Below are 40695 nucleotides of genomic sequence, written 5' to 3' on the forward strand. Positions count from 1 at the left end.
CGGCACCTACGACGGGGAGCCCGTCGAGCTGTCCTACTGGAACGGCTTCACCGGCGGTGACGGCCCGTTCATGGAGGAGCTCGTCGCCCAGTTCAACGACGAGCACGAGAACATCGCGGTCACGAGCAACACGATCCAGTGGGCCGACTTCTACCAGCGGGTCCCCGCGGCCGTGCAGGCCGGCGAGGGCCCCGACGTCGGCGTCATGCACCTGGACCAGCTGCCTACCAACGCCGCGCGCGACGTCATCATCCCGCTCGACGACCTCACCGACGCCCTCGACCTGAGCGCGGACGACTTCACCGAGGAGGTCTGGGACGCCGGGGTCTACGACGACCAGCGCTACGGCATCCCGCTCGACGTGCACTCCCTCGCGATGTACTGGAACACCGAGCACTTCGAGGCGGCCGGCATCACCGAGCCCCCGACCGACGAGGCCTCGTTCCTGGCGGCGCTGGACGCGCTGCAGGCGGCCGGGTACGAGAACCCGTTCTGGATGCCCACGCTGTGGCCCAGCCACCTGTACTTCCTGTCGCTGACCTGGCAGAACGGCGGCGACCCCTACGCCGGCGACGGCTCCTCGGCCACCTTCGCGGACGAGGCGGGCGTGGCCGCCATGGAGTGGCAGCGCTCGATCGTCGAAGACGGCTACAGCCCGCCCGACGTGGCCATCGACTCCCAGTACCAGGCGTTCAAGAACGGCGAGACGTCGATCACCTGGGACGGCATCTGGCAGATCAACGACCTCGAGGCGACCGAGGTGCCCTACGGCATCGCGCCCGTGCCGACCATCGGCGAGCAGGAGGCGGTGTGGGCCAACTCGCACCACTTCTTCATCAGCAACCAGGCCGAGCAGGACCCCGACAAGCTCGAGGCGTCCAAGGTGTTCGTCGCCTGGATGAGCGAGCAGTCCGGCGAGTGGGCCGGCTCCGGGATGATCCCCGCGCGGCTGTCGGTGCGTGACTCCGGCGCCATGGACGGCATGCCCCAGGAGGTCATCGCCGACCAGATCGACTCGATGCGCTTCCTGCCCCCGGTCCCCGGTCTGGGTGGCGTGCAGGCCGAGGCCCTCGAGCCCGCGGTCTCGGAGTCCGTCCTGGGCTCCGGCGAGGCGGCGGACCTGCTCAGCACGGCGTCCGACCAGGCCACCGAGCTGATGGAGCGCAACCAGCAGAGCTTCGGCGGCTGACATGTCGACGTCCGCCGCCACGCGACGCGACGGGGGGGCCACCGGTCCGGTGGTCCCCGTGGGCCCGGGACGCAGCCCTGCCGCGCGTGGCGGCGGCGTCCACGGCGCGGGGATCACCCCGTGGCTGTTCCTCGCGCCCTTCCTCGTCCTGTTCGTCGTCTTCGTCATCGTCCCCGCCGGGCTGGGGGCCTGGATCAGCCTGCACCAGTGGGACTACACGCTGCCCGGCAAGCCCTTCGTCGGGCTGGAGAACTACCAGCGGCTGCTCGAGCCCGGCTCGCTGACGTTCTCCACGTTCTGGGGGTCGATGCGGGCCACCGGGATCTTCACGCTGTTCAGCGTCCCGCTGCTGCTGGTCGTCCCGCTGCTGGTCGCGCTCCTCATGAACCAGCGGTTCAGGGGGCGGGACCTGTTCCGGGCCGCGTTCTTCGCGCCGTACGTGCTCGGCGTGGCCGTCGTGGCCGTGATGTGGCGCTACCTGCTCGACGCCAACATCGGGCTGGTCAACCACTACCTCGGGCTGATCGGTCTGCCCGACTCGACGGCGTGGACGACGTCCACCCCGGCCGCGTGGGTGACGCTCGTCGGGGTGACGGTGTGGTGGACCCTCGGGTTCAACGCCGTGATCTACCTCGCGGGCCTGCAGGACATCGGCGCCGAGCTCTACGAGGCGGCGCGGGTGGACGGGGCGAACGCGTGGCAGCAGTTCTGGCACGTGACGTTCCCCGGGCTGCGGCCGGTGCTGTCGTTCGTCACCCTCGTGACGATCATCGCCTCGGCCAACATGTTCGGGCAGTCGTACCTGATCACGCAGGGCGGTCCCGGACGCGAGACGCGGACCGCGATCTACCAGATCGCGGAGACCGGTCTGAGCAACTACCAGATGGGTGACGCCGCAGCCATGAGCTACGTCCTCACGGCGTTCCTGATGGTGCTGAGCGTCGGCGTGTTCATGCTGTTCCGCGAGAGGAAGGGCTGATCGATGACCGCACCAGCGACCGACCGTCCGGACGTCCGTGGCGTCGACGCCCCCCGGGGTCACGCCGGCCGAGCGCGGCGCGGGCTCACCGTCAAGGCGGTCCTGCGCTACACCGTCCTCGTCCTGCTGGCGATCGTCTTCGTCAGCCCCCTGCTGTTCATGCTGGTCACGTCGTTCAAGACGCGGGTCGAGGCGGGCGGCATCCCGCCGACCTGGATCCCGAACCCGTTCACCACGCAGGCCTACGAGGCGATCTTCAGCAGCTCGGCCACCCCGGTGCTGCGCTGGTTCGCGAACAGCATGATCGCGGCCGCGGCCCACGCCGCGCTCGTGGTCACCACGGCGGCCCTCGCGGCCTACCCGCTGGCGCGGATGGAGTTCCGCGGCAAGAAGCTCGTCTTCGGGCTCATCATCGCGACGCTCTTCGTCCCGCCGGTCATCCTGATCATCCCCAACTACCTCATCGTCGGGGAGCTGCGCTGGCTCAACACCCTGCTCGCGGTCATCGTGCCCACGGCCGCCAGCGCCTTCGGCGTCTTCTTCCTGCGGCAGTTCTTCCTCGGCATCCCCGTCGAGCTCGAGGAGGCCGCGCGGATCGACGGCGCCGGCAAGTGGCGGATCTTCTGGCAGATCCTCCTGCCGCTGTCACGCCCGGCGCTGGTGACGCTGGCCATGCTGGCGTTCCTCAGCAACTGGAACGACTTCCTGTGGCCGGTGTACGTGCTCTTCAGCCCGGAGATCCAGACGCTGCCCGCGGGCCTGTCGACGTTGCAGTCGGCCAACGCGGTCCGCTACGACCTGCTGATGGCGGGCGCGGTGGTGGCGAGCGTGCCGGTGCTGGTCCTGTTCGTCTTCGCGCAGCGCTTCATCATCGAGGGCGTGTCCAGGTCCGGCGTCAAGGGCTGACACCGGGCTGAGGTCCTGGTCGCGCGAGACGACCGCCGCCCGCCCGGGACGACCCCGGGCGGGCGGCGGTCTGCGGTGTCTCGGTCGAGGCGCCGGAGCGGTCAGTCGAGCCGCACGACCGGCTCGCCGTCGACCCAGTCCAGCGGTGCGACGTGCATGCCCCGGTAGGTGATGGCGTCGTCCCAGGAGTGGAACACCAGCACGTCGGACCCGTCGGGCGCGACCACGACGTCCTGCCCGCCCGGCCCGATCAGCTCGCCGTCGGCCAGGTCGGTGCTCAGCAGCGGCTCGGGGTGCTTGGTCCACGGGCCCGCCACCGCGTCGGCCGTCGCGTAACCGGTCGCGTACTGCTCGCCGTAGTAGCCGTTGGCGGAGTAGAGGAGCACGTAGCGGCCCTCGCGCTCGATCAGGGTCGGCGCCTCCACGAGATCGCCCTCCCAGGCCAGGTCCTGCCTTAGGAGCGGCACGGGGTCGCCGGCCAGGCTCAGCAGGTCCTCGGCGAGCGGGGCGGCGTAGAGCCAGGTGTCGAACCCGCAGCAGTTGCCGTCGTTCTTCCACAGCAGGTACGTGGTGCCGTCGTCGTCGACGAACGTCGAGGCGTCGATGGCGCCGCCGGTGTCCTCGGGGCAGAGCAGCATCCCGCCGCCCTGGACCTCGAACGGGCCCAGCGGGTCCTGCGACGTGGCCACCGCGATGCACTGCAGCGAGGCCGAGAAGCTGGTCGCGGTCGCCCACATGACGAACGTGCCGTCCGCGCGGCGGGTGACCTCGGGGGCCCAGGTCTTGCCCGGGACGACCCAGCTCGGCAGCGTCGGCAGGGCGTCGCCCTGCAGCAGGTCCCACTCCACGAGGTCCGTGCTGGTCGCGACCCGGACGTTCGTACGGCCGTGGTTGGTGGCGTAGGCGTAGTAGGTGCCGTCGACCTCGAGCACGTCCGGGTCGGGGAAGTCGTCGGCGATGACGGCGGTCCCCACGTCGGGGCCGTCGTCGCCGTCGGGGCTGTCCTCGTCGCCGGTCGGCCCGGCGGCGGCCGCGCTCGTGGCGGCACCGGACTGCTCGTCGTCCGGGTTCGGGGCGCCGCCGCAGGCCGACGTGACCAGGAGCCCGGCTAGCACGGTGGGGGCGAGCGGGCTGCGCCTCACTCGCCCTTCTCCCGCAGCAGGGCGGCCGTGCGCTCCGGCGACACGTCGTTGACGAAGGCCCCGTAGGCGGCCTCGGACCCGGCGAGGTACTTCAGCCGGGTGGGTGCGCGCCGGATGGACGTGATCTGCAGGTGCAGCGCGAGCAGGTCCCGACCGGCGTGGACGGGGGCCTGGTGCCAGGCCGAGATGTACGGCAGGGGCACGTCGAACAACCGGTCGAGCCGGCCCAGCAGGTCCAGGTAGAGCCCCGCGAAGTCGCGCTGCTCGTCGTCGGTCAGGTCGGCCAGGTCGGCCACCCGCCGGTGCGGGCGCACGTGGACCTCCACCGGCCAGCGCGACGCCGCGGGCACGTAGGCGGCCCAGTGGGCGCTGTCGAGCACCACGCGCTCGCCGCTGGACAGCTCGGCCTCGAGCAGGGCGGAGTGCAGGTCCCGACCGGTCCGGTCGCGGTACCGCTCGGCCGCGCGCAGCATCCTCGCGGTGCGCTCCGGCACGAACGGGTAGGCGTACAGCTGTCCGTGCGGGTGGCTCAGGGTGACGCCGATCTCCTCGCCGCGGTTCTCGAACGGCGCCACGAGCTGGACCCCCGGCAGCGCCGACAGCTCGCGGGTGCGGTCGGCCCACGCCTGCATGACGGTCCGGACCCGCGTCGGCGACAGCTGGGCGAACGACGTGCTGTGCTCGTCGGTGAAGCAGACGACCTCGCACCGGCCGGTGCCGGCCCGGCGCGGGAACAGCTCCAGACCGTCGACGGTGGGGTCGGGGTCGGGAGCGGTCGACGCCAGCGAGGGGAACCGGTTCTCGAACACGACGACGTCGTAGGCCGGGGCGGGCACCTCGGTGGCGCGGGCCGGCGTGCTCGGGCACAGCGGGCACTGGTCGGTGGGCGGTAGGTGCGTGCGGGTCTGCCGGTGCGCGGCCAGCACCACCCAGTCGTCGACGAGCGGGTCGTGGCGCAGCTCCGGGGCGGGGTCCGTGGGCGGCAGCGCCCGGGTGTCGGCGACCGAGCGGTCGCGACCCGGCTGGTCGTCGAAGAAGAACAGCTCTCGGCCGTCCGACAGGTGCATGGGGGTGCGGTTCACGAGCGTCGTCGCTCCTCGTCCGGGGGTACCTGGCTCGCCACGATGCCAGGGCTTTGCAACGTTGTAAAGACCCGGCGAAGGCTGACGACGCGGCCCTAGGCGAACGTGACCCAGATGTTCTTGGTGGCGTCGGTCGTGTACCAGCCGACGTCCAGGGACAGGTGCCGGGCCAGGTGGAGGCCCAGACCTCCTTCGCCCGGCGCCCGGACCCCGGCGTAGGCCGGAGCGGTGCCGGTGTCGTGGTCGGCGACCTCCAGCAGCCATGTCGGCGCCGCCTGACGCAGCCACACCTCGGTGGGTGGTCGGCCGTGCGTGAGCGCGTTGGCCGCGAGCTCGGAGGCGATGAGGACGATCTTGGACGCGACGCTGTCCCGGTCCTGGCCGATCGTGATGCCGCCCGCCAGCAGGACCTCGGCGAGCTGGTTCCGGAACGGTGACAGCTCGGACGTCGCGTGCAGCGTCCACGCCCGGACGGTGCGGAACCCCTCCGGTGGGGTGGAGGTGCGCAGCCCGCCGTCGAACCCGTCGATGTCCAGCTCGTCGTCCGTCACGACACACCCCCTCGTCCGGGACCCACCCTGGCACGGGTCGCGGGTCAGTCCCGAGCCGGTGGGAGCGTGAGGCGGGCGACGGTGCCGCCGCCGTCCCGCGGCCGCAGGTCGGCCCGGCCGCCGTGGCGCTCGGCCACGTCACGGACGATGGCGAGCCCCAGGCCGCTGCCGGCCAGCCCGCGCGCCTGCGGGGAGCGCCAGAACCGGTCGAAGGCGTGCGTGACGGTGGTGTCGTCGACCCCCGGACCCCGGTCGGCGACCTCGACCGTGCCGTCGGCCAGGGTGACGTCGACCGTGCTCGAGGCGGGCGAGAACTTGAGCGCGTTGTCGAGCAGGTTGACCAGGGCCCGCTCGACCGCCTCCCGGTCGCCGAGGACCGCCCACGGCTCGCCGGCGACCTCGACGCGCTGGGCCCCTCGCCGGGAGGCCCGGTCGACGGCGCGCTCGAGGACGTCGGCCAGGTCGAACCGCTCGGGGTCGGGCTCCGGTGCGTCGTCGGCCAGCTCGACCAGCTCGTCGACGAGGACGGACAGCTCGACCAGCTGCGCGGACACGCTGAGCAGCAGCTCCGAGCGGTCGACGGCGGGCAGCGCCCGCCCGCTGCGTTCGCTGAGCGCCAGCAGCTCCAGGTTGGTGCGCAGGCTCGTGAGGGGGGTCCGGAGCTCGTGACCGGCGTCGACGATGAGCTGCTGCTGCCGGGCGCGGGAGACGCGGAGGGCCTCGGTCATGCGGTTGAACGCGGTGGACAGCCGGGCGACCTCGTCGTCGCCGGACACCGGCAGGGGGACCGAGAGGTCCTGCGTCCGGGCGACGTCCTCGACCGCCCCGGTGAGACGGTCGAGGGGACGCAGGCCGGAGCGGGCGACCAGGTAGCCGGCCAGCACCGAGGTCAGGGCACCGAGCAGCGTGACGACGACGAGGACCACGCCGAGCTGGCGCAGCGTGGCGTCGACCTCGGTGAGGTCACGGACGACGAGCAGGGCGTAGCCCTCCTCGAGGTGCACGGCCCTCACGCGGACGTGCGTGCCGTCGGCCGCGCGGTCGTCGCGCAGCTCGCCGGGCCCGGGCTCGGCGGCCAGGGCCACGTCGTCACCGGTCGGTGCGACCTGGAGTCCTCCGGCCGCGGTGCACGTGGACCCGTCGGCCCGGACCAGCTGGACCGAGCCGAGCCAGGAGGACGGCTCGCGGGTCTGCCCTCCCACGCCGCACAGCGCCTCGGGCCCGCCGGGCGGGGACGGTCCGTCCTCGACCGACAGGTCCGACGGGCGGTCGACGCCGACGAGGGCGCTGTCGACCTGGGCGCGCAGGGTGCGGTCGGTGGCGGCCCACGCGGCCACGCTGACCGCGGCGACCGCGACGCTGACCGCGACGGCGGTGAGCAGGGCCAGCCGCCCCCCGAGGCTCGACGTCCAGCGAGGTCGTCGGGTCACGCCGGTGGCCGCAGGACGTAGCCGACGCCCCGCACGTTGTGCAGCAGCCGGGGGAGCCCGCCGGCCTCGGTCTTGCGGCGCAGGTAGCCGACGTACACCTCGAGCAGGTTGGTGCCGGGGTCGAAGTCGTAGCCCCACACCTCGCGCATCAGGTGCTCGCGGGTGAGGACCTTGCGTGGGGCGGCGAGGAAGACCGCGAGCAGCTCGAACTCCGTGCGCGTGAGCACGACGGGCCGCCCTGCCCGCGTCACGTCCCGGCTGGTGCGGTCCAGGCGCAGGTCGTCGACCTCGAGGACGTCGGTGGAGACCGCCGCCTGCGCCCGCCGCCGCAGCAGGGCCCGGGTCCGGGCCAGGAGCTCCTCCAGCGCGAACGGCTTGGGCAGGTAGTCGTCGGCGCCCACGTCCAGCCCGGTCACCCGGTCCCGGGTGCCCCCGCGGGCGGTGAGCATGAGGACGGGGACGTCCTGCCCGGAGCCCCGCAGCCGACGGCAGACGTCGAGACCGTCGATGCCGGGCAGCTGCAGGTCCAGCACGACGAGCCCGGGGTGGAAGCGCTCGACGGCGAGCAGCGCCTGCTCCCCGTCGGCGGCGGTCCTGACCTCGTAGCCCTCGAACGCGAGGCTCCGCCGCAGGCTGTCGCGGACGGCCGGGTCGTCGTCCACGACCAGGACCACGGCGGCGCTCACCCGACCACCGGGGCCTCGGGTCGGTCCGGGGACTGACGTCGTCGAGGCAGGTCCACGAGGCCAGGGTGGCCCCGGTTCCTGGGAGGAGGGTGAGAGGGCCCTCACGGTCCTCTCACCCGTTCCTGCGCGTTCCTCCCAGGTGGGCCGACCACGGTCGAGGGCATGACCACGACCAGGACCACACCCGGCACGATCGCGCGGCGGGCCGCCGCGGTGCCCGCCCTGCTCCTCACCGTCGCCTTCCTGCTGACCGGGTGCGGCGGCAGCGGCGAGGACGACCCCGGCGTCGCCAGCCTCGACCAGCCCTCCGGCGGCGCCGCCGACGACACCTCGGCGGGCGGCTCGTCCACCCCGGCGGACGTGGAGGCCGAGCTCCTCGCCTACGTCGAGTGCCTGCGCGGGGAGGGCCTCGACGTCCCCGACCCGACCGTGGACGCCGAGGGCGACCTCCAGATGGGAGGGCCGGGTGCCGGCGGCGGGGGACCTGGTGGCGGGGGTGCCGGTGGCGGGGGCGCCGGCGGCGGGGGCGGAGGCCCGGCCGGGGACCCCGAAGCGTTCCAGGCGGCGATGGAGGTCTGCGGTGACGTCCCCGAGGGCGCGGTGGGTGGCCCTGGTGAGGTGGACTCCGCGGAGTTCGAGGACGCCGCGCTCGCCTTCGCGGAGTGCATGCGCGAGGCCGGCATCGACGTGGGTGACCCCGACCTGGGCGGCGGTGGGCCCGGGGCCGGTGGCGGGGGCGGTGACGGTGGCCCGTTCGGTGACCTCGACATGGAGGACCCCGCGGTGCAGGAGGCGCTCGAGGCCTGCCAGCAGGTGTTCGCGGACGCCGGGATGGGGCAGCCGTGACCGCCGGCACGGCCCGCGTCCGGGCCGCCGTCGCGGGGGTGGTGGTGCTGGGCGTCGTCGCGGTCCTCGCGGTGCTGCTCCTCACGGTGAGCTCGAGCGACGCCGGGACCGGGACGACCGACGGCACCGCGACGGGCGATGCGTCCGCGGCCGCGGCGCAGGACGCGGGACCTGCCACTGCGGTCGCGGAGGTGCGGGACCTGGTCGTCCTGGACGAGCTCGAGGGCGAGATCGGCTTCGGCGACGCGTACGACGTGGCGGCAGCCCGGGAGGGGACGGTGACGAGCGTCGCCCCGGAGGGGGAGACGGTGGGCAGCGGGTCCGTCCTGCTGGAGGTCGACACCGAGCCCACCGTGCTGCTGCGCGGGGAGGTCCCCGCCTACCGCGCCCTGGACGTCGACTCCTCCGACGGTGAGGACGTGCAGCAGCTGGAGCAGGCGCTGGTCGACCTCGGCCTCGGCGACGGCGTCACCGTGGACGAGGAGTTCACCGACGAGACCGCCGACGCCGTCGAGCGGTGGGAGACCGACCTGGGTCGCGCCGACCCTGATGGCACCGTGGCCCTCGGCGACGTGGTGTTCACGACGGCCGACGTCCGCGTGCAGCGGGTGCTGGGCGGCCCCGGGACCCGGGTCCAGGCCGCCACGACGGTGCTGGAGGTGACCGCCACCGAGCGGGTCGTCACCCTGGCCGTGAGCACCCGCACCGCGGACCGGCTCAGCCCGGGCACGACGGCCGAGGTCACGCTGCCGGACGGAGGGGTCACGACCGCGACGGTCCGCTCCGTCGCCGCCGGGGCCGAGACGGACCCCGCGGACCCCGACGCCGAGGCGACGGTCGCGGTCGAGCTCGGTCTGGACGACCCCGAGGCGGCTGCGGCCTGGGACTCCGGCACCGTCGACGTACGGGTCGAGCGGTCCCGCACCGAGCAGGCGACCGCCGTCCCGGTGGAGGCGCTGCTCGCCCTGGCCGAGGGCGGCTACGCCCTGGAGGTGGTCGGCGGTGCGACGACCACCCTGGTGGCCGTCGAGGTCGGCACCGTCGCCGACGGCTGGGTGGAGGTCACCGGCGACGGCGTCCAGGCCGGCACGGTCGTCGTGGTGCCGGCATGAGCGCCGCCGGTCCCACCCCGACGGGCGAGGTCGTCCTGGAGCTGCGCGACGTGTCGAAGGAGTACCTCACGGACCCGCCCACCCGCGTCCTGCGGGGGATCGACCTGCAGGTCGGGCGGGGCGAGCTCGTCGCCGTGGTCGGCCCGTCCGGGTCCGGCAAGTCGACCCTGCTCAACATCGTCGGCACCCTCGACCGCCCCACCACCGGCACGGTCATGCTGGCCGGCCACGACGTCTCGGCGATGTCCGACGCCGAGCTGTCGGCGTTGCGGGCGCACGAGATCGGCTTCGTGTTCCAGCAGTTCTTCCTGCTGTCGGGTCGGACGTCGGTGGAGAACGTCTCCGACGGCCTGCTCTACAGCGGCCTGGCCCGGGTCCGTCGGCTGGCCCTGGCCCGGGAGGCCATGGCCAGGGTGGGCCTGTCCCACCGCGTCGACCACAACCCGGAGAAGCTGTCGGGAGGCGAGCGGCAACGGGTCGCCATCGCCCGCGCGCTCGTCGGCCGTCCGTCGGTGGTGCTCGCCGACGAACCCACCGGCAACCTCGACTCCCGTTCCGGTCAGGCCGTCATGGAGCTGCTCCACGAGCTGCACGGGGAGGGCGCCACGATCCTGGTCATCACCCACGACCCGGACATCGCCGCGAGCCTGCCGCGCCAGGTCGCGGTCCGAGACGGCCGCATCGAGCTCGACACCACCCGGCCGCGACGCTCGACGGGGGTGCCGGCGTGAGCGCGGGCACGCTGACCCGCTCCTCCGACGGGGGGAGGCAGGTCGAGCAGAGCGGGCGTGACCGGTTGCCGTCGAGCCGGCTGCACGTGGGCGACCTGCTCCGGGTGGGGTCGGTCGGGCTGCTCAGCCGGCGCCTGCGGGCGGCGCTGTCCGCGCTGGGCATCTCGATCGGCATCGCGGCCGTGGTCGGGGTGCTCGGCATCTCGGAGTCCTCACGGGCCGACCTCATCGAGCAGCTGGACCGGCTGGGCACCAACCTGCTCACGGTCCAGGCGGGCACCGGCATCGGGGGTGGTGGCGAGGCGGCGCTCCCGACCACCGCGACCGCGATGCTCGGCCGCGTCGCACCCGTGGAGGCGGTGTCGTCGGTCACGACCGTCGACGCCGCCGTGCTCCGCACCGACGTCGTGCCGGAGGACCGCACCGGTGGCATCTCCGTCCTGGCGGCCGACGTCGCCCTGCTCGACACGCTGGGCGCCGGTCTGGCCGACGGGGTGTGGCTGGACGAGGTGAGCAGCGACCTGCCCGTCGTGGTGCTCGGCGCGGTGGCCGCCGAGCGGCTCGGCGTCGACGACGTCGGCGACGGCACCGCCGTGTGGCTGGGGGAGAGCTGGTTCACGGTCGTCGGTGTCCTCGAGCCGATCGAGCTCGCCCAGGACATCGACCGCGCGGCTCTCGTCGGGGAAGGCGTGGCGGCGACGTCGCTCGGGGCCGAGGAGACGCCCAGCACCATCTACCTCCGGGCGGACCCGGAGGCCGTGGAGCAGGTGCGTGACGTCGTGCCCGCCACGACCGACCCCGAGAACCCCGACCAGGTCGAGGTCTCCCGACCCTCCGACGCGCTGGAGGCCCGGGCCGCCGCGAGCAGCGCCTACACCAGCCTGTTCCTCGGGCTGGGCGCGGTCGCGCTGCTGGTCGGCGGGGTCGGGATCGCCAACGTCATGGTGATCTCCGTCCTGGAGCGCCGCTCGGAGATCGGGCTTCGCCGGGCCCTGGGCGCCACCCGCCGTCACGTCGCGGTGCAGTTCCTGGCCGAGGCGCTGCTGCTGTCCCTGGTGGGTGGCGTCGCCGGGGTGGCGCTCGGCGCGGCGGCCACGGCCGGCTACGCGCTGCTGCAGGGCTGGCAGGTCGTGGTGCCGCTGATCGGCGTGCTCGGCGGACTGGGTGCCGCCCTGCTCATCGGCGCGGTCGCGGGTCTCTACCCCGCGGTGCGCGCCTCCCGGATGTCCCCCACCGAAGCCCTGAGGACGGTCTGACATGCCCCACGAACCCGAACGAGGCGCCCCTTCCCGTCCCGCCCACCCGCGAGGGGCACCGGCCCTGGCGGCCCTGCTCCTCACCGCCGGGCTCGTCACCGTGACGGTGGCCCCGCCCGCCACGGCGAACGGGACAACCGAGGTGGCCGGCTCCAGCGACGACGGCCCGACCGCCACCGTCGAGGTGCGCGAGCTGTCGGAGGTCGTGGCGGTGGAGGGGGTCCTGCGGCGGACCCAGGAGTGGGTGGTCCGCCGCGGCAGCAGCGTCGCCGGCGCGACCGGTTCGGCGGCCACGACGACCCAGCCCGGCGCCACCGCGGCCACGGCGACGATGGGGCGGGTGCTCTGGTTCGTCGACGTGCCCGCCACCGAGACGGTCGAGGCGACGGCGGGGGCGCCGGGCGTGGAGCCCACCGCAGAACCGTCGAGCGATCCGAGCGGCGAGGCCTCGGGCGAGCCGACAGGTGAGCCGTCGACCGATCCGAGCGGTGAGCCGAGCGGTGAGCCGAGCGGCGGACCGACTGCTGAGCCGACCGACGAGCCGACCGGTGAGCCTTCGAGCGAGCCGACCGAGGAGCCGACCGGTCGCCCGTCGACCGACCCGAGCGATCAGCCGTCGGGTCGGCCGAGCAGCGAGGTGCCCGGGGGTCAACAGGCCGGACCGTCGGACGGGCCCGGCGCGCAAGCGCCCCCGGGGCAGGGCCAGAGCGGCGGTCCGGGCGCGGCTCCCGACGCGCCGGCGGGGGCGGGTGGTCTCGGGGGTCTCGCCCCCGCGGGTGAGGGCGGACCCGCAGGTGGGGCGCCCGCCACGGGGGAGGGTGCGGCCCCCGTCGCCGACCCCGTCCTCACCGCCGTCACCGCCCCGGGCCACGAGGTCGTGGCCGGCGACGAGCTGTACGCCCTCGACGCCGAGCCGGTCGTCGCGCTCGTGGGGGACTGGGTCCCGTGGCGTGACCTCGGTGCGGACTCCGAGGACGGGCCGGACGTGCAGGCGCTCGAGCAGGCGCTCGTCGAGCTGGGCTACGGCGACGGTCTGACCGTCGACCAGGTGGCGGACGACGCCACCGGCGAGGCCATCAGGAGATGGGAGACCGACCTCGGCCGCAGCGACCCCGACGGGGTGCTGCAGCCCTCGGAGGTCGTGGTCGTCCCGGCCGGGACCGTGGTCACGGACGCCACCGCCGTCCTCGGTCAGCAGGTGGCCGGTGGGGCCGACGTGCTGTCCCTGGGGAGCGCGTCGCTGGAGGCCGTGGTGGACGTCGCCGCCGAGGACGCCGACCGCTGGGTGCTCGGCCGCTCGGCCGGCGTCGGGCTGCCCGACGACCGCGTGGTCGACGGGGTGGTCCTGTCGGTCGGGCGGGACCTCGTCGACGGCACGGTCGAGGTCGTCCTCGACGTCGCCCAGGTCGACGGCTTCAGCAGCGGGCTGCCGGTCGACGTCGTCCTGGTCGGTGAGGTCACCGAGACGACGGCCGTGCCGCTGGCCGCGGTACGCGCGGACGACGCGGGTGCGGCGGTGGTCGAGGTCGTCGAGCCGGTCGAGGACGGCTCACCCGGTCGGGCGCCGGTGACCCTGGGCGTCGTCGACGGCGGCTGGGTGGCGGTGCAGGGGGTGCCGGCAGGCTCGGTCGTGCGGCTCCCGGGGTAGGGCGCTGGCCCGCGGGGTCATGCGTCGCACGCGCGGTCCGCGGGAGCCCGGACCGTCACGAGGACCGTGCCCGCGCCCGGTGGTCCCGGGGGCTGACGCCCCGTTCCCGCTTGAACGCGGTGCTGAGCGCGAACGCGCTGCCGTAGCCGACCTCGCGCGCGACGGCCTCGACGGTGGACCGGGGCTCGAGCAGCCGGTCCGCCGCCAGGGCCAGACGCCAGCGCGTCAGGTAGGTCATGGGCGGCTCGCCCACCAGCTGGGCGAACCGACGGGCCAGGGCGGCTCGCGAGATGCCCACCTCGGCGGCGAGCCCGGCGATCGTCCAGGGGTGGGCGGGGTCGTCGTGGATCAGTCGCAGCGCCGGCCCCACGACGGGGTCACCCTGGGCGGTCCACCACCCGCCCCGTCCGGGCTCCTGCCGGGCCAGCCACGCCCGCAGCACGGCGACGAGCAGCAGGTCGAACAGACGGTCCAGCACCGCGGCCTGACCGGGCTCGTCGGTGACGACGGCGTCGTCGAGCATCGGCAGCAGCGGGCTGTCCAGGGCCCCTGGCGGCAGGTGGACCAGCCGGGGCAGCGCCCCCAGGAGACGCTGGCTGACCTCGCCACGGACCTGGTAGCAGCCCATCAGCATCACGGTGGAGCCGTCCCGGTTGTTGCCCCACTGCCGCAGCCCCAGGGTCATCTGCTCACCGAGGTCGCGGCCGTCCGGTCCGACGCAGCGCATCGCCGGCAGGACGACGACGTGGGGCGGCGTGGACGGGGAGTCGGACACCGTGCAGGCCTCGGTGCCCCGCGAGACCACGACGGAGCCCGGGCCCAGCTCGACGGCCGGGCCGCCGTCAGGGGTCAGCCAGGCCGACCCGCGGAGCACCGCGACCAGACCGAGCGGGGCCTCGTCGGCCAGCCGCACCGACCACGGTGGCTCCATGCTCGCGCGCAGCAGGTACGCGTCGCGACCTCGCGGACCGTCGAGGAGCCGCGCCAGAGCATCCACGACCGCCAGGGTAGAGCGGAGCGCAGGTCGCGAGGAGACTGGCGGCATGGCCCGGCTGGTCTACGTGACGAACGTGTCCCTCGACGGCTTCATCGAGGACGAGGACGGTGCCTTCGACTCGTTCTCGTGGCACGTCGAGGAGGTGTTCGCGGCCGCCACCGACCTCGTCCGCTCCACCGGCACCTTCCTCTACGGCCGCCGGCTGTACGAGGCGATGGCGGTCTGGGAGACCGACCCCACCCTCGCCGCGCAGTCGGACCTGATGGCCGAGTTCGCGACCGCCTGGCAGGCGGCGGACAAGGTCGTCCACTCCACCACGCTGACCGAGGTGCCCACGGCCCGCACGCGCATCGAACCTGAGCTCGACCCCGCGGCGGTGCGCGACCTCAAGGCCGCGGCCGGCCACGACCTGCTCGTGGGAGGGGCGGACCTGGCGGGGCAGGCCTTCGCGGCCGGGCTGGTCGACGAGTACCAGCTGTTCGTCTGGCCCGTGGTCGTCGGCGGGGGCAAGCCGGCGCTCCCGCCGGGCATCCGGGTGGACCTGGAGCTCCTGGAGGAGCACCGGTTCGCCGACGGTGTCGTGCGCCTGCGCTACCGCCCTCGGCAACGGTGACGTCGTCCCCGCAGGGGGCTGGGACACTGCTGTCGTGAACGGGGAGGGCCCGAGGCACGCGGCGGGGGGAGGGCCACGGTCGTGGATCGACTGACCAGCACCGTGCCCCCGGGGCGGGCGGGCCCTCAGCGGACGGCGCGCGAGCGGCTGCGGCCGGAGCACCGGGCGGTCGCCGTCTGGGTCGCCGTGCTGGTGGCGGGGGTCGTGGCGTCACGGCTGCTGTTCTTCTCCCGCCCCGTCAGCCGTGACGAGGCCGGGTTCCTCATGGTCGCGTCGCAGCTGGGGCCGGGGCAGTCGCTGTACGGCGACTACTGGGTGGACCGCCCGCCGCTGCTGCTGGGCTTCTTCGCCGTGGCCGACCGGCTCGGTGGCCCCGACGCCCTGAGGTCCCTGGGCCTGCTGCTGGTCGCCGGGGCCGTGGTGGCGGCGGCGGCGCTGGGGTGGTCGGCGGCCGCGGGACCGGCGCGTCGACGCACCGCCGTCGTCTGCGCCGCGACCGCGGCGGTGTTCCTGGCCACGCCCGCGTTCGGCACGTACGAGGTGAACGGCGAGCTCATCGCCGCGCCGCTGGTCCTGGCCGGGGTGGGGCTGCTGCTCGCCGCGCTGCGGGCCGCGGCGCCGGGCAACCGCTCGGGGCTGCTGGTCGCCGCCGGTGGCTTCGCGGCGGCCGCCGTCCTCGTGAAGCAGAACCAGTGGGACGTGTTCGTCTTCCTGGCGGCGATGCTGATCGCCGGGCGCCGGTCGGAGGGACCGTTGCGCCTGGGACCCCGGGATGCGGTGCCGTTCCTCGGTGGTGCCGGGCTGACGGCGGTCGCGGCGCTGGCCGGTGCCGCTCGGGTCGGCACCTCCCCGGGCGAGCTGTGGGAGGCCGTCGTGGTCTTCCGGGTGCAGGCGGCCGCGGTGATCTCGTCCTCGGCCAGCGCGGCCACCGGCGACCGGCTGGTCGACCTGTGGGTCGCGTTCGTGCTGAGCGGCGCACCGCTGGTCCTGCTCCTGCTCGCCCTGGCCTGTCGTCGCGCCCCCGCGGCCGGGGTGGTGGACCTGCGCCTGGCGGCGCTCGCGGTGCTGGCGTGGGAGTCCTTCGCCGTCCTCGGCGGCGCCAGCTACTGGCCGCACTACCTCATCTGCTTCGTACCCGGCCTGGTGCTGGCGGTGGCCGTGGTGCGGACCCGGCAGGAGCAGGAGCGGGTACCGGGGTGGGCCGCACGCGCCACGATGGTCTGGGTCGCCGTCGCCTGCGTGGTCTCGTTGGCGTCGGCGCTGCTGAACCCGCCGGCGCGGCCCCAGGACGAGCTGATCTCGTGGCTGCGGGTGCACACGGCCCCGGGGGACGACGCCTTCGTCGCCTACGGCTACCCGGACATCCTCCACGGGGCGGGCCTGCACAGCCCGTACCCCGACCTGTGGAGCCTGCCGGTGCGGGTCCGCGACCCCCGGCTGACCGGGCTCAGCCGGCTCCTGAGCGGCCCACGGGCACCGGACTGGGTCGTCCTCACCTCTCCCACGCTGGCGACGTGGGGCATCGACCCGCGGGCCGGCACGCGCGCGCTGCAGGAGCACTACGTCGAGGAGGCGGAGATCGGCCGCTACACCGTCTACCGGCACGGCTCCGCCGAGGACCGGCCGTGAGGATCTGCTCCCCGGCCTGACCGTGGTGGGCTGGTACCGGCAGCGGTGGGCGTGGGTCAGCGCCCTGCGCCCTGTGTCGCGGCGGCGTCACGCAGTCGCGAGCGGTCCACCCCCAACCGGTCGAGGGCGCGGACGAACGTGCCGCGCGTCAGGTCGCAGGCGGCCGCGACGACGTGGCGGCCCTGCAGGCCGCCCGAGCCCGGGGCGCGCGCGACGCCCGAGGCCTGCTGGAACACCTGCCGGGCGGTGGCCGTGCACCGGAACACCCCGCTCGCCGGGCCGGCCACCGCGACCTCGAGCGGGACCTGGTCGGTGCCGGGGCTGTCCGGCGAGGCCCCGAGGGCCTCGGCGTGGACGGCCTCGATCGCTCCGCGCAGCGTGCCGACGTCGACCCCCACCGCCGCGAGCGCTCGGGCCGCTGACCCGTCGGGCAGGGCTGCGGCGGCCAGCACCAGGTGCTCGGCCCCGGGCAGCTCGTCCCCGCCACGACGGGCCTCGTCCTCCGCGGTGGTGAGGAGGGTGCGGATGGTGGTCACGTCCCGCAGCGCGGTGCGCAGGCTCATCGGGTCTCCCGGGATGTCGACGGGCGTCGCCCGGACGCCTGCTGGCGCAGCTGGGCGGCGAACCTCTTGTGGACGGCCTGGGCGCTGATGCCCAGTGCCTGACCGATCTCCGCCCAGGTCCACCCCGACGTGACCGCGTGGGCCACCGACTCGGCCTCCAGCCGAGCCGCGACACGACGCAGCGCGATCACGGCGGCGAACGCCGCCTCGGGATCGTCGGGTGCGGGGACCTGGACCGTGCTGGCCATGACATCAATGTAGGTTGATGGTGGCGGCTACGTCAACCGAGGTTGATGACCAGACCGTGTGGACCTCGTGCTGCCCACCCGTCTGGTTCAGCAGGCGGGTCGCGGTGCGCCGGACGTCTGTCCGTCGGGTCGGGCAGGGTTATTCCCCTGCGCTGCGCGCCTGCTTGTGCTTCCGCTGAGTGAAGCGCGGATTTTCGCTCTGGGCGAAGCGGCATGCAGCGACTCGACCGGAGATCGCCAGATCTGGGCGCTAGCCGCCTGGCTTCTTGACGAAGGTCATCAAGGACTGCGAGAGATCACTGTTCATGCGAAGGAGCTTGACGGCGGCTGTCGTGTCGGGGACATCGCGTTGCTCGGCTTTCAGGAGCCAGTAGTGCCCTTCGTTGCAGGCAATCAGAACCTCATCGCCGGACGTGAAGATGCTGAGGTCTCCACCATCGTCTGTGTGGGTCGCCTTCATGACACGCAAGCTCCTTCGCGCGAGGCTATGGCTCCTACTGGCCGAAGGCCTGGGGGTGCTCCCGCATCGCCCTCTGGAGCAACGGTTCTGTACTGCTGTCCACGACCGCGTTGAGCTGGGCGGTGGCCGCCTCCGCCTTGCCCTCGGCCTTCTCCTTGCCTTGAGCGCCGAACCAGTAGCCGATCGCGGTCGTCGCGAGAGGGACGACGACCAGCAAGATCGTCTGAGCGTTCTTGAACGCATCGACTACTACGACGCCGTCTCTGATGAGCGGTTCGGCGTCCATCCGAGCACGCGTCTCCAGCAGCCACCACACAAGAATCGCCAGCAGGGCCAGGGTCAGAATGAGACGAGCCCATCCGTCGAATGCACCCCGTGGGATCTTCATCCGACGAGAGTGCACCCTTCGCTACTCATGGCGCAAGGGATGAGGCGAAGTCGCTTCGCCCGACCAACGGCGCTTTTCGGCGTGGGGCGTTGATAGGGTTATGTGACCCTGGCGTGAGGTCGGGCGAGGTGAGTGTCATCCCTTGTGAGCGCTTTGTCTCATCAGTGCGATAGAGCACCGAATGCCTCTTTCGGGTGCTCGGTGGGTGCACCCTGCCCGGGTCTGCCCAGGTCGTCCACCAGGCTCTGCGGTGCGCGCGGCGTCACGCTCCGTCCCGCTGTCCTCGAGCACGTCCCGTAGCCGTCGGCTGCTCGGCCGGCTCTCGACCCGGCCTCGGACAAACCCCAGACCTGCTCGGTGACGGTGGGGCAGGACGTTCGAGGCGTTGCCGAGGTGTGCGGCTCGTGCGTGCTGTCGCTGGTGCGGCCGTCCGGCCTCGTCGAACCGTCGTGTCGACCCGGACCCCGGTCCGCTGCTGGAGGAGCGATGCGTGACACGCCGCGGGGCGACCGTGGCGCCGGTCGACAGGGACGACGTTCGCCTACAGCGCGTGATGAGACAGCCCCGACAATGCCCTTTACAGCGACTCTCAGTGAGATCACACTCTCCCCGGGGGGCAATTCGGATCGTCCCGTGACAACGGTGAGGAGAACGGACATGACCGAGTTCCGAGTAGTTCTCGACGGGCTGGAGCTGGACGAGCGCGAGTACGCGCTGGTCTCGCAGGCGGTGCTCGAGGCAGGCCTCAAGGCCGTCAACAACCTGAGCAAGGGCAAGCAGGTGGACTTCGTCGCTCTGACGGCCCCCCGGATCGCGATCGACGACTGGCTCATCAACGGCGGCTGGGTCATCCGCGACCGACTCGCTGGGAAGGCCCGCGACCTCCTGCAGGAGCAGGGGGTGCTCCCGCGCGAGCTCGGTCGCGACATCGGTCGTCATGGCGGGCGATGAGAGCACCGGCTGCGAGCAGGGGCATGCGACCTGCCCCAGTGCGCCTCCCAGGGCAGGTGCCGTACTCCTCGGGGTGATGGGTCCCAACGGGCGGATGGCCTACGTCCCCTCGGGGCCGACGGTCGACCAGGGCATGCTCGACGCGCTCGTCGCGGACGACCCGGATGCGACGGGCTACCGCTTCGCCAGTCCGTGCCTCACGTCCGGCTGCGTCTACTGGGCGGACACCCGGTGCCACGTCCCGGACAAGGTGCGGCTCGACCGGGAGCGAGCGGGGCTGCCTCCGGCCGTCGCGGCCGGTCCGCTGCCCGACTGCGCCATCCGGCCGTCGTGCCGGTGGTGGCGCCAGGACGGAGCCCAGGCGTGCGCGCTGTGCCCGCTCGTCGCGACGCGGCAACCGGGCCGCACGAGCGCGGGTCCCGGCTCACCGGAGGCGTCCGGGCCGCTAGACCAGGCAGCTGCTGGCCTCCCGACGCCCCGGGGTGCCGTCGGACCGCCGGCGGCGGCGTCCGCGTGAGGCCGATCTGCGCGACGCGGAGGACACCCGACCGCGCGCGGTCGGCCAGACTGGGGTCCCACCCGTAGCCCGAACGAGGAGTCAACCGTGCCCCAGGGGACCGTCAGCTGGTTCGACGCCGAGCGGGGGTTCGGCTTCCTCGCGATCGAGGGCGAGGCCGAGGACCTGTTCGTGCATGCGTCCGAGATCGTCAGCGACGACGGGACGAGGTTGCTCCGCGAGGGGCAGGCGGTCGAGTTCGAGTGGGGCGAGGGGGACCGGGGCCCGCAGGCACGCCGGGTCCGGATCACCGCTGACACGGCTCCGGACGCCCCGCTGGGCGTCCTCGGCACCGTCACCTGGTACGAGCCAGGCAAGGGGTACGGCTTCGTCACGCCGGACGGCGGCGGCGCCGAGATCTTCGTCCACAGCTCGGCCGTGGTGACCGGCGGTGTGCCGGCGGCGGGGCAGCGCGTGGCCTTCCTGGTCGTCGAGGGGGAGAAGGGGCCTCAGGCGGAGCACCTGCTGCCGCTCGCCGCCGACACCCCGCAGCCCGTCCCGAGCGACGGAGCGGACGGCACGGTGTCCTGGTACGACGAGGACAAGGGCTTCGGGTTCGTCACCCCCGCCGCCGGTGGCGAGGACGTCTTCGTCCACGTGCGGGCGCTGACCGGCGGGCTGACCTCGCTGGCGGAGGGGGACCGGGTGACCTACGACGTGGTCCAGAGCGAGAAGGGCCCGCAGGCCCGCAACCTGCACCTCGTCAAGGCCCCGGCACCCCGGGGCGCGTCCGTGCCCGCAGGACGCGGACGGCCGCCGCACCCGGAGGCGACCGACGCCCCCGTGCGCGGTGGCGAGGGCGTGGTCGCACGCTACGACGCGGAGCGTGGCTTTGGCTTCATCACCCCGGACGCCGGAGGCGCGGACCTGTTCGTGCACGTGTCGGTCCTGGGAGGTGCGGACTCGCTGGTGGAGGGCGAGCGCGTCCGCTACAAGGTGCGTCAGAGCGAGCGGGGCCCGCAGGCCGACCGCGTCGAACGGGTGTGACCCGGCCTCCACAGGCTCGGCAGAGGCCCACCCCTGGCTCGAGACACCGCTCGATCCTGGTCGCGAACGAGCGCCTGTGCTGCGGTGGTCGGGCCGGCGGGGGACGGGGGACCTACGGCCTGCCGCGGCGGGTCCGGTGACGGGCCCGATCCGCACACCTGCGTCCCACGGATGCCGCGCCACGGGTCCGCCGTGCTGTCCACCGGCCCCCGGAATCCCCCCTGCCGTCGCCCGGCAGCCGTCGGCGTAGGACGATCGTCGTATGGGTGCCCGCGCAGCAGTCCTCGTCACCGGCACCGAGGTGCTCACCGGCCGTGTCCCCGACGCCAACGGCCCCTGGTTGGCCGAGCGGCTGCGGGAGCTGGGGGTCGACATCGGTGTCGTGGTCGTCGTGGGGGACCGACCCGAGGACCTGGCGTCGGTGCTGCGGTACCTGCGCACGGGGCACGACCTGGTCATCACCACCGGCGGTCTCGGCCCGACCGCCGACGACCTGACGGTCGAGGTGGTCGCCGACGTCCTCGGCCGTCCCACGGCCGTCGACCAGGCCCTGCAGGAGCGCATCGCGGCCGTCATCGCCCGCCTGTCCGCCGCGCGCGGGTGGAGCGCGGAGTCACCCGGGATGGCGTCGGGCACGCGCAAGCAGGCGGTCGTGCCGGTCGGTGCCCACGTGCTCGAGCCGGTGGGGACCGCTCCGGGTCTGGTGCTGCCCGGCGACGGAGACGGTCCGCCGGTGCTCGTGCTGCCCGGCCCGCCCCAGGAGCTGCAGGCCATGTGGGCCGCGGCCCTGGCCGACCCGCTCGTGGCCGCCGCCCTGCAGCTCGCCGGGGCGGTGGCGCTGCGCGAGGAGACGATCCGCGCCACCGGCGTCCCCGAGGCCGAGCTCGCCGACCTGCTTCGCGAGCACGCGTCCCGCCACGGCGCCGCGGAGGACGCGGGTCTGGAGGTGACCACGTGCCTGCGCGACGGTGACCTGGAGGTGGTCACCCGGTTCCGGCCCGACGCGGACACCGCCTACGCGCAGCTGCTCGGTTCGGTGGTCGACCGGTTCGGCGAGGCCGTCTACAGCAGCGACGGTTCGTCGTTGGACGAGGTCGTCGCGTCCGGACTCCGGTCGCACGGGTGGACGGTGGCCACCGCAGAGTCCTGCACCGCCGGGTTGCTGGCCGGTCGTCTGGCCGACCTGCCGGGCTCCTCGGACTACCTCGTCGGCGGGTTCGTGGCCTACACCGACGAGGTCAAGACGTCCGAGCTCGGCGTCCCGGCCGAGCTGCTGTCCCGTCACGGCGCGGTGAGCGAGCAGGTGGCGGTGGCCATGGCGAGGGGTGCTCGCGACCGGTTCGGCTCCACCCTCGCGGTGTCGGTGACCGGGATCGCCGGGCCGGGCGGTGCCCGCCCGGGCAAGCCGGTCGGGCTCGTCCACGTCGCGCTGGACGGGCCGGACGGCACGGTGCACCGTGAGCTCCGCCTCCGCGGCGGACGGGCGCAGGTACGGGCCCGCACGGTCACGACCTGCCTGCACCTGCTGCGTAGCGTGCTGCGCTGACGGGAGTCGGCGTCGTGGGCGCCGGCAGGCGGCGGCACGAGCGTCCGCGGGAAGCCCGACCGCGGCTCGAGCTCCCGCGTGGACCCCTCCGGAACCGCGTCCCGTTGCGGAACGCGAACCATCGGCCGACGACTGACGGGCGACAGCTCGGGCGGCCAGGTCGAGCCGACACACCCAAGCCTGACTGGGCTCCGCCTGCAGCGTGTGTGACGGCACTCGACCGGCATCGGGGGAGACAGCAGCAGGCCTTCGAGCGTGCAGGACTTGCGTGGATCACCGACGCGTTCGTGTTTGCCACTGCGACCGGCACCGCCCCGGACGCAGCGGACGTTCGTCGTGGGTTCCGCGTAGTGGTGGAGAAGGCCGGCCTAGATCCCGGAGCGTGGACCCCGCGCGAACTACGTCACAGCTTCGTCTCGCTGCTGTCCGACGGCGGGATGACCATCGAGCAGGTCGCCGAACTGCTGGGCCGCCGGGGGAGCCGGGTGACCGAGGCGGTCTAACGCCATCAACTGCGACCGGTGATCCTGGAGAGGGCCGTGGCGATGGACACGATGCTCCAATGTCCAGACCCGTAGTTACCCACCCCCCGAATCGAGGGGGCCGTCGGAGGTGATCATGCCTCTGACCTGTGTGGGCGATCCTGGGATCGAACCAGTGACCTCTTCCGTGTCAGGGAGATTTTGTGGCCGCGGCCTCAGGGCCCAACGCGGCCTGACCTGCGCAGATAGTCCACGGGCGTCCACCCCCGAACGTCGGAATCCGGCCCGGTAGTCACCCTGTTAGTCACACTGTCGTGGCCCGGGACCCGGCCGCAGTGGACCCGTCGACGTTCCCGAAACGCAGTTTAGGAAACCGACAGGGGGTGTGCGAGCGGCTGCGCGCGTGATCCTCCCTCGCAGGTCAGAGGGCGAATCTTGTGCAGACCCGTGCGTCGGGGCGTGGGCAGGTGCGGGTGCATCTGGCACGTATCTGGCTGAGAAGACCAACAGACTTCCACGAGGGACGGTTGCTATCGAAGGGCCGCGCCCACGACCCACGAGAAGCCCACGACCCAGGACCCACGACGCGGGAGCTGGGGTCAGCGTGGTCGGTGATCGGCGGGATTGATCGTGTTCTCGATGTGGGCCAGCTCGTCCGCACCGAGCGGCGGCGCGTTCAAGGCAGCCACGCTGTCGTCCAGCTGGCTGACGCTGCTTGCCCCGACCACGGCGGAGGTGATGCGCTCGTCGCGCAGGACCCAGGTCAGTGCGAGCTGCGCCAGGCTCTGCCCCCGGCTGGCCGCGATGTCGTTCAGCGCTTGTGCCCGGGTGAGGTACTGCGCGTCTATGCGTGCAGTGTCCAGCGCCCCGGCTGCCGCACGAGAGCCAGCGGGGACATCGCCTGTGAGGTAGCGGTCGGTGAGGAGTCCTTGCGCCAGGGGCGAGAAGACGACCGAGCCGATTCCCAGGTCGCCCACGACATCGAGGAGGCTTTCGCTTGCGGTGGCTGTGCCGACTTCGGGCAACTCGACGTGCCGGTTGAGCATCGAGTACGACGGCTGGTGCACCAGCAGCGGGGTCCCGAGCTCGGCAAGCACCCGCGCGGCCTCGCGGGTCTGAGAGGGGCTGTAGTTCGAGATGCCGACGTACAAGGCGCGGCCGCTAACGGCCGCGGTGTGAAGGGCACCCATCGTCTCTTCGATCGGGACGGAGGGGTCAGGCCGGTGGGAGTAGAAGATGTCCACGTAGTCCAGTCCGGTCCGACGGAGGGACTGGTCGAGGGAGGCCAGCAGGTACTTGCGGGATCCGCCGTCCCCGTACGGGCCGGGCCACATCCCGTACCCCGCCTTGGAGCTGATGATGAGCTCGTCGCGGTACGCGTGGAGGTCTTGCCCGAGCACCCGTCCGAAGGTCTCCTCCGCTGACCCGGGGGGAGGGCCGTAGTTGTTCGCGAGGTCGATGTGGGTGATCCCGAGGTCGAAGGCCCGCAGCAGGATGGCCCGCTGGGTTTCGAACGGCCTGCCGTGATCGAAGTTCTGCCACAGGCCGAGGGAGAGCGCAGGAAGATCGAGTCCGCTCCGGCCGCACCGGCGGTAGCGCATGGTGGCGTAGCGGTCCCCATGGACGTGATGCGTGGGTGACATTCGGTGCTCCTCGGCGGGCTATCGGTCGACGGTCGGGGCGCGTTTCGTTCAGTCGAGCCCACGCATCGAGCGGTAGTGCGACCGCACGACCTCAGCGCCCTGCTTGCCGTACATGCAGTAGTCGTCGTTGGTCGCCGCCTGCTCAACGGGGTAGAGGTGGGCCGGCCAGTCCCACAGCATGAACCCGCCCACCCAGGACCGACCCGCCCCCGCGGTGAGCATCTCGTCGAGGTAGCTCGCCTGGGCCGCCTCGCTCGGTGCGCCATGGAGCGACCAGTCGTTGGGTCGTGCCGGTGACCCCTCGCGGCTGGGGCAGCCCGCCTCGATGAAGAGGAACGGCTTGCCGTGGGCCTGGACCACGGTCTCGATGCGATCCAGCTGGGCCTGCCACTCACCCGTGGGGTAGTAACCCGAGGAGCTGATGACGTCGACCGCGTCCCACCAGGTCAGTCGGTCCTCCTGATACTTGTCGGCGTTGTAGGTGATGGGCCCGGAGTACACCTCGCGCACCGCGGCGATCAGCCTGCGCCAGTGCCTTTCCTGGGCGTCTGCACGCACCATCTCGCAACCGATGCAGAACAGGTCGGCCTCGAGCTCCTGCGCCAGCCGCGCATGGTGCACCACGTACTCCTGGTATGCGGCGAACCACTGTGCCCAGGTGGGTTCCCCTGGCACGTCCTGGTCGAAGAAGCCGATGTGCGCCCGCCACGTGCCGTCCGCGCAGTTCACGACCGGCTTCAGGCACACCTTGAGGCCCTGCTCGCGGCAACGGCCGACCGCGTGCCGGATCTCGTCGTCGGTGACGGTGGAGTTCTTCCAGTCGATGTGGGTCGACTGGGCCGTGTCCTGCAGCGCCGCCCAGGCGACGGTGGCCCAGTTGACGTCCAGGGCGGCCATCTCGCGGATCGAGGCGCCCGCCTCGGAGGTGGTCCAGGTCCCTCGCGTGCCGACCCACCCCCAAGTCATCCCGCAGACGGGCTCGTCCCAACCAGTGGGAGACGGTGCATCGGAGCTACGCATGGCTACCTCTCAGGCGTGACGACGTTGTCGTTGAGCGTGTGGAACCTAGCCTGATGACAGCGATGACATCAACTGGCATCTGCTCGCGCAGCGCTTCTCGCCGACTGGGGGTGTCGCGCTCGGCGACCCCGCGAGCCCTGCGAAGTCTTGACCGATGCCTGTTCCGAGGCTTAGCGTCGCGATCGCCCAGTCCCTGTGCAGTGACCCTTTGTCACCGGGGGCAGCCCACTCAACCGTTGCAGAGACGCAACGAAAGGCGGAACAAATGACAACGCTGTCACCAAACAGAGGGTTGGCGGGCCTGTGCGCCCTGGCCCTCGCGGTCGCCGGCCTGACCGCCGCAGCCGCACCAGAGGCCGCCACCGTTCAGGCACCGCCGGAGATCGGCCAGGCGGACCGCTTCGAACACTTCCTGACCAGGGAGGGCAACCGGGTCATGGACGGTGAGGAGGAGTTCCGGTTCCTGTCCGTCGCCACGCCGACCCTGGGCCTGGTCGAGGACAACTACCCGTTCGAGGACTCCGACGACTTCGAGTGGCGTTGGCCCGACACGTTCGAGATCGACGACCACCTGGAGACGATCCAGCGGATGGGTGGGCAGGCGACCCGGATCTACGACATCTCGGTCCTGCACCCGGACGACGACCCGGACCTGCCGCGCCACGTCACCGGTGTGCCGCGCCACCCCGACGGCAGCCTGAACCCGGATGCGTTCAGCGAGGAGGGCTTTCGCGTCCTCGACCAGGTCCTGGCGTCGGCCGCGGAGCATGACGTGCGGATCTTCATCCCGATCACCAACCAGTACCAGTGGCACGGAGGGCTGGCGGCGCTGTCGGCCAACCGCGGTATCGACCCGGGCCCGTCGCAGGTCAACTTCTACAACTCGGAGGTGCTGCGCGAGGATTACAAGGCCATCGTCGACTACATCACGGACCGGACGAACACGATCACGGGAGTCAAGTACAAGGACGATCCGACCATCGCCGCGTGGGTGTTCGGCAACGAGATCGCCAACGCTACGAACCCCTGGCTGACCGAGATGGCGGCCCACGTCAAGGACCGGGCGCCCAACCACCTGACGATGCAGCACGACTACAACCAGGCGCGGCTGGACTACATCCTGGCCGAGCCCAACATCGACATCGTGGCGACCAGCGTGTACGACAACTACACCGGCAACTCACCCGCCGGGGTCCGGCAGCGCGCCCAGCGCATCACCCCGGTCAAGCCGTACATCGCGTTCGAGTTCGGCTTCGCGGAGACCGAGGACATCGAGGAGATCACCGACATCCTCATCGAGGAGGGCGCGGTGGGCGGCCAGCTCTGGGGCCTGCGACCGCACAACCGTGACGGCGGCTTCTACTGGCACGGCGACGAGTTCGGCGGCAGCTACCGCGTCCGCTCGTACCACTTCCCGGGCTTCGACACGGGTGAGCGATACGACGAGCGGACCGTGATGAGCCTCATGCAGGCCAAGGCCTACGAGATCCGCGGACTGCCTGTCCCGCCGACCGAGGCTCCCGGTCGACCGACCGTGCTGCCTGTCGAGCACGTGAGCGAGCTGTACTGGCAGGGTTCGGCCGGCGCCGAGTCCTACGTCCTCGAGCGGGCGACGTCACCCGACGGCCCCTGGACCGTGCTGGTGGACGGCGTGACCGACGATGTCGCGCACACGCCGATCTGGAACGACACGACCGCCGAGCTGCACGAGACGTACTGGTACCGGGTCACCGCGCAGAATGAGGGTGGACGTTCGGAGCCGTCGCAGCCGTGGGGTCCGATCACGGTCGACAGCCTGGCGCTCACCGACGACCTGGTCGATTTCGCTCAGGCGTCGGAGGTGACCGACGGGCTCGTCATCGACGACGGCAACAACCGCCCGCTGATCGAGCGACTCAGCCGGGCGGTCCGCGCTCCCGGCGCGCCGCCCCAGGAGCCGATCGTCCTGGACTTCGAGGACGGCTCCACCGCCGGGTGGAACCTGCCGTCGTGGATGGCGCAGAACGACCTGACCAGCAGCCTGCGCGTCGTGGACGCCGCGGCGCTGGGCGGCACCGACAGCCTCGCGATCCCGGTCTCCTTCGCCGCGGGTGGCGGTGGTCAGGCCGGCCCTGAGCACCGGTTCACCGACGCGCCCGTGGACATCCTTGGTCGCGACACCGTCACCATGCGCGTGCACGCGCCCGTCGCGGGCCTGCGCGCCAACCTGGTCTTCAACGGCCCGTGGAACCCCGGCGCCGAGCGGACCCTCGCGGTCGGCTGGAACGACCTGACCTTCGACATCGGGGAGGGCAGCACGGACTTCGCGAGCATCCCGGACGCGTCCAGCACCTGGCTGGTCCGCATCGCGTCTGCCGGTCTGGCCGAGCCGTTCCGGGGTGACGTCCTGGTCGACGACGTCGAGTGGACGTCGTCCACCTACGTCGAGCCCGAGCCGGGGGAGCAGGCACCGCGCGAGCACATCACCTACAGCGTCGAGGGCAACCCGCAGCAGCTCAGCCTCTACACGTTCTTCGAGGCCGAGGTCGAGCACTTCGAGGTGTCGACGTCCACGGACGGCGTGACCTTCGAGCCCGTCGAGGTCCAGAGCACGCAGTTCGGTACCGACGACGAGACGTACGGCTACTGGCTTCGCGTGCTCTACGAGGACGAGGACATGGCCGCCGACGTGCGGCACGTCCGGGTGGGCTTCCCCACGATCACCCCGGAACGGACCGGCCAGCTGGACCGGGTCGAGCTGGAGTACGTGCCGGTCAGCATGACGTCGCTGGACGAGCTCGTCGACTACTACGCCGGCACCGGTGAGCTGGACGGGACGCTCGCAGCCCAGCTCGACCGGTTGCTGGGCGCGGCCCAGTCCCAGCTGGACGCCGGGCGCACCCGGCAGGCGCAGCAGCAGCTGGACCGGTTCGAGACGTTGGTCACGGGCCCGGCGCAGGTGACGCGGGGGCGGGTCACCGCCGAGGCGCGCGACCTGCTCGTCGCCGACCTGACGACGGTCGGTGAGGACCTGACGACCGGCTGACGGCGAGACCGCGTCGGACGACGGGCCGGGCCCCTCGGGGGTGCCCGGCCCGTCGTGCGCCGCGGGCCTGCGGTGCTTGTCAGAGGTCGACCTCGAGCCAGGTGCTCCGCGCGTCGGCGTGAAGGGTCCCGTGCCATCCCGCCGGGAGGACGACGACCCCGCCGGCGGTCAAGGCTGCGGGCAGGTCGTCGAGCTCGATCCGGCCCGCGACCACCACGACGACGCGCGCGACCGGCCGGACCGGGACGTCCACCGGGCCGGCCGTTTCCGTGGTCCGGCGGCTGATCCGGTAGTGGTCGGTGTCCACCAGCAGGCCGTCGCCGTCCTGGCTGGGGGGTGGGTCGACGTTGACCGCCCACTCCGCCCGCACGCAGAGCATGGCCTCCTGCCGGTGCAACGGCCGAGGCTCCCGCCCGTGCTCCACCGCCCAGTCGTAGATGCGGTAGGTGGTGTCGGACGGGGTCTGCGGCTCGGCGACCACGACGCCGGCCCCCAGGGCGTGAATGAGTCCGGCGGGGACGTGGTGGACGTCGCCGACCCTGGCGGGTACCCGCCGTAGCAGGGGCACCATGCCGGGCGTGCCGAACGCCCGGTCGACGTCGTCCGGTCGTACCCCCTGGGCGACGCCGAGGAAGAGCTCGGCACCGGGGGCGGCGGCTACGACCACCCACGACTCGGTCTTGAGCCGGGCGCCGGGCAACCGGTCGAGGACACGTTGCGAGGGGTGCACCTGCACCGACAGGTCCTCGCGGGCGTCCAGGTGCTTGAGCAGCAGGGGGAACCTGCCGGCGGGTGTCGGTGCGGTCGTGCCCAGGAGCTCGGCCCGGTGGGTGCGGACGAGGTCGGCCAGGGTGCGTCCCGCGTGCGGCCCGTGGCCGACTCGGCTGACAGGGTCGGGGACCGACGTCGTGGCCGCGTCCAGGTCGGCCACGTCCCAGGACTCGCCGACGGGTACGTCGCCGACGGGCAGGTCGCGGCCGAGGTCGGCCAGCCGGCGTCCGCCCCAGGGTTTGGGCACGAGGCGAGGGACGAGTGCGAGGGGGCCGAGGGCAGGTGTCATGGCGAACGAGGCTCCTGTCGGTCATGGGGGAGTGGTGCGTCGGGTGTGGAACACGGCTCGCCCCCGCCCAGACGGTGTCCAGGCGGGGGCGAGGGTCGTGGGTCTAGGAGCGGTCGCGGCTCAGCGCAGCACCACCTGGTCGATGAGGTGGGTACCCGAGTTCAGGAACACGTTCATCTGCCGGACGTCGGCGAAGTCCTCGACAGGGCACGACATGTCGGTGGCCAGGTCGATGGTCCGCGTCGTGCTCGTGCCTGCCGGGTAGTACTGGAACGTCGACTGGCACCAGCGGAAGTCGTCCCCGACCTGCAGGGAGACCGCGACCGAGGACCCGGTGCCGCCGACGAGCAGGTCCAGGCTGAGCGACTGCCGCTGCGAGGCGTCGACCGGCGCGGCGAAGGGACCGCCGACCCAGCCGTTGCTGCCCTCGGGCAGCGTCACCTGCAGCGACCGGGTCCCGTCCGTGGACCAGGTGTCGGTCGTGGTCGTGGTCATGCCCGCCGACCCCCAGCCCTGGGTGCCGTCCTCGAAGGAGAAGAGCGTCACCGGCGCATCCGGCGCGGGGCGGACCCGGACGGTGATTTCGGCCGGGTCGCTGAGGCGGCCCGAGCGGTCGGCGACGGTGTAGGACGCCCGCGCGAATCCGGCGAAGCCGTCGGCCGGGACGAAGTCCACGACACCCGCTCGACCGATCGTGAACCGCCCGCCGTCCACCGCGACGGTGGTCTGGCGACCGGGCGCGGTCGGGTCGAGGTCGATCGTCCCCGGGACGAGCCGGACGAGGTAGGAGATGTCGTTGGCGAGGACGTCGACCGCGGTCGGTACGCCGAAGTCGGTCTGGACGAAGTCCACGTCGGCGACCGGAGCGAAGACGGGGCGGTTGGTCCGGACCCGCTGGGCGTTGTTGCTGATGGTCGTGCAGATCGCGCTCGGGCAGTAGACGGTGAAGCCGTCGTAGTCCGGGTAGGGCGTGCCGTCCTCGAGGTCGCTGGACAGGATCCAGTAGAGCGTCCCGTCCACCCCGCTGCGGTAGGCGGTGTCGAGCCAGGACTGGTAGACGACGTTGCGGTGGACACCGGCCTCGGGGTCCGGCTCGACGCCGAACTCGCCCAGCACGACAGGCTTGCGGACCTGCTTGCCCAGCTCGCCGTGCGCCGCGATCCACTCGTCGCCCCAGTCCGCCTCGTAGCCCCAGGCCTCCGGGTACAGGTGCAGGCTGATGACGTCGATGCCGGGCAGCCGCGCGATGGCCTCACCGTCGACGCCGTTGGTGCAGGCGTAGCCCTCACCGATGTCGGGCCGCGAGGGGTCGCAGAACCAGCCCTCGTCACCCAGACCGAGCAGGTGGGTGTCGTCGATCGACTTCACGTGCCGGCTCATCTCGTCCGTCCACTCCGTGATGACGTCGACGTTCTCGGGGTCGCAGGCCCCGGGGCTGGACGGCAGGGCGCTGCCGCGGCACCGGGGCTCGTTGCCGAGCTCCCACATCAGGACCGTCGGGTCGTCCTTGTAAGCGACGCCGGTGTAGACGTTCTCGCGGTTGAGCAGGTAGGTGATCCAGTCCTTATACCAGCCCTTGATGACCGGGTCGGTGTAGAAGTCGTCGTGGTACCAGACGCGGTCGGAGTCGTCGGCCAGGTCGCGCCAGCGGACGTACTGATCGATGCCGCCGAAGTCGGCCCAGTTGCCCACGAACGGCAGGACGACACGGATACCGCGCTCGCCGGCCTCGGCGACCGCGTAGTCCAGCTGGGACAGGCCGAACTCGCCCTCGTTGTAGCGGGGCTCGCCGGCCTCCTCGTCCCAGGCCTGGAACCAGGTCGGGCCGTTGCCGTTGCCGTGGATGGAGCTGGTGCGGCCCGGCTCGTCCGGGTCCTGCACCAGGAAGTAGGCCCACATCCGCATGGCGTCGAACCCCGCCGCCTGCGCGTCGTCGAGCACGTTGGTCACGTTGACCTGGTTGCCCTGCCCGTCCGCGCCGTACATAAGGTAGTAGTTGTTGGTCCCCGCGAACGTGTAGGGGCGTCCGTCCAGGGTGAGCCGGTCGCCCTGCGCCTGCACGAACCCCTCGACGGGGCCCTGCACCGGCTCCGCGGCGGGCTGCACCGCAGGCCCTCGTGAGGCTGGGGCGGCCTCCCTGGCGGCGCTGGCCGTGGCCGGCAGGCCCAGCAGCCCCACCGACACGGCTGCGGCGACCAGCACCCGCAGCGCGGCCTGTCCTCGTCCGTTCCGATCCGTCATCGTCGACCCTTCGTCGCGCCGGGCCACACCGCCCGGTCGGACCCGTTCTACCTTCGCTCTGACCGTCATGTCAACGATGTCATTCGTGGGTCCAGACCTACGAATGCCGTCTGACGTTGTCTTACGAGGGATCTACCAGTCGTCTCGTACGCGCAATGACATCGTGTGCACGCGAAGGCCCTCTAGTCAGGAGACCGGTTCAGCCCGGTCGAGCGCGTCGAGGTGGGCGTAGAGCCCGCCGGCGGCCAGGAGCTCTCCGTGGCTGCCCTGTTCGGCCACCTGGCCGGCGCGCAGCACGACGATGCGGTCCGCGCTGCGCACGGTCGACAACCGGTGGGCCACGACCAACGTCGTCCGGCCAGCCATCAAGCGTTGCAGGGCCTCCTGCACCGCGGCCTCGGACTCTCGGTCCAGCGCGGACGTGGCCTCGTCCAGGACGAGGACCCTCGGGTCGCGGGCCAAGGCACGGGCGATGGTGAGGCGCTGGCGCTGTCCGCCCGACAGTCGGGCGCCGCGCTGCCCGACCCACGCATCGGGCCCGCCCATCTCGGTGACGAAGTCCCAGGCGTTGGCGTCCTTCAGGGCCTGCGCGACCGAGGACTCGTCGAGGTCCAGGCCGTGCGCCACGTTGTCGCGCACGGTGCCCTCGAACAGCAGTGCCTCCTGCGGCACGACCGCCAGGTGGCGGCGGTAGGAGCGCAGGTCCAGCGTGGTCAGGTCCTGACCGTCGACCAGCACCGCGCCGTGCTGCGGGTGCAGGAAGCCGACCACGAGGTTGAGGACCGTCGACTTGCCGGACCCCGACGGTCCCACCAGCGCTACGGTCTCCCCGGCGGCGACGTCCAGGTCGAGGCCGTCGAGGGCGAGGTCCTCCGAGTCGTCGTAGCGAAGACGCACCCCGCGCAGACGGATCCGGCCCTCGACACGATCCACGACGGCCTTCCCCTCGTTCCGCTCGACGTCCGCCTCGCCCAGCACTTCAGCCATCGACCGCACCGACTCCAAGCCCTTGGAGAACTGCGGGGCCAGGTTCATCAGCATCGTGACGGACCCGGTGAGAGCGACGAAGTAGGTCGACAGCAGGACCACGTCACCGGCGCTCACCGGGATGGCGCCCGTGCGGGCCGCCCATGCCGCGGTCACGAGGCAGGCCACGCTCAGCAGCTGGAACAGCACCCAGGCCACCGCGTTGAACCGTCCGTTGAGCACGTCGAGGCGGACGCCCTCACGGCGCACGTGCGCCAGGGAGCCGTCGATGCGCTCCAGGGCCCGGCTTTCCAGGGCGTGGGCGCGGGTCACCGGGATCAGGTGGGTCATCTCGCTGACGGCGGCCGACAGCTGCTCGACCTCGTGGCGGAACGCCGCGTTGCGAGTGGTCATGCGCCGCTTCATCGCCTGCACCAGCAGCGCCGCAGCCGGCACGGCCACGAGGAACACCGGCAGGAACTCCGGGACGCGCCACGCCGTCAGGGCGATCGCACCTGCCAACGTCGTCACGGCAGCCAACCCGGAGTCCAGCACCTGCCGCGTGGCGTCCACCACTGTCTCCACGTCGCGCACGACCTTGGCCTGCAGCACCCCGGCGCTCATGCGCCGGTGGTAGCCGATCGACAGCTGCTGGAGCCGGTGGCACAGACCAGCACGCAGGTCGGTCTCCACCGTACGCACGGCAGTGCTCGACCACTTGGCATACACCGAGGTCAAAGGCACGTTCTGAACGATCAGCACCGTCATGACGGCGGCGTTCAACCACAGCACCGACAGCGGCTGCTCCTCCACGACCATGTCGATGACGTTGGCGGTCAGCAGGGGCATCACCCAGACCGGAGAGTGCTTGAGAGCGAAGGCCCCCGCGGCAACCAGCAGACGCCACCGCTGCGCCCGGAACAGCCGGAGCGCGCTGCGCAGCGGCCGGTCCCGTTCGATCCGAGGCAGAGCCCGGTCCATCGTTGTCATCCGGCCATCCTTGCCCACGTCGACCGCAAGAGAGCAACTGCGGGTGCTCTCGACGGCCCCGGGGGGTGACTGGCGGGGCGCCCGGTGCTGCCTTGGTCGCCCCGGTGCCGCCCGGTGCCGCCCGGTGCCGCGTGGGTCAGTCCGGCGGGGGCTGCTCGCCCGAGCCGCGGGGGACCAACCGGGTGGGGAGCACCAGCTGCTCCACGGGAGCGTCGAGGTCGTCCTGGCGGGTGAGGGCGAGCAGGGCGGCCTCGCGGCCCATCTCCTCCGGCTCGTGGGCCACGACCGTGATGCCGAGGGCGTCGGCGAGGTCGAAGTCGTCGAAGCCGATCAGAGCTGGAGGGGCGTCCAGGCCTCGCCAGGCGCGCAGGACGCCGGTGCTCGCACGGTTGTTGCCCGCCAGGACGGCGGTCGGCGGCTCGTCCAGGTCGAGGAGCTCGCGTGCCGCCTTCTCCGCCGACCCGGAGTCGGGCGCGTCGGTGCGCTCGTACTCCGTGACGACGTCGATACCTGCCGAGGCCAGGGCGGACCGGTAGCCCGCCAGCCGTTGGCCGTGGGTGTAGAGGGTGGGAGAACTGCCGATGAACGCTATTCGGCGGTGCCCGACCGCCAGCAGCGACCTGACCGCCTCGCGGGCGCCGTCCTGGTTGGCGAACACCACGCTGTCCGCGGTGAGGTTGGAGGCGGGGCGGTCGACGGTCACGACCGGGGTGCCTAGCTGACGTTCGCCCTCCAGGTACCCCTGGTCTGTGGCGATCGGCACGAGGATGAGGCTGCGGACCCGCCGCTCGAGCATGGCCTGCACGACCGCGGCTTCACGGCCGGGGTCGTCGTCGGTGGCGGCCAGCACCATGGTGAGGCCGTGCTCGGCCAGGGTGCGCTCGATGCCGGCGGCCACACGCGAGTAGAACGGGTTCGTCAGGTCTCCGATGACGAAGGCCACGGTCGTGGAGACCCCGCCCCGGCGGAGGTCGCGAGCCAGGTGGTTGGGGCGGAAGCGCAGCCGGCGCGCAGCCTGCATGACGTGGTCCCGGGTCTCCGGGCGGACGTTCGTCTCCCCGGACACGACCCGCGAGACCGTCTTCACGCTTACCCCGGCCAACCGGGCGACGTCCGCCAGGGTCGCACGCGGGATCGCTGCGCGGGGACCATCTGGCGTCACGACCTAAATGGTAGCAGCGGGCCCCCTGTCGGCCGTTGTCCGACGATGCCACGACGGGCGGGCGCCGGCCCAGCGCCGCAGGTAACGAAGCCGCAACATCAATGACGGCGTTGTCATCCACGATTGACGGCCGGTCCGTGGCGTGCGTATGGTCGCGCCTCACCACGGTCGGACAGTGCGCCAGAGACGGCGCGGTGCCACCGGAACCGACAATGTCAACGTCGTCATTGAGGAGAAGCGCGATGAGAGCGCACCGCACCCCCTGGTTGGTCATCACGACCGCCGCCGTCCTCACCCTCGCCGCCTGCGGCGGTTCGTCCTCCGCCGACGACGAGGCCACCGGTGCCGTCGGCGCCGGTGGTGAGGCCGCCGAGGACGTCAGTGGTGACATCACCGTCCTGACGAACCGCACCGACCTGGTCGACACCACCTTCGCGGAGTACAAGGAGACCTTCGAGGGCCTCTACCCCGAGGTCACCGTGAACTTCGAGGCGATCACGGACTACGAGGGTGAGGTCCGGATCCGGATGAACACCTCCGACTACGGCGACGTCCTGCTGATCCCGAACTCCATCACCGCCGACCAGCTCCCCAGCTTCTTCTCGCCCCTCGGTTCGGTGGAGGAGCTGGGTGAGGAGTACCGCTACGTCAACGAGCAGGCCTACGAGGGCGAGGTGTACGGCCTCGCCATCGTCGGCAACGCCCAGGGCATGGTCTACAACAAGGCCGTCTGGGAGGAGGCCGGCATCACCGAGCCCCCCGCCACGCCGGAGGAGTTCCAGAGCGCGCTGCAGGCCATCGCCGACAGCACCGACGCCGTCCCGCTCTACACGAACTACGCCGACGGCTGGCCGTTGACCCAGATCGAGAACAACCGCGGCGCCATCTCGGCGAACCCCGACGCCGTCAACGAGCTCGTGCAGTCCGACGCGCCCTGGGCCGAGGGCGAGGAGCACTACATCATGGACTCGCTGATCTTCGACGCGGTCGAGGCCGGCCTCACGGAGGACGACCCGACGACGACGGAGTGGGAGCTGTCCAAGGAGCTCCTGGCCACCGGCCAGGTGGCCACCATGGTGCTCGGTTCGTGGTCGGTCGTGCAGATGCAGGAGCTGGCCGACGACCCGGACAACATCGGCTTCATGCCCTTCCCGAACCAGGTCGACGGCACGTTCTACTCCGCCTCGGCGGGCGACTACAAGAACGCCGTCAACGTCAACTCCGAGAATCAGGAGGCCGCACGGGCCTGGGTCGACTGGTTCGCCAACGAGTCCGGCTACGCCGAGGACCAGGGCGGCCTGACGCCGCGTCTGGACGGGCCCAACCCCGAGACGTTGGCCGACTTCGAGGAGCTCGGCGTCGAGCTGCTCGAGATCAACCCCGCGCCGGCCGGTGAGGAGGGCCTGGTCCAGAACATCGACGCCGCCGCCGAGATCGGTCTGTTCGAGCCGATCTACCGTCAGCGTCTGGTCGACGCCGCCCGGGGCGCGTCCGACGAGACCAAGGAGCAGATCTTCGAGGACCTGAACACCCGCTGGGCCGAGGCCCGCGCCGCCGTCACCGCCGAGTGACACAGCGACGGGGGGCGCGGGGACACCCCCGTGCCCCCCGTCATCACCGGTCGACGGCCCACTGGAGGTCCTCATGACAACTCAGCCCGGCGCCCCCACCGGCGTCGCCCCCGTGATCGCCGCGAAGGGGCGGGTCCGCACCGAACGTGCACGTCCCCGCATCAACGCCGCACTGGTGCCGTGGCTGTTCCTGGCCGTGCCGTTGGCGTTCCTGCTGGTGTTCACGTACTACCCGGTCGGCAACATGTTCTGGTACTCCGTCACCGACTGGGACGGCCTGGACCCGGTCAAGACGTTCGTCGGGTTCGACAACTACGTGTCGATCACCACCCGCCCGGAACTGTTCGGCGTGTTCGTGGTCAGCCTGTACTACCTGGCCGCCTCGGTGCTGCAGATCCTGCTCGCGCTGTACTTCGCGACGGTGCTGAGCTTCAACGTCCGGTTCCGCAACCTGTTCAAGGGAATCCTGTTCTTCCCCTACCTGATCAACGGGGTCGCGATCGGCTTCATCTTCCTGTACTTCTTCCGACCCGGCGGCACCCTCGACGCGCTGCTCGTGGCCTTCGGCGCCGAGGCCGCCACGCAGCAGTGGCTCGGCAACCCCGACATCATCAACTTCTCCCTGGCCGGGACGTCCGTCTGGCGCTACATGGGCCTCAACTTCGTGCTGTTCCTCGGCGCGATCCAATCGATCCCGGCCCAGCTGTACGAGGCGGCCGAGATCGACGGCGCCAGCCGCTGGCAGCAGTTCCGCCACATCATCGCCCCCGGCATCAAGCCGGTCATCAGCCTCACGGTGATCCTGGCCATCAGCGGGTCGCTGGCCGTCTTCGAGATCCCGTACATCATGACCGGTGGCGCCAACGGCAGCACCACCTTCGTCATCCAGACCATCGACACCGCGTTCAAGTTCCGCAACGTCGGGCTCGCTTCCGCCATGGCCGTCGTCCTGCTGCTGATCGTGCTGGCCGTCACCTGGGTGCAACGACGCCTGGTCCCGGACGAGAAGGTGAACCTGACATGACGACGACCCCCACCCGAGGGACCGCCGCCGGCACCGGGGGACCCTCCGACGCCCGGACCGAGCTGTTCACCACGCCCCTGGAGGGCCTGAGCCGGCGCCCGGTGACAACGACCACACGGGTGCTGCGCGTCCTCGGCACCGTCGGCAAGTACGTCTCGCTGGTGCTCGGGTGCCTGGTGGCGCTCGTGCCGCTCGTCGTCATCTTCATGACGTCGTTCAAGACGCCGGAGGAGTACCGCGCCACCGGCCCGCTGGACCCCCCCGACAGCTTCCTCAACGTCGACAACTACGTCAGTGCGTTCGTCGGTGGGGCCATGCTCACCGGCTTCGTCAACACGGCGGTCATCCTCGCCTTCTCCCTGGTGGGGACCGTGGTCATCGGGGCGATGGCCGCCTACGCGCTGGACCGGTTCCACTTCCGGGGTCGCTGGTTGGTGGTGGCCCTGTTCCTGTTCGCCACGCTCGTCCCGGCCGTCACCACGCAGGTCGCGACCTTCCAGGTCATCAGCGGCCTGGGTCTGTTCAACACCCGTTGGTCGGTCATCGCCCTGTTCCTGGGCACCGACATCATCTCCATCTACATCTTCATGCAGTTCCTGCGCGGGGTGCCCAAAGAGCTCGACGAGGCCGCCGCGCTGGACGGTGCCAACGTGTGGACCATCTTCTGGCGCATCATCTTCCCGTTGCTCAAGCCGGCCATCGCCACGGTCGTCATCATCAAGGGCATCGCCATCTACAACGAGTTCTATCTGCCCTTCCTCTACATGCCGAGCCGCGACCTAGGGGTCATCTCCACGTCGCTGTTCCGGTTCCAAGGACCGTTCAGCGCGCAGTGGGAAGTCATCTCCGCTGGCGTGGTGATCGTGATCCTCCCCGCGCTGGTCACGTTCCTGTTCCTGCAGCGCTACATCTACAACGGCTTCACCTCGGGAGCGACCAAGTGAGCAGCCCACGACCCGTGGCCGCAGGCATCGAAGCGGGCGGCACCAAGTTCGTCTGCGCCATCGGCACCGGACCGGACGACGTCGTCGACTCCGTCGTCGTCCCCACCACCACACCGCGGGAGACCCTCGCCCGCGTCCGCGCGTTCTTCGACGCCCCGCGTCCGGACGTCCGGGTCCAGCGGGCCGGTATCGCCTCGTTCGGGCCGCTCGACCTGCGCCCCACGTCCCCCACCTACGGGCGCATCACGACGACTCCCAAGCCGGGCTGGGCCGGCACGGACCTCCTAGGGTCTGTCCGCTCCTGGTTCGAGGTACCCACGCGCCTGGACACCGACGTCAACGGCGCCGCCTACGGAGAGCACTGCTGGGGCGCGGCCCGCGACGTCGACTCCAGCGCCTACCTCACGGTCGGTACCGGGGTCGGCGGGGGAGCGGTCGTCCACGGCCGAGTCCTCGGGGGGCAGCTGCACCCGGAGATGGGCCACCTTCACGTCACGCGGCACCCGGACGACCACTTCGCTGGCTCGTGCCCCTTCCACGGCGACTGCATCGAAGGACTGGTGTCCGGTCCGGCCATCCGCGCCCGCACGGGACGAGCGGCCCACGACCTCGGCGACCAGGTCCACAACGTCGTGACCCTGCAGGCCTGGTACCTCGCCCAGCTCGTCACCACCGTCGCCCTCGTCGTCGCCCCCGAGCGCGTCGTCATCGGGGGCGGTGTCCTGGGACTGCCCGGCCTGCTGCCGGCGATCCGGCGAGGCGTCCTGGACCGGCTCGACGGCGCCCTGGACGGCACCCCCGTCGCCGAGGACATTGACGCCTACCTCGTCGCACCCCAGTTGGGATCGATGTCGGGTGTACTCGGCGCCATCGCCATGACCCGACCGGACGCCCCCGCACCGAGCCCCCGCACCGACGCGTCCCCTGGCGGCTTCACCGCCGCCTACGACGGCGTCCCCGCGATGCTCAACGGAGCTCTGGGCCGCGTCGACCACCGGCTCGGCTGAGCCCCCGCACACCACCCCATCCCGGGCCTTTCGGCTCGGACGATCGATTTGACGAGAGGCTCCTGCATGTCTGTCACCACCCGGTCCCTGCACGATGGCTGGACCCTGCGCCCCGCCGACGGCCCGGTCCCCGACCACATCCGCGACGCCAGCCCTGTGCCTGCGTCCGTGCCGGGTGTCGTCCACACCGACCTGGTGGCTGCCGGGCTGATCCCGGACCCCTACTTGGATGACAACGAGGCGCTGCTGGCCTGGGTCGGGCTGACCGACTGGGTGTACGAGACCTCGTTCGACTGGACCGCTGGGGCGGGTGACCGGCGTTCGATGGTGTGGCACGGCCTGGACACGGTCGCGACGGTGGAGCTGAACGGCGCGCTGCTGTTGGAGGCGGCGAACCAGCACCGCACCCACGTCGTGGACGTCACCGACCGGTTGGTCTCCGGGACCAACACCCTCACGGTGCGCTTTGCCAGCGCCGTCCGGTACGCCGATGCACAGTCCCTGGCGCTGGGCACCCGTCCGCACGTCAACCACCACCCGTACAACGCGGTCCGCAAGATGGCCTGCAACTTCGGTTGGGACTGGGGCCCGGACCTGGTCACGGCGGGGATCTGGAAGCCCGTCGAGCTCGTCGAGTGGTCGACCGCCCGGCTGTCGGGTGTGCGGCCGACGACGTCGCTGGCCGACGGGGGCGGCCGACTCCAGGTCGCCCTCGACCTGGAGCACGCACCCGGCGTGGACGAGGACCTGACGGTGCGGGTGTCGGTCACCGGACCCGGTGCGACCGGTTCCGGCCAGGTGCCGGTGCCGGCCGGCGCCACCACCGNGCCCGGCTGTCGGGTGTGCGGCCGACGACGTCGCTGGCCGACGGGGGCGGCCGACTCCAGGTCGCCCTCGACCTGGAGCACGCACCCGGCGTGGACGAGGACCTGACGGTGCGGGTGTCGGTCACCGGACCCGGTGCGACCGGTTCCGGCCAGGTGCCGGTGCCGGCCGGCGCCACCACCGTGAACCTGGGTCTCGACGTGCCCGACGCGCAGCCCTGGTGGCCGCGCAGCCACGGC

General features: G+C 72.0%; 36 protein-coding genes (1 of these 36 cut by a window edge). 20 read left to right on the forward strand and 16 right to left on the reverse strand.

Translation table 11 applies throughout. The annotated features are described in order from the left end of the window. The 3 genes in view from ACR80Q_RS13975 to ACR80Q_RS13985 are tightly spaced (at most 3 nt apart) and all read left to right on the forward strand, a layout consistent with a single transcriptional unit that may run on beyond the window. Nucleotides 1–1189, forward strand: the 3' portion of a protein-coding gene (locus tag ACR80Q_RS13975; RefSeq protein ID WP_435378242.1) for an ABC transporter substrate-binding protein. It extends 170 nt beyond the left edge of the window; the window shows 1189 of its 1359 coding nt (coding positions 171–1359); the start codon falls outside the window, past its left edge; it ends in the stop codon at nt 1187–1189. A gap of 1 nt (nt 1190) precedes the next feature. Beyond that, complete coding sequence (locus tag ACR80Q_RS13980) at nt 1191–2168, forward strand: carbohydrate ABC transporter permease (protein ID WP_435378243.1); 978 nt, start codon at nt 1191–1193, stop codon at nt 2166–2168. 3 nt (nt 2169–2171) lie between these two features. Further along, nucleotides 2172–3074, forward strand: coding sequence for a carbohydrate ABC transporter permease (locus ACR80Q_RS13985; RefSeq protein ID WP_435378244.1), 903 nt, complete (start codon nt 2172–2174; stop codon nt 3072–3074). A gap of 101 nt (nt 3075–3175) precedes the next feature. Here the strand turns inward: ACR80Q_RS13985 and ACR80Q_RS13990 are convergent, their stop codons facing one another. The 5 genes from ACR80Q_RS13990 to ACR80Q_RS14010 all read right to left on the reverse strand — a co-directional run bounded on the left by ACR80Q_RS13990 (nt 3176) and on the right by ACR80Q_RS14010 (nt 7965). Next, nucleotides 3176–4216 (reverse strand): glycoside hydrolase family 43 protein, encoded by a 1041-nt coding sequence (locus ACR80Q_RS13990; RefSeq protein WP_435378245.1) that lies wholly within the window; start codon nt 4214–4216, stop codon nt 3176–3178. Continuing rightward, on the reverse strand, nt 4213–5298 hold the full coding sequence (galT, locus tag ACR80Q_RS13995) for a galactose-1-phosphate uridylyltransferase (protein WP_435378246.1): 1086 nt from the start codon (nt 5296–5298) through the stop codon (nt 4213–4215). The genes ACR80Q_RS13990 and galT overlap by 4 nt, the downstream gene beginning before the upstream one ends. Before the next feature lie 95 nt (nt 5299–5393). Then, nucleotides 5394–5849: an ATP-binding protein gene (locus ACR80Q_RS14000; protein WP_435378247.1), complete on the reverse strand. Its 456-nt coding sequence runs from the start codon at nt 5847–5849 to the stop codon at nt 5394–5396. A 44-nt stretch (nt 5850–5893) separates the two neighbouring features. Continuing rightward, nucleotides 5894–7279, reverse strand: a complete 1386-nt coding sequence (locus ACR80Q_RS14005) for a HAMP domain-containing sensor histidine kinase (RefSeq protein WP_435378248.1) — start codon at nt 7277–7279, stop codon at nt 5894–5896. Continuing rightward, on the reverse strand, nt 7276–7965 hold the full coding sequence (locus tag ACR80Q_RS14010; RefSeq protein WP_435378249.1) for a response regulator transcription factor: 690 nt from the start codon (nt 7963–7965) through the stop codon (nt 7276–7278). The genes ACR80Q_RS14005 and ACR80Q_RS14010 overlap by 4 nt, the downstream gene beginning before the upstream one ends. A gap of 162 nt (nt 7966–8127) precedes the next feature. On the opposite strand from ACR80Q_RS14010, the gene ACR80Q_RS14015 reads away from it, so the two are divergent. The 5 genes from ACR80Q_RS14015 to ACR80Q_RS14035 are packed head-to-tail and all read left to right on the forward strand — an operon-like array spanning nt 8128 to nt 13558. Beyond that, a complete protein-coding gene (locus ACR80Q_RS14015; RefSeq protein WP_435378250.1) occupies nt 8128–8811 on the forward strand; it encodes a hypothetical protein in 684 nt (227 codons plus the stop codon). Next, nucleotides 8808–9923, forward strand: a complete 1116-nt coding sequence (locus ACR80Q_RS14020) for an efflux RND transporter periplasmic adaptor subunit (RefSeq protein WP_435378251.1) — start codon at nt 8808–8810, stop codon at nt 9921–9923. The genes ACR80Q_RS14015 and ACR80Q_RS14020 overlap by 4 nt, the downstream gene beginning before the upstream one ends. After that, nucleotides 9920–10654: an ABC transporter ATP-binding protein gene (locus ACR80Q_RS14025; RefSeq protein WP_435378252.1), complete on the forward strand. Its 735-nt coding sequence runs from the start codon at nt 9920–9922 to the stop codon at nt 10652–10654. The genes ACR80Q_RS14020 and ACR80Q_RS14025 overlap by 4 nt, the downstream gene beginning before the upstream one ends. After that, nucleotides 10651–11910, forward strand: coding sequence for an ABC transporter permease (locus ACR80Q_RS14030; protein ID WP_435378253.1), 1260 nt, complete (start codon nt 10651–10653; stop codon nt 11908–11910). Before ACR80Q_RS14025 ends, ACR80Q_RS14030 begins: the two co-directional genes overlap by 4 nt. 1 nt (nt 11911) lies before the next feature. After that, nucleotides 11912–13558, forward strand: coding sequence for a peptidoglycan-binding protein (locus ACR80Q_RS14035; RefSeq protein ID WP_435378254.1), 1647 nt, complete (start codon nt 11912–11914; stop codon nt 13556–13558). A gap of 55 nt (nt 13559–13613) precedes the next feature. On the opposite strand, the gene ACR80Q_RS14040 is transcribed toward ACR80Q_RS14035, so the two are convergent. Continuing rightward, nucleotides 13614–14555 (reverse strand): AraC family transcriptional regulator, encoded by a 942-nt coding sequence (locus tag ACR80Q_RS14040; protein ID WP_435378255.1) that lies wholly within the window; start codon nt 14553–14555, stop codon nt 13614–13616. 46 nt (nt 14556–14601) lie between these two features. On the opposite strand from ACR80Q_RS14040, the gene ACR80Q_RS14045 reads away from it, so the two are divergent. Both ACR80Q_RS14045 and ACR80Q_RS14050 read left to right on the forward strand, forming a co-directional pair. Next, nucleotides 14602–15168: a dihydrofolate reductase family protein gene (locus ACR80Q_RS14045; protein WP_435378256.1), complete on the forward strand. Its 567-nt coding sequence runs from the start codon at nt 14602–14604 to the stop codon at nt 15166–15168. A gap of 81 nt (nt 15169–15249) precedes the next feature. Further along, nucleotides 15250–16797 carry a hypothetical protein gene (locus ACR80Q_RS14050; RefSeq protein ID WP_435378257.1) on the forward strand — a complete coding sequence of 516 codons (1548 nt, stop codon included), beginning with the start codon at nt 15250–15252 and terminating at the stop codon, nt 16795–16797. A 56-nt stretch (nt 16798–16853) separates the two neighbouring features. On the opposite strand, the gene ACR80Q_RS14055 is transcribed toward ACR80Q_RS14050, so the two are convergent. The 4 genes from ACR80Q_RS14055 to ACR80Q_RS14070 all read right to left on the reverse strand — a co-directional run bounded on the left by ACR80Q_RS14055 (nt 16854) and on the right by ACR80Q_RS14070 (nt 18456). Continuing rightward, nucleotides 16854–17360, reverse strand: coding sequence for a Clp protease N-terminal domain-containing protein (locus tag ACR80Q_RS14055; RefSeq protein WP_435378258.1), 507 nt, complete (start codon nt 17358–17360; stop codon nt 16854–16856). Continuing rightward, nucleotides 17357–17608: an RNA polymerase subunit sigma-70 gene (locus ACR80Q_RS14060; protein WP_435378259.1), complete on the reverse strand. Its 252-nt coding sequence runs from the start codon at nt 17606–17608 to the stop codon at nt 17357–17359. Before ACR80Q_RS14060 ends, ACR80Q_RS14055 begins: the two co-directional genes overlap by 4 nt. Nucleotides 17609–17858: 250 nt before the next feature. Then, nucleotides 17859–18068, reverse strand: coding sequence for a hypothetical protein (locus ACR80Q_RS14065; protein WP_435378260.1), 210 nt, complete (start codon nt 18066–18068; stop codon nt 17859–17861). 34 nt (nt 18069–18102) lie between these two features. Then, nucleotides 18103–18456, reverse strand: a complete 354-nt coding sequence (locus ACR80Q_RS14070; protein ID WP_435378261.1) for a hypothetical protein — start codon at nt 18454–18456, stop codon at nt 18103–18105. A gap of 657 nt (nt 18457–19113) precedes the next feature. Between ACR80Q_RS14070 and ACR80Q_RS14075 the strand changes: the two genes are divergently transcribed. From ACR80Q_RS14075 to ACR80Q_RS14090, 4 genes are all read left to right on the forward strand, one after another. Continuing rightward, a complete protein-coding gene (locus ACR80Q_RS14075) occupies nt 19114–19407 on the forward strand; it encodes a hypothetical protein (protein ID WP_435378262.1) in 294 nt (97 codons plus the stop codon). Nucleotides 19408–20011: 604 nt separating this feature from the next. Continuing rightward, entirely contained in the window at nt 20012–20950 is a 939-nt protein-coding gene (locus tag ACR80Q_RS14080; protein ID WP_435378263.1) for a cold-shock protein, read from the forward strand. 262 nt (nt 20951–21212) lie between these two features. Next, a complete protein-coding gene (locus ACR80Q_RS14085; protein ID WP_435378264.1) occupies nt 21213–22496 on the forward strand; it encodes a competence/damage-inducible protein A in 1284 nt (427 codons plus the stop codon). Nucleotides 22497–22702: 206 nt separating this feature from the next. Next, nucleotides 22703–22999, forward strand: coding sequence for a tyrosine-type recombinase/integrase (locus ACR80Q_RS14090; RefSeq protein WP_435378265.1), 297 nt, complete (start codon nt 22703–22705; stop codon nt 22997–22999). Between the two features lie 578 nt (nt 23000–23577). On the opposite strand, the gene ACR80Q_RS14095 is transcribed toward ACR80Q_RS14090, so the two are convergent. Both ACR80Q_RS14095 and ACR80Q_RS14100 read right to left on the reverse strand, forming a co-directional pair. Beyond that, on the reverse strand, nt 23578–24621 hold the full coding sequence (locus ACR80Q_RS14095) for an aldo/keto reductase (protein ID WP_435378266.1): 1044 nt from the start codon (nt 24619–24621) through the stop codon (nt 23578–23580). Nucleotides 24622–24669: 48 nt separating this feature from the next. Next, entirely contained in the window at nt 24670–25587 is a 918-nt protein-coding gene (locus ACR80Q_RS14100) for a glycoside hydrolase family 113 (protein WP_435378267.1), read from the reverse strand. Nucleotides 25588–25933: 346 nt separating this feature from the next. Between ACR80Q_RS14100 and ACR80Q_RS14105 the strand changes: the two genes are divergently transcribed. Beyond that, nucleotides 25934–28666 carry an FIMAH domain-containing protein gene (locus tag ACR80Q_RS14105; protein ID WP_435378268.1) on the forward strand — a complete coding sequence of 911 codons (2733 nt, stop codon included), beginning with the start codon at nt 25934–25936 and terminating at the stop codon, nt 28664–28666. 79 nt (nt 28667–28745) lie between these two features. Here ACR80Q_RS14105 and ACR80Q_RS14110 read toward each other — a convergent pair whose 3' ends face one another. The 4 genes from ACR80Q_RS14110 to ACR80Q_RS14125 all read right to left on the reverse strand — a co-directional run bounded on the left by ACR80Q_RS14110 (nt 28746) and on the right by ACR80Q_RS14125 (nt 35085). Beyond that, nucleotides 28746–29684, reverse strand: a complete 939-nt coding sequence (locus ACR80Q_RS14110) for a type I phosphomannose isomerase catalytic subunit (protein WP_435378269.1) — start codon at nt 29682–29684, stop codon at nt 28746–28748. Nucleotides 29685–29846: 162 nt separating this feature from the next. Continuing rightward, the gene (locus ACR80Q_RS14115; protein WP_435378270.1) at nt 29847–31967 is read right to left on the reverse strand and encodes a cellulase family glycosylhydrolase; all 2121 of its coding nucleotides are present in this window, start codon (nt 31965–31967) and stop codon (nt 29847–29849) included. A gap of 186 nt (nt 31968–32153) precedes the next feature. After that, nucleotides 32154–33923 (reverse strand): ABC transporter ATP-binding protein, encoded by a 1770-nt coding sequence (locus tag ACR80Q_RS14120; RefSeq protein ID WP_435378271.1) that lies wholly within the window; start codon nt 33921–33923, stop codon nt 32154–32156. 136 nt (nt 33924–34059) lie between these two features. Continuing rightward, nucleotides 34060–35085, reverse strand: coding sequence for a LacI family DNA-binding transcriptional regulator (locus ACR80Q_RS14125; RefSeq protein ID WP_435378272.1), 1026 nt, complete (start codon nt 35083–35085; stop codon nt 34060–34062). Between the two features lie 242 nt (nt 35086–35327). Here ACR80Q_RS14125 and ACR80Q_RS14130 point away from each other — a divergent pair, with 242 nt between their 5' ends. The 5 genes from ACR80Q_RS14130 to ACR80Q_RS14150 all read left to right on the forward strand — a co-directional run bounded on the left by ACR80Q_RS14130 (nt 35328) and on the right by ACR80Q_RS14150 (nt 40564). After that, nucleotides 35328–36656 (forward strand): ABC transporter substrate-binding protein, encoded by a 1329-nt coding sequence (locus tag ACR80Q_RS14130; protein WP_435378273.1) that lies wholly within the window; start codon nt 35328–35330, stop codon nt 36654–36656. A 73-nt stretch (nt 36657–36729) separates the two neighbouring features. Then, the gene (locus ACR80Q_RS14135; RefSeq protein WP_435378274.1) at nt 36730–37680 is read left to right on the forward strand and encodes a carbohydrate ABC transporter permease; all 951 of its coding nucleotides are present in this window, start codon (nt 36730–36732) and stop codon (nt 37678–37680) included. Next, a complete protein-coding gene (locus ACR80Q_RS14140; RefSeq protein ID WP_435378275.1) occupies nt 37677–38624 on the forward strand; it encodes a carbohydrate ABC transporter permease in 948 nt (315 codons plus the stop codon). The genes ACR80Q_RS14135 and ACR80Q_RS14140 overlap by 4 nt, the downstream gene beginning before the upstream one ends. After that, on the forward strand, nt 38621–39631 hold the full coding sequence (locus tag ACR80Q_RS14145; RefSeq protein ID WP_435378276.1) for an ROK family protein: 1011 nt from the start codon (nt 38621–38623) through the stop codon (nt 39629–39631). The genes ACR80Q_RS14140 and ACR80Q_RS14145 overlap by 4 nt, the downstream gene beginning before the upstream one ends. 66 nt (nt 39632–39697) lie before the next feature. Further along, the gene (locus ACR80Q_RS14150) at nt 39698–40564 is read left to right on the forward strand and encodes a glycosyl hydrolase 2 galactose-binding domain-containing protein (protein WP_435378277.1); all 867 of its coding nucleotides are present in this window, start codon (nt 39698–39700) and stop codon (nt 40562–40564) included. Nucleotides 40565–40695: the final 131 nt, after the last annotated feature.

The sequence above is a fragment of the Aquipuribacter aurantiacus genome (assembly GCF_051216895.1).
Taxonomy (GTDB): domain Bacteria; phylum Actinomycetota; class Actinomycetes; order Actinomycetales; family JBBAYJ01; genus Aquipuribacter.

Coding starts and splice junctions, on each gene's coding strand:
- ACR80Q_RS14095 (WP_435378266.1), bottom strand. CDS start 24,621: ATGTCACCCACGCATCACGTCCATGGGGACCGCTACGCCACCATGCGC.
- ACR80Q_RS14075 (WP_435378262.1), top strand. CDS start 19,114: ATGACCGAGTTCCGAGTAGTTCTCGACGGGCTGGAGCTGGACGAGCGC.
- ACR80Q_RS14140 (WP_435378275.1), top strand. CDS start 37,677: ATGACGACGACCCCCACCCGAGGGACCGCCGCCGGCACCGGGGGACCC.
- ACR80Q_RS14055 (WP_435378258.1), bottom strand. CDS start 17,360: ATGAGCCTGCGCACCGCGCTGCGGGACGTGACCACCATCCGCACCCTC.
- ACR80Q_RS14060 (WP_435378259.1), bottom strand. CDS start 17,608: ATGGCCAGCACGGTCCAGGTCCCCGCACCCGACGATCCCGAGGCGGCG.
- ACR80Q_RS13980 (WP_435378243.1), top strand. CDS start 1,191: ATGTCGACGTCCGCCGCCACGCGACGCGACGGGGGGGCCACCGGTCCG.
- ACR80Q_RS14045 (WP_435378256.1), top strand. CDS start 14,602: ATGGCCCGGCTGGTCTACGTGACGAACGTGTCCCTCGACGGCTTCATC.
- ACR80Q_RS14015 (WP_435378250.1), top strand. CDS start 8,128: ATGACCACGACCAGGACCACACCCGGCACGATCGCGCGGCGGGCCGCC.
- ACR80Q_RS14035 (WP_435378254.1), top strand. CDS start 11,912: ATGCCCCACGAACCCGAACGAGGCGCCCCTTCCCGTCCCGCCCACCCG.
- ACR80Q_RS14135 (WP_435378274.1), top strand. CDS start 36,730: ATGACAACTCAGCCCGGCGCCCCCACCGGCGTCGCCCCCGTGATCGCC.
- ACR80Q_RS13985 (WP_435378244.1), top strand. CDS start 2,172: ATGACCGCACCAGCGACCGACCGTCCGGACGTCCGTGGCGTCGACGCC.
- ACR80Q_RS14115 (WP_435378270.1), bottom strand. CDS start 31,967: ATGACGGATCGGAACGGACGAGGACAGGCCGCGCTGCGGGTGCTGGTC.
- ACR80Q_RS14130 (WP_435378273.1), top strand. CDS start 35,328: ATGAGAGCGCACCGCACCCCCTGGTTGGTCATCACGACCGCCGCCGTC.
- ACR80Q_RS14070 (WP_435378261.1), bottom strand. CDS start 18,456: ATGAAGATCCCACGGGGTGCATTCGACGGATGGGCTCGTCTCATTCTG.
- ACR80Q_RS14100 (WP_435378267.1), bottom strand. CDS start 25,587: ATGACTTGGGGGTGGGTCGGCACGCGAGGGACCTGGACCACCTCCGAG.
- ACR80Q_RS14025 (WP_435378252.1), top strand. CDS start 9,920: ATGAGCGCCGCCGGTCCCACCCCGACGGGCGAGGTCGTCCTGGAGCTG.
- ACR80Q_RS14085 (WP_435378264.1), top strand. CDS start 21,213: ATGGGTGCCCGCGCAGCAGTCCTCGTCACCGGCACCGAGGTGCTCACC.
- ACR80Q_RS14065 (WP_435378260.1), bottom strand. CDS start 18,068: ATGAAGGCGACCCACACAGACGATGGTGGAGACCTCAGCATCTTCACG.
- ACR80Q_RS14120 (WP_435378271.1), bottom strand. CDS start 33,923: ATGACAACGATGGACCGGGCTCTGCCTCGGATCGAACGGGACCGGCCG.